This is a genomic window from Microbacterium sp. zg-YB36 (genome assembly GCF_024623575.2).
Taxonomy (GTDB): Bacteria; Actinomycetota; Actinomycetes; order Actinomycetales; family Microbacteriaceae; genus Microbacterium.
On record NZ_JANJFD020000015.1, the window covers coordinates 1 to 45,617 of the forward strand.

42 protein-coding genes and 1 pseudogene are annotated in these 45,617 nt (G+C 67.2%); 26 read left to right on the top strand and 17 right to left on the bottom strand.

Features of this window, described 5'->3' with window-relative positions; translation table 11 throughout:
* Positions 1-22: 22 nt before the first annotated feature.
* The 13 genes from NQ151_RS16260 (at position 23) to NQ151_RS16320 (ending at position 15,428) form a co-directional block, all read left to right on the top strand.
* Positions 23-1,582, top strand: coding sequence for an ABC transporter substrate-binding protein (locus NQ151_RS16260; protein ID WP_257510109.1), 1,560 nt, complete (start codon positions 23-25; stop codon positions 1,580-1,582).
* Between the two features lie 35 nt (positions 1,583-1,617).
* On the top strand, positions 1,618-2,547 hold the full coding sequence (locus tag NQ151_RS16265; protein WP_257510116.1) for an ABC transporter permease: 930 nt from the start codon (positions 1,618-1,620) through the stop codon (positions 2,545-2,547).
* A 17-nt stretch (positions 2,548-2,564) separates the two neighbouring features.
* Positions 2,565-3,425, top strand: coding sequence for an ABC transporter permease (locus NQ151_RS16270; protein ID WP_257510115.1), 861 nt, complete (start codon positions 2,565-2,567; stop codon positions 3,423-3,425).
* 5 nt (positions 3,426-3,430) lie between these two features.
* Positions 3,431-4,444 carry an ABC transporter ATP-binding protein gene (locus tag NQ151_RS16275; protein ID WP_257510114.1) on the top strand — a complete coding sequence of 338 codons (1,014 nt, stop codon included), beginning with the start codon at positions 3,431-3,433 and terminating at the stop codon, positions 4,442-4,444.
* A 14-nt stretch (positions 4,445-4,458) separates the two neighbouring features.
* Positions 4,459-5,469 (top strand): ABC transporter ATP-binding protein, encoded by a 1,011-nt coding sequence (locus NQ151_RS16280; protein ID WP_257528731.1) that lies wholly within the window; start codon positions 4,459-4,461, stop codon positions 5,467-5,469.
* Positions 5,466-6,395, top strand: a complete 930-nt coding sequence (locus tag NQ151_RS16285) for a hypothetical protein (RefSeq protein WP_257510112.1) — start codon at positions 5,466-5,468, stop codon at positions 6,393-6,395. Before NQ151_RS16280 ends, NQ151_RS16285 begins: the two co-directional genes overlap by 4 nt.
* A 75-nt stretch (positions 6,396-6,470) precedes the next feature.
* Positions 6,471-7,322 (top strand): enoyl-CoA hydratase-related protein, encoded by an 852-nt coding sequence (locus NQ151_RS16290; protein WP_257510111.1) that lies wholly within the window; start codon positions 6,471-6,473, stop codon positions 7,320-7,322.
* A gap of 202 nt (positions 7,323-7,524) precedes the next feature.
* Positions 7,525-8,826, top strand: a complete 1,302-nt coding sequence (locus tag NQ151_RS16295) for a CaiB/BaiF CoA transferase family protein (RefSeq protein ID WP_257528732.1) — start codon at positions 7,525-7,527, stop codon at positions 8,824-8,826.
* Between the two features lie 12 nt (positions 8,827-8,838).
* Complete coding sequence (locus tag NQ151_RS16300) at positions 8,839-10,398, top strand: ABC transporter substrate-binding protein (RefSeq protein ID WP_257510109.1); 1,560 nt, start codon at positions 8,839-8,841, stop codon at positions 10,396-10,398.
* A gap of 8 nt (positions 10,399-10,406) precedes the next feature.
* Positions 10,407-11,465 (top strand): SDR family oxidoreductase, encoded by a 1,059-nt coding sequence (locus tag NQ151_RS16305; protein ID WP_257528733.1) that lies wholly within the window; start codon positions 10,407-10,409, stop codon positions 11,463-11,465.
* 25 nt (positions 11,466-11,490) lie between these two features.
* Complete coding sequence (locus tag NQ151_RS16310; RefSeq protein WP_257510107.1) at positions 11,491-11,895, top strand: Zn-ribbon domain-containing OB-fold protein; 405 nt, start codon at positions 11,491-11,493, stop codon at positions 11,893-11,895.
* Positions 11,895-13,049: a thiolase C-terminal domain-containing protein gene (locus NQ151_RS16315; protein ID WP_257510106.1), complete on the top strand. Its 1,155-nt coding sequence runs from the start codon at positions 11,895-11,897 to the stop codon at positions 13,047-13,049. Before NQ151_RS16310 ends, NQ151_RS16315 begins: the two co-directional genes overlap by 1 nt.
* Before the next feature lie 81 nt (positions 13,050-13,130).
* On the top strand, positions 13,131-15,428 hold the full coding sequence (locus NQ151_RS16320; RefSeq protein WP_257528734.1) for a CaiB/BaiF CoA transferase family protein: 2,298 nt from the start codon (positions 13,131-13,133) through the stop codon (positions 15,426-15,428).
* A 302-nt stretch (positions 15,429-15,730) separates the two neighbouring features.
* On the opposite strand, the gene NQ151_RS16325 is transcribed toward NQ151_RS16320, so the two are convergent.
* Positions 15,731-17,218 (bottom strand): CoA-acylating methylmalonate-semialdehyde dehydrogenase, encoded by a 1,488-nt coding sequence (locus NQ151_RS16325; RefSeq protein ID WP_257510104.1) that lies wholly within the window; start codon positions 17,216-17,218, stop codon positions 15,731-15,733.
* 377 nt (positions 17,219-17,595) lie between these two features.
* Here NQ151_RS16325 and NQ151_RS16835 point away from each other — a divergent pair.
* Positions 17,596-17,697 (top strand): annotated as a pseudogene (locus NQ151_RS16835) (ABC transporter ATP-binding protein); the annotation flags it as partial.
* 41 nt (positions 17,698-17,738) lie between these two features.
* Here NQ151_RS16835 and NQ151_RS16330 read toward each other — a convergent pair.
* Together NQ151_RS16330 and NQ151_RS16335 are read right to left on the bottom strand one after the other, a co-directional pair.
* Complete coding sequence (locus NQ151_RS16330; protein WP_257528735.1) at positions 17,739-18,593, bottom strand: alpha/beta fold hydrolase; 855 nt, start codon at positions 18,591-18,593, stop codon at positions 17,739-17,741.
* Positions 18,594-18,598: 5 nt separating this feature from the next.
* Positions 18,599-19,711: an NAD(P)-binding domain-containing protein gene (locus NQ151_RS16335; protein ID WP_257528736.1), complete on the bottom strand. Its 1,113-nt coding sequence runs from the start codon at positions 19,709-19,711 to the stop codon at positions 18,599-18,601.
* 277 nt (positions 19,712-19,988) lie between these two features.
* On the opposite strand from NQ151_RS16335, the gene NQ151_RS16340 reads away from it, so the two are divergent.
* Positions 19,989-20,831 (top strand): alpha/beta fold hydrolase, encoded by an 843-nt coding sequence (locus NQ151_RS16340; RefSeq protein ID WP_257528737.1) that lies wholly within the window; start codon positions 19,989-19,991, stop codon positions 20,829-20,831.
* A gap of 36 nt (positions 20,832-20,867) precedes the next feature.
* On the opposite strand, the gene NQ151_RS16345 is transcribed toward NQ151_RS16340, so the two are convergent.
* The 6 genes from NQ151_RS16345 to NQ151_RS16370 form a co-directional block, all read right to left on the bottom strand.
* A complete protein-coding gene (locus tag NQ151_RS16345) occupies positions 20,868-21,728 on the bottom strand; it encodes an alpha/beta fold hydrolase (RefSeq protein WP_257528738.1) in 861 nt (286 codons plus the stop codon).
* A gap of 158 nt (positions 21,729-21,886) precedes the next feature.
* Entirely contained in the window at positions 21,887-23,374 is a 1,488-nt protein-coding gene (locus tag NQ151_RS16350; protein ID WP_257510099.1) for an asparaginase domain-containing protein, read from the bottom strand.
* A gap of 238 nt (positions 23,375-23,612) precedes the next feature.
* Positions 23,613-24,314: a TetR/AcrR family transcriptional regulator gene (locus NQ151_RS16355; protein ID WP_257510098.1), complete on the bottom strand. Its 702-nt coding sequence runs from the start codon at positions 24,312-24,314 to the stop codon at positions 23,613-23,615.
* Positions 24,311-25,243 carry a shikimate dehydrogenase gene (locus tag NQ151_RS16360; RefSeq protein ID WP_257510097.1) on the bottom strand — a complete coding sequence of 311 codons (933 nt, stop codon included), beginning with the start codon at positions 25,241-25,243 and terminating at the stop codon, positions 24,311-24,313. The genes NQ151_RS16355 and NQ151_RS16360 overlap by 4 nt, the downstream gene beginning before the upstream one ends.
* Positions 25,240-25,542, bottom strand: a complete 303-nt coding sequence (locus NQ151_RS16365) for a Dabb family protein (RefSeq protein WP_257510096.1) — start codon at positions 25,540-25,542, stop codon at positions 25,240-25,242. Before NQ151_RS16365 ends, NQ151_RS16360 begins: the two co-directional genes overlap by 4 nt.
* Complete coding sequence (locus NQ151_RS16370) at positions 25,539-27,383, bottom strand: bifunctional sugar phosphate isomerase/epimerase/4-hydroxyphenylpyruvate dioxygenase family protein (RefSeq protein ID WP_257510125.1); 1,845 nt, start codon at positions 27,381-27,383, stop codon at positions 25,539-25,541. The genes NQ151_RS16365 and NQ151_RS16370 overlap by 4 nt, the downstream gene beginning before the upstream one ends.
* Before the next feature lie 134 nt (positions 27,384-27,517).
* Here NQ151_RS16370 and NQ151_RS16375 point away from each other — a divergent pair, with 134 nt between their 5' ends.
* Together NQ151_RS16375 and NQ151_RS16380 are read left to right on the top strand one after the other, a co-directional pair.
* Entirely contained in the window at positions 27,518-28,276 is a 759-nt protein-coding gene (locus tag NQ151_RS16375; protein ID WP_257510095.1) for an IclR family transcriptional regulator, read from the top strand.
* A gap of 6 nt (positions 28,277-28,282) precedes the next feature.
* Positions 28,283-29,050, top strand: a complete 768-nt coding sequence (locus tag NQ151_RS16380; RefSeq protein WP_257528739.1) for an IclR family transcriptional regulator — start codon at positions 28,283-28,285, stop codon at positions 29,048-29,050.
* A gap of 69 nt (positions 29,051-29,119) precedes the next feature.
* Here the strand turns inward: NQ151_RS16380 and dctP are convergent, their stop codons facing one another.
* A complete protein-coding gene (gene dctP, locus NQ151_RS16385; RefSeq protein WP_257510094.1) occupies positions 29,120-30,175 on the bottom strand; it encodes a TRAP transporter substrate-binding protein DctP in 1,056 nt (351 codons plus the stop codon).
* 208 nt (positions 30,176-30,383) lie between these two features.
* Here dctP and NQ151_RS16390 point away from each other — a divergent pair, with 208 nt between their 5' ends.
* A complete protein-coding gene (locus tag NQ151_RS16390) occupies positions 30,384-31,469 on the top strand; it encodes a Gfo/Idh/MocA family protein (RefSeq protein WP_257528740.1) in 1,086 nt (361 codons plus the stop codon).
* Here the strand turns inward: NQ151_RS16390 and NQ151_RS16395 are convergent.
* Genes NQ151_RS16395 through NQ151_RS16405 form a run of 3 tightly spaced genes read right to left on the bottom strand, consistent with a single transcriptional unit; the run spans position 31,441 to position 33,772 of the window.
* Positions 31,441-31,875, bottom strand: coding sequence for a type II 3-dehydroquinate dehydratase (locus NQ151_RS16395; protein WP_257510092.1), 435 nt, complete (start codon positions 31,873-31,875; stop codon positions 31,441-31,443). The two genes, NQ151_RS16390 and NQ151_RS16395, sit on opposite strands and share 29 nt — an antisense overlap.
* A gap of 28 nt (positions 31,876-31,903) precedes the next feature.
* Positions 31,904-33,184: a TRAP transporter large permease gene (locus NQ151_RS16400; protein ID WP_257510091.1), complete on the bottom strand. Its 1,281-nt coding sequence runs from the start codon at positions 33,182-33,184 to the stop codon at positions 31,904-31,906.
* A gap of 3 nt (positions 33,185-33,187) precedes the next feature.
* Complete coding sequence (locus NQ151_RS16405) at positions 33,188-33,772, bottom strand: TRAP transporter small permease (RefSeq protein ID WP_257510090.1); 585 nt, start codon at positions 33,770-33,772, stop codon at positions 33,188-33,190.
* A gap of 236 nt (positions 33,773-34,008) precedes the next feature.
* Here NQ151_RS16405 and NQ151_RS16410 point away from each other — a divergent pair, with 236 nt between their 5' ends.
* On the top strand, positions 34,009-34,587 hold the full coding sequence (locus NQ151_RS16410) for a cysteine hydrolase family protein (protein WP_257528741.1): 579 nt from the start codon (positions 34,009-34,011) through the stop codon (positions 34,585-34,587).
* A 79-nt stretch (positions 34,588-34,666) separates the two neighbouring features.
* Positions 34,667-35,488 carry a class II aldolase/adducin family protein gene (locus NQ151_RS16415; protein ID WP_257528742.1) on the top strand — a complete coding sequence of 274 codons (822 nt, stop codon included), beginning with the start codon at positions 34,667-34,669 and terminating at the stop codon, positions 35,486-35,488.
* Positions 35,489-35,525: 37 nt separating this feature from the next.
* On the opposite strand, the gene NQ151_RS16420 is transcribed toward NQ151_RS16415, so the two are convergent.
* Positions 35,526-37,166 carry an ABC1 kinase family protein gene (locus NQ151_RS16420; protein WP_257510087.1) on the bottom strand — a complete coding sequence of 547 codons (1,641 nt, stop codon included), beginning with the start codon at positions 37,164-37,166 and terminating at the stop codon, positions 35,526-35,528.
* Here NQ151_RS16420 and NQ151_RS16425 point away from each other — a divergent pair.
* Together NQ151_RS16425 and NQ151_RS16430 are read left to right on the top strand one after the other, a co-directional pair.
* Positions 37,113-38,096 (top strand): alpha/beta fold hydrolase, encoded by a 984-nt coding sequence (locus tag NQ151_RS16425; RefSeq protein ID WP_257528743.1) that lies wholly within the window; start codon positions 37,113-37,115, stop codon positions 38,094-38,096. The two genes, NQ151_RS16420 and NQ151_RS16425, sit on opposite strands and share 54 nt — an antisense overlap.
* A gap of 41 nt (positions 38,097-38,137) precedes the next feature.
* Positions 38,138-38,434, top strand: a complete 297-nt coding sequence (locus NQ151_RS16430; RefSeq protein WP_257528744.1) for a DUF1905 domain-containing protein — start codon at positions 38,138-38,140, stop codon at positions 38,432-38,434.
* Between the two features lie 8 nt (positions 38,435-38,442).
* Here NQ151_RS16430 and NQ151_RS16435 read toward each other — a convergent pair whose 3' ends face one another.
* Together NQ151_RS16435 and NQ151_RS16440 are read right to left on the bottom strand one after the other, a co-directional pair.
* On the bottom strand, positions 38,443-39,771 hold the full coding sequence (locus NQ151_RS16435) for an alpha-amylase family glycosyl hydrolase (protein WP_257528745.1): 1,329 nt from the start codon (positions 39,769-39,771) through the stop codon (positions 38,443-38,445).
* 30 nt (positions 39,772-39,801) lie between these two features.
* A complete protein-coding gene (locus tag NQ151_RS16440; RefSeq protein WP_257528746.1) occupies positions 39,802-40,257 on the bottom strand; it encodes a hypothetical protein in 456 nt (151 codons plus the stop codon).
* 146 nt (positions 40,258-40,403) lie between these two features.
* Between NQ151_RS16440 and NQ151_RS16445 the strand changes: the two genes are divergently transcribed.
* The gene (locus NQ151_RS16445) at positions 40,404-41,507 is read left to right on the top strand and encodes a fatty acid desaturase family protein (protein ID WP_257528747.1); all 1,104 of its coding nucleotides are present in this window, start codon (positions 40,404-40,406) and stop codon (positions 41,505-41,507) included.
* 4 nt (positions 41,508-41,511) lie between these two features.
* Complete coding sequence (locus NQ151_RS16450) at positions 41,512-42,210, top strand: M23 family metallopeptidase (RefSeq protein ID WP_257528748.1); 699 nt, start codon at positions 41,512-41,514, stop codon at positions 42,208-42,210.
* A gap of 24 nt (positions 42,211-42,234) precedes the next feature.
* On the opposite strand, the gene NQ151_RS16455 is transcribed toward NQ151_RS16450, so the two are convergent.
* The gene (locus tag NQ151_RS16455) at positions 42,235-43,026 is read right to left on the bottom strand and encodes an alpha/beta fold hydrolase (protein WP_257528749.1); all 792 of its coding nucleotides are present in this window, start codon (positions 43,024-43,026) and stop codon (positions 42,235-42,237) included.
* A gap of 37 nt (positions 43,027-43,063) precedes the next feature.
* On the opposite strand from NQ151_RS16455, the gene NQ151_RS16460 reads away from it, so the two are divergent.
* On the top strand, positions 43,064-43,462 hold the full coding sequence (locus NQ151_RS16460) for a ribosomal maturation YjgA family protein (RefSeq protein ID WP_257528750.1): 399 nt from the start codon (positions 43,064-43,066) through the stop codon (positions 43,460-43,462).
* 28 nt (positions 43,463-43,490) lie between these two features.
* The gene (locus NQ151_RS16465) at positions 43,491-44,486 is read left to right on the top strand and encodes an aldo/keto reductase (protein WP_257528751.1); all 996 of its coding nucleotides are present in this window, start codon (positions 43,491-43,493) and stop codon (positions 44,484-44,486) included.
* The last annotated feature ends 1,131 nt before the right edge of the window (positions 44,487-45,617 follow it).

Consider the following 45,617-nt stretch of genomic DNA (forward strand, 5'->3'; position numbering starts at 1 on the left):
CGGTTATTGAAGGGATGATGCGATGAAGCATCTTGGTCGTGGTGGGCGTTCGCGTTTGTTTGCGGGTGTGAAGTTTGCGGGTGTGAGTGTCGTGGTTGCGGCGTTGCTCGCGGGTTGTGCGGGGGGTGGGCCGGCGGAGCCGGCTGCTTCGACGCCGGAGGGCCCGCAGGAGTTGCGTGTTGCGTTGTCGGCGTTGCCGACGTTGAACGTGATGGGCGCTACGGGCGCGGCTTATGGGTCGACGATCACGGTCGCGACGCAGTTGTTTGACACGCTGGTTGTCGAGACGGCGGATGGCGAGTATGCGCCGAGCCTGGCGACGGAGTGGGAGACCGTCGGCGACACGTGGACGTTCACGTTGCGTGATGACGCGGTGTTCCATGATGGGACGCCGGTGACGGCTGCGGACGCGAAGGCGTCGCTGGAGCTGATTATTGCGAACAAGGGAACGTTGGCGAACTTGTTCTCGGGTGTCGCGTCGATCAACGCCCCGGATGAGACGACGTTGGAGATTGTCACGTCGCGTCCGACGCCGGATCTGATTCCGAACCTGACGCGTATTTATGTGGGTCCGGGCGATCGTATTGCGGATGAGGCGTTCTGGGCGGCCCCGGTGGGTTCGGGTCCGTTCCAGTTCGAGTCCTACTCGCAGGGTGACCGGGTTGTGTTGACCGGTAACGAGGATTACTGGGGTGGTGCTCCGGAGCTGGATCGTCTGGAGTTGATCCAGATGCTGGAAGCGGCTCCGAAGGTCACTGCTTTGGAAGCGGGCGACATTGATGTGTTGTGGAACATTCCGGTGGACTTGACGGGTCGTTTGAAGACGAACCCGGATGTGGTTTATGACTCGGTCCCGAGCTATAACTACTACTTCATGTGGTTCAACAACAGTCGTGAGCCGTTCACGGACCCGCTGGTGCGTCAGGCGCTGGCTGAGGCTGTGGATGTCGACTCGATTGTGAAGAACGTGCTTGGCGAGTTGGGTAGCCCTGCGGTGTCGGCGATTCCTGCGACGATCCCGGGTGCGGGTGAGAACGAGGACATCCCGTTTGACCCGGAGAACGCGAAGAAGCTGCTCGCTGAGGCGGGGTTCCCGGATGGTTTCTCCACCACGATGGAGATGAACCCGGGTATGGGTATGAGCATTGATCTGATTGCTCGGGCGATGATCTCGGACTGGGCGAAGATCGGTGTCACGGTGGAGCTGTTGGAGAAGGAAGCAGCCGTGTTCAACGAAGACTTCCGTAACAACAACTACGACCTGCACATTCAGCCGAACCAGGTCATCACCGGTGATGCGGCGTATGGGACGGACCGTTTGTATAACTGTGAGCGGGTTGCTGCGTCGATCAACCACTGCTACGAGGAGTTGGACAAGCTGATCAAGGAAGCGCGGGTTGAGATGGACCCGGCTGAGCGCAGCGCGATCTTTGAAGAAGCGAACCAGTTCTTGTGGGAGAACTATGTCGGTATCTACCCGGCTGATGTGAATTATGACTACGCGGTGCGTACCAACGTGCAGGGGTTCGTGATGCCTCCGTCTGCTACCCCGCGTTTCGACCAGGTCTACCTCGCCGGCTAATCGCGAACCCTTCGCGCAATCAATCGGATGTCTAAATGTTGCGATATATAGCGAGCCGAGCACTGTTCGCCGCCGGCGTGGTAGCCGGCGTCCTGGCACTGCTCTTCGTGCTCATCAGACTTGTGCCCGGCGACCCGGTCACTGCTGTTCTTGGTGGCGAAGCCACCGACTTCCAAATTCAACAGGTGCGGGAGCAATTGGGCCTCGATAAGCCCATGATCGTGCAGCTGTTCTTGTACGGCCTTGCCGTGCTGCAGTTGGACTTCGGCAATTCGATCGTGTCGGGTATGGGGGCGATAGATCTTGTGATCCAGCGCGCCCCCACCACGGCAACGCTCGCGGCCGTGTCTATGGCGCTGGCGCTGGCGCTCAGCTTCCCGCTCGGAATTCTCTCCAGCCGCAAGCCCGGCGGGACGCTGGACCGGGCCGTGTCGCTCTTCGTGCTGCTCGGTCAGTCGCTGCCGTCCTTCTGGTTCGGCACCATGCTGATCCTGATCTTCTCGAGGAACCTCGGGCTGCTACCGAGCTTCGGTATCTCGGACTGGCGTTCGTACATCCTTCCTGCGGTGACACTTGCGGTGCCGGTGGCGAGTGTGCTCACCCGAATGGTGCGCAGTGGCCTGCTGGAAGTAACGCAGGAGGACTACATCCGCACGGCACGCTCCAAGGGGCTTCGCTCGGGGCTGATCGTGCGCGATCACGAGGTGCGCAACATGCTCATCCCCGTGCTGACCCTGGCCTCGCTGCAGTTCGGGCACCTGCTCGGTGGCGCGATCGTTGTGGAGTCGGTGTTCTCGATCCCGGGCGTCGGCCGCGTGCTGGTGCAGGGGTTGCTGGATCGTGACTACCCGGTGGTGCAGGCAGCGGTGTTCTTCATCGCCGTCGCCATCGTCCTGCTGAACCTGCTGGTGGATGTGGCCTACGGCGTCATCGACCCCCGAGCGAGTGTGGTGGGAAAGAAATGAGTACAGATACTGTCACCATGGCGTTGAAGCCGCACAAGACGGCACGCAAGCGCCCCAAATCTCTTTTCGCTTTGTTCTGCGCGTTCGTTTTGGGGCTGTACGTCCTCGTCGCGCTGGTCGGTCCGTTCTTCGTTGACTACGATCCGATGGCCGCAGACCTCTACAACCGTCTGCTTCCACCGGGAGCCGTGACCACGGACGGTACCGTTGCCGTCTTCGGCACCGACCAGATGGGTCAGAGCATCCTGGCGCAGGTGATCGTGGGTGCGCGCACCTCGCTGATCGTCAGCCTGCTCGCTGTGCTGATGGCACTGGTCGTCGGATCGATCGTGGGCGTGCTCGCCGGATACGTCGGCGGCAAGCTGGACGCCATCCTGATGCGCATCGTCGACATGCAGATGGCCTTCCCCACGATCCTCCTCGCGATCCTGGTGGCGGGTGTCCTAGGTCAGAGCGTCCTGAACGTCGTGATCGCCCTGGCTGTCGCCAACTGGATCGTGTACGCGCGCGTGCTGCGCAGCCAAGTGCTTACGATCACCGGTCGTGAGTTCGTGGAATCGACCCGAGCGCTCGGAGCCGGTCACTGGCACATTCTCCGTCGTTGCGTTGTGCCGGGATGTACCTCCCCGATCCTCGTGATCGCCACAGTTGACATCGGCTCCATGATCCTGTCGGAGGCGTCGCTGAGCTTCCTTGGCTTGGGTGTTCCCGCGGGAACGGCCAGCTGGGGTCGAACGATCTTCAACGGTCAGAGCTACCTGGATTCGGCCTGGTGGATCTCGGCGATCCCCGGCCTGGCGTTGACCATCGTGGTCGTGGCCCTCGGTTTTGTCGGCGACTATCTGCGTGATCGTACGGACCCTCGGACGGTGAAGTGATGAGTATGAGCAAGACAGCTGACTCGAACGTGAACGCAGCGGGCTCCGTGCTGGTCGTCCAAGACCTCGTGGTGGAGCTCAACTCCAAGCAGGATGTCATCCGCGTCGTTGACGGGGTGTCCTTCGAAGTGGGCGCAGGCGAAACGCTTGCAATCCTCGGCGAGTCCGGGAGCGGCAAGTCCGTCACGGGTATGGCGCTGATGGGGTTACTCCCCAAACGGGCCACTCACCACGTCGGGGGCTCGGTCACTCTCGACGGACTGGACCTACTGTCGTGCACCCCCGCCCAGGTCCGGGAGCTTCGGGCGCAGGGTATTGCCCTGGTTTTCCAGGATGCCCTCAGTGCGCTGAACCCGACCACGCGTGTCGGCGACCAGATCGGTGAGCTTTTCCGGCGTCGGCGTGGCTACTCTCGTGCGGATTCCCGGGCAGCGGCGGTGGAGCTGATGGAGAAGGTCGGAATCCCCGATGCGCGCACCCGGTCACGTGACTACCCGCACCAGCTCTCCGGGGGTATGCGACAGCGCGTGGTCATCGCCATGGCTGTGGCGCTGAACCCCCGCGTGCTGATCGCCGATGAACCCACCACTGCGCTCGATGTCACCGTGCAGGCGCAGATCATGGACCTGCTCGCTGCCTTGCAGCAGGACTACGGCATGGCCATGCTGCTGGTCAGTCACGACCTGGGAGTGGTGGCCGACGTGGCAGACCGCGTTGCGGTGATGTACGCAGGCAGAATCGTGGAGTACGGGCCGTTGCGTGAGGTGTACGACACTCCTGGCCATCCCTACACCCGAGGTTTGCTGGAGAGCATCCCGCGGATGGATGTGAAAGCCGACGTTTTGCCGGCGATCCCTGGCACCCCGCCGTCGCCCATCGCGAAGCCCCCGGGGTGTGCATTTGCCCCGCGTTGCCCGATGGCGACCGACCTGTGTCGCGAAGAAGAACCGGCGCTGCGCGTCGTGACTGAGGGGCACACGAGTGCGTGCCACTTCACTGAGATTGTCCGAGGTCTGTGATGGGGGACAACACGATGACCCAGCCTGCGCTGAACGTGCACGATCTTTCCATCACCTTCCGAGTCGGCGGCCAGGGCAAGCCCCGCGGTGAGGTTCGCGCTGTCGACCGCGTCTCGCTCGCGATCGCTCAGGGGGAGACCCTCGGTCTGGTGGGCGAGTCCGGTTCGGGCAAGTCCACGCTGGCCCGAGCAATCATGGGGCTGAACAAGCCGCGCAACGGTTCTATCCTTTTCGAAGGAAAGGACCTCGCCGCGCTGAGCTCCCGCGAGCGTCGTAAGTACTCGCGGCGGATCCAGATGATCTTTCAGGACCCTTATCGGTCGCTGAACCCGCGGCTGACCGTGGAGCAGCTCATTGCGGAGGTGTGGGAGGTCCACCCGGATCTCCTCCCTGCGAAGCAACGCCGTGGCCGCACGATGGAGCTTCTCGAGAGCGTAGGTCTCGGCGACCAGCATCTGAAGCGGTTCCCGCACGAGCTTTCGGGTGGTCAGTGTCAGCGCATCGCCATTGCGCGCGCTCTGGCGATGGACCCCTCGGTGATCGTTTGCGATGAGGCTGTCTCGGCGCTGGATGTGTCGGTGCAGGCACAGATCCTCAACCTGCTGGCGCGTCTGCAACGCGAAAAGGGGCTGACGTATCTCTTCATTTCTCACGACCTGTCGGTCGTGCAGCACGTGTCGGACCGGATAGCGGTGATGTACCTCGGCCGCATCGTCGAGACCGGGGCGGCAGACGAGATCCTCGAGGCTCCTCGCCACGCGTACACGCAGGCGCTGCTGTCGGCGGTCCCTCACCCGAAGCCCTGGGAGATGCCGGAGCGCGACCGCATCATCCTCACAGGTGAGATCCCCTCGCCCCTGTCGCCCCCGACGGGCTGCGGGTTCCGCACCCGGTGCTGGGCGGCCGAGGCGATCTGCGCCGACAAGCGCCCCGAACTCGAGGGAGAGGGCGGGCACACTGTCGCCTGCCACCTGCCAGAGAAGGTGCTATTCAAGCGCATTCGTGCCACGAGCGAGGCGCCGTGACCTATTACGAACATGTCTCGAAGATCACTCGCGCCGACGGCCTGCTGTCGGGTGAGGTGCGCCGCGCGGCGAACTTCGTGAAGTCGCGCACCGACGACGCCCACGGCGACTCCGTGGCGCAGTCTATCGGGTACCGCGGAGGACTCGTCTCGGCACTGATCCACGAGGAGCAGTTCATGCCGCTCGCCCTGGAGGCGTTCGGCCAGGAGTGGTTCCAACGCGGAAGCTACTCGTTTTTCTCGCGCACCGCCACGGTCGATCAAGACGAAGTGCAGGCGTTCATCGTGGATCCGGGCTCTGAGCCGGGAGAAGCCGAGGTGGAGGCCTGGTCGGTCAATGCCGCGGGAGACCGCGTCACGGAGGGCACGATCGGCATGGGCGAGGCGGGGCGGGCATCTGCCCTCCGCCGCCGAATGGAGGCGTACCCCCTGGGTCGATCGGAGCTCATCTATGAGGTGGTGCCCGGGATGCCCCTCGGGCGCGAGTTGCGCTGGTTTCCTTTTGAAAAGCCGGATGACGCGGACGACACCCGCCCCTACAAGCGGAAGGACTATCCGCGCGGGGAGTCGCAGATGCAGCGACGCGCGGACACAACCGAACCCCTCGATTGGTACTTCGGCGACTCGCCGTGGGGCGGCCCGATTGCGGGGCCGCTCGCGCTCGCACGGCTCGTACGTCCCGCGTTTCGGTGGCTCGACATCCAAGGCGCGCTGAGCATCGTGGGCGGCATGGAGGTGCAGTTCGTCAATGGTCCGCTCTTCCTCGACAAGGACTACGTGGTCAGCGGTCGAATTGTGGGGGCGAGCTCTTCGCCAAAGACCGAAGTGGTGTGGTTTGAGTCCTCCGTGAGGGATCCGCGCACCGGCGTCGAAATTGCCCGAGGCCTCCTGATGGAGCGCTACTTTCCCCAGCCTCCACGCGGCTGATCACTTTGGGGGCCGCTCTGTTGTGCGTCCCGATCCTCAAGAATTTGCGTCCCGATCCTCAAGTTAAGGAACAACATGACTGAAAAACTCGTCATTGTCGACGAGCCGATGCCGCTGGTCCGGCGCATCACGCTCAATCGTCCCGAAAAGCGCAACGCCCTCTCGAACGAGCTGCGCGCCCAGCTGTTCGATGCCATGCGCGAGGCTGACCTCGACGCGGAGGTGCGGGTCATCATCATCCGGGGCGCCGGCCCGAGCTTCTCGTCGGGCTACGACCTGAAGCAGGCGATGGCAGATAACCGTCAGAACCTTCCGCGGCACGCGTCGAACATCGACGGGTATTGGGCACGCCACCTGGTCGAAGGCTGGTTTGAGGTGTGGGATTACACCACGCCGGTCATCGCGCAGGTACACGGATACTGCCTCGCGGGAGGCTCTGAGCTGGCCGCAGCGTGCGACCTTGTCTACGTCGCCGAAGACGCGCAGATCGGCTACCCGCCGGTGCGACTGATGGGCACCCCCGACATGATGTGGCAGCCCTGGCTCATGGGCATGCGTCGCGCCGCCGAGGCGCTCTTCACTGGAGATGCGATCTCTGGTGTGGAAGCAGCACAGATGGGCGTTGCGAACCGTGCCTTCCCGGCTGACCAGCTCGAGGAGAATGTGCTCGCTGTGGCGGAGCGCATCTCAAAGGTGGACCGCGATCTGCTGGCGCTGAACAAGCGTGCCTTGCACCGCTCCATGGAAATTATGGGTATTCGCACGGCATTGCGTGCGAATACCGAGGCTCAGGCACTGAGTCGTGTGGCGGAGGGGCCGCTGAAGCACCGCGCAGAACTGCGGGAGAACGTGAAGGCCGCGTTGGTCAGCCGGGATAGCCAGTTTGGTGACTACACCGGAACGAAGCGTGACACCAACGTGAGCTGAGAATGCGGGCGCGGCGCTGACCGCGTCGCGGACCGGGAGGCCCCGCTAAGGGCTCCACATTCGATCTCTATCGCGGGCTAAGAGGCATGGGTCTCTCAGCTCTCATCAGGGTGCCCTAGCGCTCGGAAAACAACGAAGAAAACTCAGGGATCGGCACCTCGCTTACTGTTGCTTAACATTTGCCACCCTTCTTAGGCTCCGATTGACCCGTTTCTGCGCAGAGCTGCGCTGGGGCATACGAAAGAAAGTCGAAGGTGGTGTGATGGCTGTGAGTACGGGTGCTGGTGTCAGCGATCCGAACGAATCGCGCCGTCCATTGGCCGGCGTCAATGTCGTGGAGTTCGGGCAGTTCATCGCCGGTCCGGGAGCAGCCGCGCTGCTCGCAGACCTCGGCGCGAGCGTCGTGAAGGTGGAGTCGCTGGGGGGCGATTCCATGCGCTCGTCAGACCCGATTCAGTTCGGGGTCTACAACAAGGGCAAGCGTTCCCTGGCCCTCAACCTTCGGGACCCGCGGTGCGCCGCCGCCGCGGAAGAGTTGGCGCTGTCCGCCGACATCGTCATTCAGAACCTGCGTCCGGGGGCGATGGAAAGGCTGGGGCTCGGCCCCCAGGCGTTGCGCGCAAAGCGCCCGTCGTTGATCTACGGATCGGTCTCGGGATTTGGTGACGCCGGCCCTTCGGCTGGCAAGCCCGGATTCGACATCGCAGCCCAGGCCAAGAGCGGCATGATGGCGATCAACGGTCAGCCCGACGGGCCTCCCACGCGCGTCGGGATCACCATCGTGGATGTCACGACCGCCCACGTACTCGCGCAGGGCGCTCTGGCGGCGCTGCTGCGCCGTGATCGGACGGGCGAGGGCACCACCCTCAACGTTTCGCTCTTGGATGTGGCCCTGCATCTGCAGTCCCCCAAGTTCGCGAACTTCTTCGCATCCGATGTTGAGCCGGTGCCCTACGGTGACGGACAGCAGTCGGGCCAGGCGCCCTCCGGGATCATCCAGACCCGCGACGGCCGTATCGTGATGGCGGCTTACCTGCAGCCGCACTGGGAAAGCTTCTGCAAGGCCATCGGCCGCCCGGAGCTCATCGCCGAGGAGCGCTTCGCCTCGAACGCGCTGCGCTTCCAGCACCGTTCCGAGTTGATGTCAGTGATCCAGCCGTTCTTCTCGTCGCATGCGACGAGTGACGTGGTGGACATCCTCACCAAGGCGAATATCGTGGTTGCCCCGGTCAACGGCTACCGTGACGTCGTCAAGGATGCGGACGTGCTCGCCAGCGGAGCGCTGATTCAGATGCAAGACCTCGACGGGGCACTCATCGGCACGATCGCGAACCCCATCCGCTCTGCGGACTGGGGCACGCCGCCGACCGTCGCAATTGCGCGCGTTGGCCAGCACTCGGAAGAAGTGCTCTCAGAGATCTCCCTGTCATCCCTGGAGGTCCAGGAGATGCTGCAGGACGGTGTCGTCCGGCAGCCGGTATTCGAACCACATGTCGGTTATTGAAGGGATGATGCGATGAAGCATCTTGGTCGTGGTGGGCGTTCGCGTTTGTTTGCGGGTGTGAAGTTTGCGGGTGTGAGTGTCGTGGTTGCGGCGTTGCTCGCGGGTTGTGCGGGGGGTGGGCCGGCGGAGCCGGCTGCTTCGACGCCGGAGGGCCCGCAGGAGTTGCGTGTTGCGTTGTCGGCGTTGCCGACGTTGAACGTGATGGGCGCTACGGGCGCGGCTTATGGGTCGACGATCACGGTCGCGACGCAGTTGTTTGACACGCTGGTTGTCGAGACGGCGGATGGCGAGTATGCGCCGAGCCTGGCGACGGAGTGGGAGACCGTCGGCGACACGTGGACGTTCACGTTGCGTGATGACGCGGTGTTCCATGATGGGACGCCGGTGACGGCTGCGGACGCGAAGGCGTCGCTGGAGCTGATTATTGCGAACAAGGGAACGTTGGCGAACTTGTTCTCGGGTGTCGCGTCGATCAACGCCCCGGATGAGACGACGTTGGAGATTGTCACGTCGCGTCCGACGCCGGATCTGATTCCGAACCTGACGCGTATTTATGTGGGTCCGGGCGATCGTATTGCGGATGAGGCGTTCTGGGCGGCCCCGGTGGGTTCGGGTCCGTTCCAGTTCGAGTCCTACTCGCAGGGTGACCGGGTTGTGTTGACCGGTAACGAGGATTACTGGGGTGGTGCTCCGGAGCTGGATCGTCTGGAGTTGATCCAGATGCTGGAAGCGGCTCCGAAGGTCACTGCTTTGGAAGCGGGCGACATTGATGTGTTGTGGAACATTCCGGTGGACTTGACGGGTCGTTTGAAGACGAACCCGGATGTGGTTTATGACTCGGTCCCGAGCTATAACTACTACTTCATGTGGTTCAACAACAGTCGTGAGCCGTTCACGGACCCGCTGGTGCGTCAGGCGCTGGCTGAGGCTGTGGATGTCGACTCGATTGTGAAGAACGTGCTTGGCGAGTTGGGTAGCCCTGCGGTGTCGGCGATTCCTGCGACGATCCCGGGTGCGGGTGAGAACGAGGACATCCCGTTTGACCCGGAGAACGCGAAGAAGCTGCTCGCTGAGGCGGGGTTCCCGGATGGTTTCTCCACCACGATGGAGATGAACCCGGGTATGGGTATGAGCATTGATCTGATTGCTCGGGCGATGATCTCGGACTGGGCGAAGATCGGTGTCACGGTGGAGCTGTTGGAGAAGGAAGCAGCCGTGTTCAACGAAGACTTCCGTAACAACAACTACGACCTGCACATTCAGCCGAACCAGGTCATCACCGGTGATGCGGCGTATGGGACGGACCGTTTGTATAACTGTGAGCGGGTTGCTGCGTCGATCAACCACTGCTACGAGGAGTTGGACAAGCTGATCAAGGAAGCGCGGGTTGAGATGGACCCGGCTGAGCGCAGCGCGATCTTTGAAGAAGCGAACCAGTTCTTGTGGGAGAACTATGTCGGTATCTACCCGGCTGATGTGAATTATGACTACGCGGTGCGTACCAACGTGCAGGGGTTCGTGATGCCTCCGTCTGCTACCCCGCGTTTCGACCAGGTCTACCTCGCCGGCTAACCGGTGACGTGACCACCGGGCCCGCCGTCGTCGACGGCGGGCCCAATACCCGGACAGCGAGAAAATGGAGCGGCACGCCGACGCGGACCGCTCCTCAACGTCTGATTCGTTGGGCCGTCCGTCGACACGAGTTTTCAAGGAGCAGGATATTGAGTGGGATTTTGAATGGCCGCGTTGCGATCGTGACGGGCGCAGGTCGAGGAATCGGCCGTGGCCACGCGATCGAGTTCGCGCGTCAGGGAGCCAAGGTCGTGGTCAACGACATCGGCGCTGAGCGCGACGGCAGCGGATCCTCGAACGGACCAGCCGGCGAGGTCGTCGACGAAATTCGCGCGATGGGTGGCCAGGCTGTTGCCAACGGGGACGACGTATCGGACTGGGCCGGTGCTGGCCGTCTGGTCGCGTCCGCAATCCAAGAGTTCGGTCAGCTCGACATCATCGTCAACAACGCGGGCATACTGCGTGACCGCATGCTCATCAACATGACTCCGGAGGACTGGGACGCCGTCGTCTCCGTCAACCTCCGTGGTACTGCCGCTGTCACCCACCACGCCGCGGTGTACTGGCGCGCTCGGGCGAAAGCCGGAGAGACCGTCGATGCTCGCGTCATCTCAACCTCCTCCTCGTCGGGCATTTACGGCAACGTCGGCCAGACGAACTACGGTGCCGCCAAGGCCGGTGTGGCCTCCTTCACGGTCATCGCTGCGAAGGAACTCGCCAACTACGGCGTGACAGTCAACGCCATCAACCCCGGTGCACAGACGCGCCTCACGAGCCTGCGCACGACGGTCCCGGAGGGCGAGTTTGACGCTCGCCACCCCGACAACGTGGGCCCCCTCGTCGCCTGGCTCGCCAGCAAGGAATCGGCGGGGATCACCGGACGCGTCTTCAACGTGCGCGGCGGTCACATCAGCGTCGCCGAAGGGTGGGTCATGGGCCCCCGCGTCGACAAGGACGGGCGCTGGGATGCAGCGGAGTTGGGTTCGGTCGTTCCAGACCTCGTTCGCGCGGCGCGCGGCAACGCCGAGATGTCGGGACTCGTTCCCGATGCCGAACTCTCCGAGTAAGCGCACCGGAGCTGAAGGAGTAACGATGAGTCTTCCCCTGCCCACCCCGACGCCGGACACCCAGTTCTTCTGGGACGAAGTCGCCGAGAACCGTCTGAACGTGCAGTACTGCATGGACTGCGCGCGACACTACTTCTACCCCCGCTCGCACTGCCGGTTCTGCGGTTCCGGTGACGTCGAGTGGCGCCTGGCGAGTGGTCGCGCACACCTGGTGTCGTACATCATCAACCGCCGAGTGGCACCCGCATTCGCCGACTACTCGCCGATCATCGCGCTCGTGGAGCTCGAAGAAGGAGTGACCATGATGTCGAACATCGTGGGCGTGGAGGCCGACCCGGCCGCACTCACCCTGGATATGCCGCTGACGGCCGTGTTTGAAGAGCGTGAGGGCCGTGTGCTGCCTGTCTTCACCCCGGCGGAGGCGCGCTGATGGCTTTGCACGATGGCCGTGTTGTTATCGCGGGGGCAGCCGAGACCACCACAGTGGGGGTGCGTCCGGACATCTCGGTGCTGGAATTGCACGCCGAGGCGGCGCGCAACGCGCTGGATGACGCTGGTCTGACCGTTGCCGACATTGACGGTGTGTCCACCACGCGCCCCTCGCCGGTCGAGGTCGCTCATCACCTGGGCATCCAGGCGCGGTGGTTCGACGGCACGGCCATCGGTGGCTGCAGCTACATCGCTCATGTGCGTCACGCCGCCGCCGCTGTCGCCAGCGGTGCCGCGAACGCGGTCCTGGTCGTGCACGGCGAGTCGGGTCGCTCCCGGGTCGGTGCCGAGGTGCGCATGAAGGACACCTCCAGCCCAGCGGGTCAGTTCGAGCACCCGTTCGGTGCGGTGTACCCCTACGCCACCTTCACCCTTCCGGTGATGCGCTTCCTCCACGACCGCGGCTACGACCAGGAGTCGCTTGCCCGGGTGGTCGTTGCTCAGCGCAAGTGGGCGATCGACAACCCCCGCGCGTTCCGTCGTAAGCCGATCACGGTAGAGGACGTCCTCAGCGGCCCCGAGATCGCGTACCCGTTCACCAAGGACATGTGCTGCGTCGTCACAGACGGCGGTGGCGCCCTCATCGTGACAACCGAAGAGCGCGCCCGCGACATGCGTACTGCGAACAACCTCGTGCACATCCTGGGTGCAGGTGAGGCAGCTCAGGCAAGTATGGTGTCGCAGATGGGTGACCCTGGCTCGTTCGGTGCTTTCAAGCGCTCGAGCGCCGAGGCCTTTGCCACGGCGGGGCTCACCCCGAAGGACATCGATCACCTTATGGTGTACGACGCTTTCGCGCACCTGCCGCTGTACGGACTGGAGGACCTCGGCTTCGTCGGGTTCGGTGAGTCCGCCGACTTCATCGCTGCGGGGCACACGGAGCCTGGCGGCAGTCTGCCGATGAACACCAACGGCGGCGGCATGAGCTACACACACACCGGCATGTACGGCATGTTCGCCATGCAGGAATCGATCCGCCAGTTGCGTGGCGAAGCGGCGGTGCAAGCACCCGACGTCGAGGTGAGCTTTGTGCAGGGCGTCGGGCTGTTCTTCAGCGCGGCGGCGAGTTTGGTTCTCTCCAACGCTCGTCCTTGACGCTTGGTGAGGGCACGCGCGGTGCGTGTGTGCCCTCACCGGCCTCCCGGGACGCAGGAGAGAAATAAGCAAGGAGTGGTCATGTCCCCAATGACGGGGTTTGCGGTAATCGAACTGACAACCGGGATCGCCGGGCCGATGGTGGGAATGCTGCTGTCGGACTTCGGTGCCGATGTCATCAAGGTGGAGCCGCCCGGCGGAGACCCGTTGCGGGGTACCGCTGCCTTCGCAGGTCTCAACAGGGGCAAGTCGAGCCTCGTGCTCGACGCCGACCAGCCGGCCGACGCACGTGTGCTGTGGGAACGCCTGCTCGTAGCAGATGTGTGTCTCATCAAGGACGCCGGGGACCTGTCAGCGTTCGGCATCGATGCCGACGAGTTGCGTCAGGCCGCTCCCCGTCTCGTGCTCGCGGAGATGCCCCCGTACGGATCGGAGGGGGAGACGCCGTGGCAGGGTGGGCACGAGTCGAATGCCCTGTTGGCTGCCTACTCAGGCCTCGCATGGCGCCAGGCGTCCTTTGACGGCACCCCCGTCGAGTGGGTGCGTCCGCAGTTCCTCTACGCGCAGGCCATCTGGGCGACCGCCTGCACGGTGGCCGCCCTCACCGAGCGAGAGCGCTCGGGCTGGGGCCAGCATGTGGAGGTCACCGGCCTGCACGGTGTGATGGTGATGTCGTCTGGTCAGTTCGCGACCTTCACGGATGCACCGGATCCGATCACCGCCGTGGGTGTGGCCGGGCGCCACCCCACCTACAGTCGGTTCCGGGCCTCGGATGGCAAGTGGTTCGTCGTGGGCGGGCTGGGGCCGAAGTTCGAGCCGCTGCTGCTGAACGCGCTCGGCCTCATCGACATCCTCGATGACCCGCGCGTCGGCCACCTCTCGAAGCTGCTGGAACCCAGCAACTACGGGTGGGTCTCCGAGCGGATCCGTGGGGTCTTCGCCACGAAGCCACGCGCCGAGTGGCTTGACATGCTGGAGCGCCTCGGGATTGCCGGAGGTGCCATCGAATCCTCGGACAAGTGGCTGGATCACCCGCAGATCGAAGCGAACGGACTGCACGTCCGGGTGCAGGACCCCACGCTCGGCGAGGTATCGATGCCCGGCATTCCGCTGGTGCTGCACGGCTCGCCCGGAGACATCCGCGGCGCCGCCCCCGCGCTCGGTGAGGACCGCACCTCACCGCGCACGCCGGCCAGCGGGCCGGGGGGCATTCCCATGCCTGCTGCTGTCCGACCTGGTCCGCTGAGCGGCTTCACGGTGCTCGACATGGGCACGTTCGTCGCTGGGCCTTACACCGGCAGTCTGCTGGCAGAGCTGGGCGCGGACGTCATCAAGGTGGAGCCCTCTCGCGGTGACCCCTTCCGGCAGAGTGGCTTCACCTACAACCGGGGGATGCGCAGCCTCGCTCTGGATCTGAAGGGTCATGGCGGCGTTGAGGCTCTGCACGCGGTGGTGCGGAATGCCGATGCGGTCGTCAGCTCCAACCGCCCCGGCACCGCGGCCGCGCTGGGTGTCGACTACGCGTCGCTGTCGCGCGTCAACCCGAAGATCGTGCTGATGACCCTCTCCGGCTACGGAGAGAAGGGCCCGCTCGCCGGTCAGCCCGGTGTGGACATGGTGCTTCAAGGGATGTCGGGCATGATGACAGGTCAGGGCGGTGACTCCGAACCGGTGTGCAACACGCTCGCCAGCATCGACACCGCATCCGGCGCGATCGGGGCGCTGGGCGTCGCGCTCGCGCTGTTGCACCGGGAGCGCACAGGGGAAGGTCAGCAGGGATCCTTCTCACTGGCAGCCACAGCAACCGCCCTGCAGTTCTGCGAGCTCGTGCGTTTCGAGGGTAAACCCCCCGCCGTGCCCGGGGGCCAGGACTTCAAGGGCGCACGCCCCGACGATCGCTTCTACGCGGCCGCAGACGGTTGGGTCCGACTGCAGGCCATCGGCGCGCAGAGTGACCTCGACGCTATGGCGGGAACATCGCCTGACGCCTCTTCTGACGACATCCAGGAGGCAATCGCTGCGCGGATGAAGACGATGAGCGCTCAGGCCGCGGTGGCGTGGGCGCAATCCCACGGGTTCGCCGCCGTGGTCACCCGAAAGATCTCCCAGGCGCAGCGCGACGAGCAGCTGCTGGAGTCGGAGTTCGTGCACGTGCGGCCTGCCGCTGCCGGGCGCACGATGTTCGCTCCGGGCCGTTTTGCTCGGTTCAGCCGGACCTCTCGGCGCGGACCGATGTCGGTCGCGGGCGTCGGCGAAAGCACGGTCGCGATCCTGCGTGACGCGGGAGTGGCGCGGGAGCAGATCGAGGCGCTGCTGTCGTCGGGCGTCGCGACGCAGGGTGATCCTGCCCCGCAGACCCTCGGCTATATATATCGCTGAGTAGCAGGCACGAAGGGGGCATACGGCACACGCCGGTTGCCCCCTTTCTCGTCAGAGTAAGCGGGGGAATCTCCGTGGTGGCGCGTCGACCTACGCGGCGGCGACGTAGCGCCGGATCGAGGGCTCAGCAGATTGGCGCTGAGCGTGCGTTCGGGCTCGAGGATGCTGTCGCGCGGCTGGACACCCGAAGGTGGCCGCACAGCGCTTGCGCTCCACGAGTGAAAGACACATCCGCACCAACGCGAGCGTCGGTGCGGATGTGTCTTTCACGAGGGAGAAACTGGCGACGTCTGTCGCTCCGATCAGTGGTTGCTGGGGAAGCCGAGGTCGATCTGCGAAGGAGTGTTGTCGGGCCAGCGCGTGGTGACGACCTTCGACTTGGTGTAGAAGTGAATCGACTCCGGGCCGTAGATGTGCGAGTCGCCGAAGAGCGACTTCTTCCAGCCGCCGAACGAGAACGCACCGATCGGCACAGGTACGGGCACGTTGATGCCGACCATGCCGACCTCCACGTCATACTCGAACTGACGGGCGGTACCGCCGTCGCGAGTGAAGATGGCGGTACCGTTGGCGAACGCGTTTGCGTTCACCAGGTTGAGAGCATCCGTGTACGACTCGGCACGCGCGACCGCGAGCACCGGGCCGAAGATCTCCTCGTCATACACGCGCATGCCGGGCTTGACGTGATCGATGAGGCTGACGCCCACGAAGAAGCCGTCGTTGTCGAACTGCTGCGCGGTGCCGTCCACCACGACGGTGGCGCCTTCGCCCGCCGCCCCCGAAACGTAGCTGACTACCTTGTCGCGGTGCTCCCGGGTGATCAGCGGGCCCATGTCGCTCTGCGGATCCGTTCCGGGACCAATGCGCAGGCCCGCCAGACGCTCGGCCACCTTTGCCACCAGCGTGTCAGCGGTCTCGTCGCCCACGGGCACCAGGACAGACACCGCCATGCAGCGCTCACCAGCCGAGCCGTACGCGGCCGAGACGGCCGCGTCGGCTGCGGCGTCGAGGTCGGCGTCCGGCATCACGATCATGTGGTTCTTCGCGCCGCCCAGAGCCTGCACTCGCTTACCCTTGTCGCTCGCGTTGCGGTAGATCGACGCGGCAATCGGAGTCGATCCAACGAAGCTCACGGCCTCGACGTCGGGGGAGTTCAGCAGGGCATCCACGGCTTCCTTGTCGCCGTTGACGACGTTCAAGACGCCTGCCGGGAGGCCGGCCTCTTCGAACAGGCGCACGAGCATGAGCGCGGGGGACGGGTCTTTCTCGCTCGGCTTCAGCACGACGGTGTTGCCGCAGGCGATGGCTGAGGACACCATCCACAGCGGAACCATCAGCGGGAAGTTGAACGGTGTGATCGCGGCCACGACACCTACGGGCTGCTTGACGGAGTGAACGTCCACGCCACGCGCAACCTGCTCAGCGTGCTCACCCTTAAGCAGGTGCACCAGACCGGCAGCGAACTCAACGTTCTCGACGGCGCGGCTGATCTCGCCCTTCGCATCCGAGAGCACCTTGCCGTGCTCGTCGGTGATGAGAGCGGCCAGTTCGTCTTGGCGGTCCATGATCAGCTGGCGCAGGCGGAAGAAGACGCCCGCGCGCTTGATAAGACCGGTGCTCCGCCACCCGGGCAGGGCGGCCTTCGCTACCGCGATAGCACTGTTGACCTCACTCACCGAAGCGAGTGCGACCTGGCGGGCAACCTCGCCGGTGGCCGGGTTGTAAACCGGTGCGGTGCGCTCGGCGCTTCCGATCGGCTCCCCATTGATGTGGTGAAGAACAATGCTCATGTCGGAGCTTTCCTTTCAAGAGGACGGATTGTCCTGCGCTGTCCGAGCCGACGTTCATCGTCAGTCTGCGGACGCTCGCTTCCTCCTATCTCGGAGCCTAAGAAGGGCGCCCAAGCTTAAGCAACAGTAAGCGCGTGGCCTTGGGGAGCGAGCGCGAGCGGCGAAACCGGATCTCGAACTTACCCACGAGAACGCGGGTGACGTCCTTGCAGTGATGCGGACGCTGGACAACATGCCGCTGGCGCTTGAGCTTGCCGCGGCGCGCATTCGCGTGCTCACCCGGCGACGCTCGTCGAGCGACTTGACCAGGCCGTCGTCGGCGCTCTTCTCGATGCCAACGCGGTGCACCCCGGGCGCAGCGCCCAGCCATCTCCTCGATGAGCGAGATGGCGCTCACGGCCGACAACCTCATCATCTTCGGCCGTGGACGGATCGTCGCCGACGCCCCGGTGAGCGAGATCCTCGCCGGCGCGGGGGAGGATGCCGTCTGAAGCATCGCGATGCGTGAGGAGGGCGTGAGTCAGAACCCGCTGCGCCAATCGCGGATGACCTTCACCACATCGTCAAGGTTCGACTCGAGGAGGAAGTGGCCCCCGTCGAGGAGCTCGACCCGGGCGCTCGGCACGTCGCGACGGAAGGCCTCCGCGCCGGCGGAGGCGAAGATCTCGTCGTTGCGACCCCAGACGGCCAGGACCGGAACCTGCGTTTCGCGCAGCCACTCGTGAAGGCGCGGGTAGAGATCGCGATTGGTGACGTAGTCGCCGAAGAGGTGGAGCTGGGCTCGGTCGACACCCGGCCTGCTCAGGAGGGTGAGGTCATGCTCCCAGGCATCCGGATCGACCGTCGTCGGATCAGGTACGCCGTGGGTGTACTGCCATTCGACGGCTTCCCGCTCGAGCGCCGGGCGGAGCGCGCTCTCGTTCTCGGGCGACGGGTCGGCTCCATACGCCCAGATGGGCGCCCAGAAGTCGTCGACGAAGCCCTCCTCGTAGGCGTTGCCGTTCTGCGAGATGACGCCCTCGACCGCGGTCGGATGCCGCAGCGCCAGGCGCCACGCGATGGGTGCGCCGTAGTCCTGCACGTAGACGGTGTAGCGGGTGACGCCGACCTGCTCGAGAAATCGGGTGGTGACGTCGGCGAGCGCGTCGAAGGTGTAGGGAAACTCGTCGACGGACGGAGCCGATGATCGCCCGAAGCCGATGTGGTCGGGCGCAATGACGTGGTATCGGTCGGCCAGGGCGGGAATGAGGTGACGGAACATGTGCGAGCTCGTCGGGTAGCCGTGCAGCAGGAGAAGCACGGGGGCGTCGGCGGCGCCCGCTTCCCGGTAGAAGACGTCGAGGCCGTCGACGGTGGGGGTGCGGTGGTGTGTCACGCTTCTCACCCCGGCGCGGCTGCGGCGTGCAGCCCCGCCGTCAGAGCGCGCACGGCGTCACGCCCCGCGCGGTTCGCGCCCACGGTGGACTGTGAAGGTCCGAACCCGATGAGATGCACGCGGGGGTCCGCAGCGACCTGAGTGCCTCGCATCTCGATCCCGCCCCGGGCGTTGCGTAGCGACAGGGGGTCGAGGTGCGCGAGCGCCGGTCGGAACCCCGTCGCCCAGAGGATCGTGTCGACGGGAGTGAATGTGCCGTCCGCTTCTCGCACGCCCGCCGGTTCGATACGCGTGAACATCGGCCGTCGCACCAGGGCGCCGCGTCGCTGCGCGGCGAGCGCGTAGGCAGTCCAGGCGAGATCCGTGTACGAGACGACGCTCCCGGCGGGGTTTCCTGCCTCGATGTCGGCCGTCACCTTCGCGATCACCTCGCGTCCCTCCACCTCTGGGGTGAAGCCGCCGTCGCGGAAGACCGGTTCCCGACGCGTGTACCAGGCCACCTGCGCCACCCGCGATATCTCTTCGAGTTGCTGAACGGCTGAGATCCCCCCTCCGACGACTGCGACGCGCTCACCGGTGAAATCGTCCAGAGTCGTGTAGTCACGGGTGTGGAGCTGGCGTCCCGCGAATGTCTCCTGCCCGGGATACGCAGGGATCATCGGATTGGTCCAGGTTCCGGTCGCGTTGATGATCGCTCGCGTGCGCCACGTCCCGGCGGTGGAATGCACCAGGAGATCACCGTCAGGGTCGTCGTCGGCGCGAGTGACCGACGGCACGGCGACGGGACGGAGGATCGGCAGGTGCATGTGCTGCTCGAACGCGGAGAAGTACGCCGGCACCGCCACCCGGGCGGGATCGGCGGGGTCGGGTGGCGCCTGCCGGAACCCGGGGAGGTCGAAGATGCCGTTGACCGTCGACATCGTCAGGGACTCCCACCGATGCAGCCACGCACCACCGGGCAACTCTTCGGCATCGAGCATCACGAAGCTGCGCGGGGCATCGGGGTCGTCCACGGCGCTGATGAATCCGCGCCGGGCCAGATGGAACCCGGCGGACAATCCGGCCTGCCCGGCACCGATCACAACCGTGTCTGCTCGGCGGATCTGCGCATCTCCCACGGGCGGACTCCTCTGTGTCTCGGACGCTGACTTCGGGCCGTTCTCGGGTGGCCCAGGTGCGGAACTACGTCAACTCGGGGTTGGGCGGCGCAGCTCCGTGAGGACCGGATATTCACGTGTCAACCAACGCGTGCCCCGTCGTGTTCCTGCCGAGGCGGGCGTCGGCGACGGATTGTGTCGCAGGCCAGCCACTCGACCTTGACCGTGTGCCGACCACAGGGGTTCTCCTTGCCATGAGGGCCCAGCACCGGGCTGGGCGACACGGAAAGGCGAGAACATGGGATACATCACGGTCGGCGACGAGAACAGCACCCCCATCGAGCTGTACTACGAGGACCAGGGCGCGGGACAGCCGGTCGTCCTCATCCATGGCTACCCGCTGAACGGCCACAGCTGGGAGCGTCAGACGCGTGAACTCCTCGCCGCGGGCTACCGGGTGATCACATACGACCGTCGCGGTTTCGGACTGTCGTCGAAGGTGCACTCCGGCTACGACTACGACACCTTCGCGTCCGATCTGAACACGATTCTGGAGACCCTGGACCTGCGCGATGCCGTGCTGGTCGGCTTCTCGATGGGCACCGGAGAGCTCGCCCGCTACGTGGCACGGTATGGACACGACCGAGTGGCGAAGCTCGCGTTCCTCGCCTCGCTCGAGCCGTTCCTCGTCGCCCGCGACGACAACCCTGACGGCGTACCGCAGGACGTCTTCGACGGCATCACGGCGGATGCGCGGAATGACCGGTACGCGTGGTTCACGCAGTTCTTCAGGGACTTCTACAACGCGGACGAGAACGTCGGGACGAGGATCAGCCCGGAAGCGGTCGCGGGGAGCTGGAACGCCGCAATCGCCAGCGCTCCCGTCGCGGCGTATGCCGTCGTAGCATCCTGGATCGAGGACTTCCGCGCCGACGTCGAAGCCGTGCGCGCCAGCGGCAAGCCGGCTCTGATCCTGCACGGCACCAAGGACAACATCCTCCCCATCGACGCCACCGCACGGCGCTTCCACGCGGTGTTCCCCGAAGCCGAGTACGTCGAGATCGAGGGCGCACCGCACGGCCTGCTGTGGACGCACGCCGCCGAGGTCAATGCCGCCCTGACGAGCTTCCTCCGCGGCTAGGACAGCGACCGAACCGAAGTAGCGCAGTAGCGACGGTCACCCGGATGCCGGTGGCGCGCTGGGACTGACCGCGCCGAGGATCTCGCGCGCCACCTGCGCGGCAGCGCGCTCGGGCAGCCAGTGATTCTCGTCGAGCTCGACGAACCGGTAGCCGGCGCTGACGTACCGGCGGGTCAACTCCGCCGCGCGGCGACCGAGCGCTTGATCGCGGTTGCCCCACACGTAGACCGTGTCTACCGCGACGGGCTCCCGTGCGGCATCCGCCCCGCGCCGGTCGGGCAGCCACATTCCGCGGTACCAGTTCAGTGCTGATCGCAGCGCCTGCGGCTCAGCGAGGAAACGCTGATACTCCCGCGCGACGGGGGAGGGAAGGCCCATCGCGATGAGCAGGCGAGCGAGGCGGGGCCGGAGCACGGCCTCGGGCAGCCGGGGGAGTTGGAAGAAACCGATGTAAAGCGATCGCAGCGCTTGCGCCGAAGAGAGGAGGGAGCGCAGCAGGGCGCGCGGATGCGGCGTGGAGAGCACCGTCATGCCGGTCAGCCGATGGGGGGCGACCGCAGCCATCCGCCAGGCGACAAACCCGCCCCAGTCGTGCCCGACCAGGTGCACGCGCTCCGCCTCGAGCGCATCGAGCAATGCCAGGACGTCGCCGGTGACGTCGGCGGCGCGGTAATCACGGCGCCGACGGGGCCGGGCCTGCCGCGAGTACCCGCGCTGGTCGAACGCCACGACCCGGGCGCCGCCCGCAACCAGATGGGGTGTGACCGCATCCCAGGTGCGGCGGGAGCCGGGAAAGCCGTGGAGGAGAACGATGACGGGGCCGTCGATCGGGCCGGTATCGGACACGTCGAAACGGAGGCGTCCGCGGTCGAAGTTGTGGATGCGGGTCGTCAGCATGCCCCATTTTGAGTCGGCCGTCGCGGCACGGCGAAGGGGGTTGCGCGGTGCCGGCTGCCGCCACGATGATCTCGCCCGGGCCGGCCCAGCACCGCCACGGGAACGACGAAGGGCCGGCTCTCACGAACCGGCCCTTCGTCGTTCCCGCGAACCGCGTGTCAGCTCTGGGAGACCACTTCCTGTCCCGTCAACCGGCGACGGTACTGCCAGTACATGGTGCTGCCGATCGCGATGGCGAACGCACCGATGAGGGCTGCGATTCCGCCGCCGCCGGTCCCGCCGGTGAACGGCAGCGATCCGACCAGAGCCGTGGGTGTCTCGGTGGGCGACGGCGTTTCCTCGGTCGGGTCCTCCGGAGTCGCCGGTGCCGAGGGCGATGCCTCCGGCTCGGGCTGCGCCGACGGCTCTGGCTCCGGCTCCGGCTCGGCGGGCGGGTCGGCGACGGGCGTCGGGCTGACGGTGGCGGCGAGCGCCGATGTGTCGAAGGTCGGGGTGCCGAGCGTCTCGAACCAGGTGCGGGCCTGCGCGACGTCACCCGTGAAGGTCCGCGAGAGCATCAGGAGCAGTCGCGCCTTCTGCGGCAGCAGGTCGCCACCGGCGATGGTGTTGCCCGAACCGCCCGAGACCGATCCGCTTCCGGTGCGGGTGGTGCTGGTGAACCACACGCCCTGGTCGCGGGCGGCGGCGGTGCGTGCTCGACCAGCGGCACCGGAGATGCCACCGGCGCCGGTGCCTGCGGTGACGATGCCCTTGACCCCTGCGGCCGCCCACGCGGCGATCGCTTCGCCGCCGACGTCCTGGGCGTTGTAGAAGATCTCGACACGGGGATACGCGTCGCGGGCGACGGTGCGCACATCGAACGGCGTGAACCACTCGTTCGTCTCGCAATCCAGCACACGCGCCGGGGCGCGGTTGATGATCACCTCGGAACCGTCGACCCACCCGAGCACTCCGGACATGCGCGTGACGAACGTGTCGTTGCGCGTTGCGTTGCCCTTGGTCACGTCCCGAGCAGCATGGATCTCGTCGTTGAGTGAGAGCACGGTGCCGAAGCAGTAGGTCTCCTGGCTTGCAGCGAGGCGGATCGACTGCAACAGGTTCGCGGGGCCGTCGGCCCCGAAGACGCCCTCTTGCGACGCGGTGTCCCCGGCCGCCCACGGGCGCATCGCGCCGGTGATGACGACGGGCTTCTTGCTCTGGACGGTGAGGTCGAGCCAGTAGGCGAACTCCTCCATCGTGTCGGTTCCGGTGGTCACGATGACGCCGTCGGCATCCTTCAGGGCGTCCTCCACGGCGATCGTGAGGTCGTGGTACTGCGGGATCGTGTAGCCGCCGGAGCCCGAGTTGCCGAACTGCACCACGCTCACGTCGGCGATGGCGGCGACTTCGGGCTGGAGCACCGCAAGCATGTCCGCCATCGGGTAGGTGCCTGCGCGGTAGTCGGTGAAGGTATCGCGGCCGTCGGCCATGCCGGCGATGGTCCCGCCGGTGGCGACGATGACGATCTTCGGCTTCTCCGCAGCAGCGGCGGGTTCAGTGGTGGGCGGCAGGACGACGAGCCCGGCGCCGGCGAAGGCGGCGGCCGCGAGCGCGGCCAGCCAACGGGTGCGCCGCGAACGAGCAGGCGCAGCAGGAACTGATGACACAGGGGTCCTCTCCAGATTTCGGACACGCCAGAGCGCGCCGAGGGCGATCGGCTGAGATGAGCGAGGGGTCGGCTCCCGCGACACCCTGCCGCCGAGCACCTGCCTCTAGGTCAGGATGGTGGTGCGTCTTTTCGCGTTGCGCTCGTGCTCGTTTCGCGCGTGTTAATTCACCCTCGCGTCGCCGGATGGCGCCGGGTCGCGTCGGAGCAGGGTAGAGTTGTCCTCGATAGGCGAACTCTCATTCGTCTCGCCCCGGCCGCGTGGTAACGGTCGGGGCTTTTTCTTTGCCCGCTGCCGTCATCGTGGACACAACCATGTCGCCGATCAGGCGCCGGTGGGAGTCCTGCAGCTTCGGGTCCAGCATGTCGCGATCGAAGATGGCGGCGAAGGTGTGCCGGTTGGCGACGTGGAAGCACGCGTACGCACTGATGATCATGTGCACGTCGAGCGCGTCCACGTCATCGCGGAACGTGCCCTCGTGCACGCCGCGTTCGATCACCTCCTGCAGGAGCGTGATCGCGGTGACGTTCTCCCGCAGGATCGTGGGGGAGTGGCGCACGTTCTCGGCCCGGTGGATGTTCTCGATGCTCACCAGCTGGATGAACGCCTCGTGCGTGGTGTGATGCACGTAGGTCGCTTCCGCCAGCTTCCGAAGCCCCTCTTCGGGCGACAGCTCGTCGATCTGGATGCCGCGCTCCACGCGCCGGATCTGCGCGTACACGCGCTCCAGAACGGCCAGGTAGAGCCCTTCCTTCGATTCGAAGTAGTAATAGAGCATGCGCTTGGTGGTGCGGGTGCGCGCGGCGATCTCGTCCACCCGCGCTCCGGCGTATCCGTGCGCGGCGAATTCGGCTGTCGCCACGTCGAGGATGTCCTCCCGCGCCCGCGCGGCGCGGTCCGTTTCCCCGGCGGTGCGCACCTCACGCACCTCATCGGTCATCCCGCTCCTCCCGCGGCACCATCGGCGGCTTCACGGCGGATGAGGTCGGCGAAATGGCGCGCCATCCGCTCTCGGTCGGGCCGCTGCCCGGTGATGATCTCGAGGCTGGCATACGCCTGACCGACAGCCATCCGTCCCCCGTCCAGCACGGCGTGCCCCCGCTGCGCCGCCTGACGCAGCAACTCCGTCTGCAGCGGACGGTACACGACATCGGAGACCCAGGCACTAGGCCGGAGACGGTCCAGGTCGATGGGGACGCCGGGCATGTGGCGCATCCCCATCGGCGTGGCGTGCACGACACCCGTGGCCAGCGCGATCGCCTCGCCGAGCACCTCCGGTGCGACAGTCGCGATCACCTGCGACGGGAAGTGTGCGCGCATGCGCTCCGCCAACTCCTCGGCGCGGGCCGCATCGACATCCGACAGCGCGAGGCGGGCGGTCCCGCAGGACAGGAGGGCGTACGCGGTCGCCGCGCCCGCTCCGCCGCACCCCACCTGCACGACACGTTCGAAGGACGCGCCGGGCAGACCCGCCGCGAGCGCGTCGCGGTATCCCATCCAATCGGTGTTGTAGCCGACGAGACGCCCGTCCCGGAACACCACAAGGTTGACGGCACCGAGCCGTTCGGCATCCGGATCCAACTCGTCGACGACCCCGAGCACCCGCTGTTTGCAGGGGTGCGTGATGTTCATCGCCGCGTAGCCGAGACCGCGCGCTTCGGCGAGGAGCTCGCCGACATCGTCGGCGCTCTTGCCGAGTTCAAGCAGATCGAGGATGCGGTACTCGTAGTCCAGCCCCAGTGCGGCTGCCTCCGCTTCGTGCATCGGCGGAGTGAGTGACGCCGTGATGCCTTCGCCGATCAGCCCGACCAGGTACTCGGCCCGCGGTGCGTGCGCGCGGGGCCTGATGGGTGAGGTGGGTTCGGTCATGAGATGTCGGGAAGCTCGAAGTCGACGGTGGCGAGGGACACCTTGACGGGGGCGGACACCCGGAGCACCTCGGCATGCGCCGGATGCCGGTTATAGGCGGCGAGCCCTTCGAGGTCGTCGAAGTCCGCGACCAGCGCGAGGTCGTGCGAGAACTCGCCACCGAGGACATCCGAGCCCACGGTCAGGGCCCGAAGCTCCGGAATCTGGGCCGGCAGCGCCCGCAGCAGGGACATCCAGTCTTCCCGCTGCTGCGCGGTGAAGGTGGGAACGAATCGGAAGACGGCGACGTGGCGGATCACGCCGGCACCCCCTCCGGCGCGTCACGGCGCTGTTGATACTGGGCGGCCAGTCGCACCGGGGCGTTGAGCGCGCCGTAGCCGGCGTAGTCGTCTCGCCGTTCGACGACTTCGAGGAACACCGTCCCGATCGGATGGGTGTAGAAGTGCAGGAACTCGCCGGATTCGTCGCGGTCGTACATCACGTTCAGCTCCTGCAGGTCGGCGAGCAGCTCAGGGGCGATGTCGAACCGCGCCTGGATGTCGTCGTAGTAGTTGGTCGGGATGTCCAGTGGCCGGAAGCCGCGGTCGCGTGCCGCGCGCGCCAGCGCGAGCACATCGGATGCCGCGAACGCGATGTGCTGCGGCAGGATGGCGTCGGCGTCCGCGGCCGACGGCACCAGGTTCAGCGCGACGCGCAGCACGCCGTCGGCACTGGCCAGAACCTGGCTGCGCACCAGCCCCACGGGGGCGGCGACTTCCATTGACGGCTGCGTATGCAGGTCGAGCACGGAGTGCAGGAACAGCACGCCCGCGTCGAAGTGCTGCCATGGCTGCGCGAGGTTGATGTGGTCGACGCATTCGATGTGGGCGGCATCGCCGCCGGCGGGCGGACCGAACTCGCGCACCCAGCCGGGTTCGCCGGCGCTCTCGGCGCCGAAGAAGACCTCCGAGCCATCCGGGGCGCGCACACCCACCAGGGTCTCGTCGTCCGGGTCCTCCACGCGATACACCCGCGGTGCCAGCAGGTCGGTGGCCCGTCGCAGCGCCGCTTCGGGGTCCCGCACCGACAGCCCCATGCCGGCGACCGTCGGCTGATGCCGGTCGGTCTCGGGGCGTCCCAGCACCATGCGCGCGGCGCCCTGCGACCACAGCTCGACGCTCTTGGTGCGGTGCCGGCCGTGCGCTCGGAAGCCCAGCTGGGTCAGCAGGTCCCGCATCTGATCGATCGCGTCGGTGCGCAGCTCCACGTAGTTCACGTCGGAGGGCGGCGCGACGGCGGGCAGCGCCGCCGTGGACATGCGGGCGGCCCGGCCTCCCGATCCGCCGAGCCAGATGGCCGTCTCGTGCTCGAGCCAGCGCAGCGAGCGTCGGGCGTCGATCGCGGTGTCGCGGGGATCGGACTGGCGGAACGTGTCGTTGAAGATCTCCAGCGAGACCGGGCCGTCGTATCCGGTGCGAACCAGGTGGCCCATGAACGCGCCGAGGGCGAAGCCGCCCTCGCCGGGGAACAACCGGTGATGACGACTCCACGACAGCACGTCCATCGACAGCAGCGGGGCATCGGCCATCTGCACGAAGAAGATCTTCTCGGCCGGGATCGTCTCGATCGCCTCGGGGTTGTGACCCTTCGACAGGATGTGGAAGCTGTCCAGGCACACCCCGATGCGCGGGTGGTCGGCCAGGCGTACGATGCGCGCGGCGACTTCGTAGCTGTCCACGAATCTCCCCCACGCGAGCGCCTCGTAGGCCACGCGGACCCCGTACCGTTCGGCCAGATCTCCGAGCTGGCGCAGCTGGGCGGCGGCCAGCTGCTCATCCCCGCTGCGTGCCGTCGCGACGTTGCTGCACAGCAGCATCGTGTCGATCCCCAGCCGGTTCATGAGTGTGAACTTCGCCTCGGCGCGCCGCAGATTCTGTTCCAGCAGGTCAGGGCCGACGCCTTCGAAGTCGCGGAACGGCTGGTAAAGGTCCAGCGTGAGCCCGAGCTCCTGCGCTCGTGCCCGGATCGCTTCGGGGGAGTGCGGGGAGGCGACCAGGTCCGGCTCGAAGATCTCCACGCCGTCGAAGCCCGCCTCCTTCGCGGCGACGAATTTCTCATCGAGCGTGCCGCTGAGGCAGACCGTGGCGATCGACGTGCGCATGACACCTCCCGCGGCTACCGACGCTGGCATCCGCTTTACTCTCAGATCAGCATTGCAGGAAAACGGACTAACTAGTACGTTCGAACGCACGGGGCAGTCGATGATGATTCAACCCCGCAAGAAGGGGAACCTCGATGGCGAGTCTCGCCGAATGGAACACACCGGCCGCGGCACCGGGCGGTTCTACCTCTGTGCTCGGTCGCATCATCTCGATCCTCGATGCCGTCAAGGAGTCGGGGGGATCGATTTCGATCACCGAGATCGCGGCGCACACGGCCATGCCCAAATCCACGGCATCGCGGCTCGTTGCTGAGCTGACCCGACAGCGCTACCTGCAGCGCACCGAGGACGGCGTGACCTTGGGGCTGCGCCTGTTCGAACTGGGAGCACGCGCGAACTTCCCCCGCCGGTTGATCGCGGCCGCGGCCCCGATCATCCAGGACCTGTGTGACGTCACCGGTGAGCGCGTCGGGCTGTGGGTGCACCAGGGGACCGACATGATCTCGCTCGCGGCGGTCGCAGGGAGGCTCCCGATGCTCCCTGCCCGCGCCGGCATGAGATCCCCCGCCCTGACAACGGCCAGCGGCAAGGCCTACCTCGCGTTCTGCGCGGACCAGGGCGTGGTCGATCGGGTGAGTGCGCCGCTCGTCGACGATGCGGCTGATCAGTTCCGCAGTGAGCTGCGTGAAGTGCGCTCGGCGGTGGTGGCGGTGGACCGGGGCGTCGCCTATCCGGGCATCCTCGCCGTGGCGAGCCCCGTGCTGGCCGGCGATCGCACCGTGCTCGGCGCGATCTCCATCGCCGGCCCCAGCGGGGGAATGGACCCGGACCGAGCCGCCCCGCTGGTGCGCGCTGCCGGCATCGCGTTGAGCCGTCGGCTCACGGCGGCGTAGGCAGCCGTGCGCACAGCGGATTGGACGGATTCGGTCAGCGTGCTGGACCGCTTGACGGCAGTGTTCGAGGCGTTCACCGAAGACGACGAGGGGCTCGGGATCTCGGAGCTCGCGCGCCGCGCCAACCTGCCGAAGTCGACGGTGTCGCGGATCTCGGCCGAGCTCGTCGCGCAGCGGCTGCTGGATCGCGAGGGAGACAAGCTCTATCTGGGTGTCCGGCTGTTCGAACTCGGCCAGACCGTGGTTGAACCCCGCCGGTTGCGCCGAGCGGCGTTACCGGTGATGACCGACTTGCGCAACATGACGGGGTACACCGTCAATCTCGCCGTCCTCGACGTCACCGATGTCGTCTGCATCGCTACCGTCCTCGGAGTCCCGGCGACGCCTCCAGTTCTGCGGGTCGGTGGGCGGCTACCGGCGCACGCGACCGCGTTGGGCAAGGCGATTCTCGCCTTCTCGCCGCCCGAGGCCGTGCACGCCCTCGCAAGCGACGGCGTGCTGGGCAGGCGGACACCTCAGACGGTGGGCGACCTGGATGCACTGGTGCAAGAGCTGGGAGAGGCCCGGCGGCTGGGGACTGCGGTCGAGCGCGAGCAGTGCGTGGTCGGGCGCGCGTGTGTGGCCAGTCCGATCATGGGTCGTGCGGGAGTCCCGCTGGCGGCGATCTCGGTCGCCGGTTCGGTCGACGACGTCGAACCCGAGCGGGTCATTGCCGCCGTTCACGCGGCGGCAATGACGTTGACCCGTCGCGTCGGGGCGCACCGCAACCCCTGAACAGTCCCCGGAAAGAGGAGAGGGGGTGGGTGCGAAGTCGCACCCACCCCCTCTGGTTCGAACCGACGGTCAGCCGGCCATCTCGCGAATGGCCTGGTACGCCTCGAGGTTCTCGCCCGAGAAGTAGCCGCCGAAGAACTCCTCCGCCTGGCTGATGAAGGCATCCATGTCGATGTCCTCCTTCTCGATCACGGTGAACGCGTCGTTCGCGCGGTACTCGTCGAGAATCTCCTCCGTTGCCTCGTCGACGCACGTGGCGTTCTCGGGGCGGATCTCGTGGATGGTCTCGTCCAGCAGGGTGGCCTGTTCTTCGCTCAGCTTGTCGTAGGTCATGTCGCTGACGAGGATCCAGTGGATGCCGATGTTGTGGTCGTTGAGGACCGCGACGTTGAGCACCTCGTCGTAGCTGGAGGACCGGGTGGCCACGATCGGGTTCTCCTGGCCGACGGCGATTCCCTGCTGCAACGCGGTGTAGACCTCTTCCACTGCGACCGAGACCGGGTTCGTCACGCCCAGCGCCTCGGCGTTCGCGAGGAAGGCCGGCGAGTTCGGGAACCGGATCGGCACGCCCGCGAGGTCATCGGGGCTGCGGACTTCGACGTCCTTGGTGGTGAAGGTGCGGTTGCCGAAGTACCAGCCGTCGACGATGCTCACGCCGGTGGCCTCCTGGAAGCCGGCGAACAGACCCTCCGACCCGTTGTCGATCCAGTCGAACGCGTGGTCGACATCGTCGAACGCGTAGGCGGCATCGACGACGCCGATGGGCTCGTACGTCGAGCTGAGCGCCGAGGCGCCCTGCAGGTCGATGTCGATGTCGCCGGCCTGGACGAGCGGGAACCGGTCCGCGTCGGGGCCGAGCTGGCTGGCGGGGTACAGCTCCACGGTGAAGCCGATATCGGCATCCTCGAGGCGCTCCTTGAGCAGTTCGACACCGCAGTAGTAGTTCGGCGTCTGTTCGTTCTGGCTGGTGGCGACGGTGATGGTGACATCTTCGTTCGCCGAGGCCGCTTCGGTCTCCGTTTCTTCGGGTGTGCCCCCACCGGCGCAGCCGGTGGCGACGAGGGCTGCTGCTGCGAGCACCGACGCGGCAGCCATGCCCCGGCGTGTCGAGCGGACTGTGCTCATGTGACTCTCCTCTTGTGTACGCACGTCTTCGTGGTTGAGGTGACCTGTTTTCGGTTGCCGAGACGGCAGCATCGGGTCGTGGCCGACTCTGGCCGACTCCCTGCAGTTCGCAAAGCGATGTCCCGTCGAATGGAACATCGCCGACAGCGGCCCGATCGTCGCATACGCTGACCGCGACCGGTGGCTGTGCCGAGACGGGGGAGTGCCCATGAACAACCTTGAGACCGCGCCCGTCCGCGTCGGAGTCATCGGCGTCGGGTTCATGGGCCGGCAGCATGTCGATTTCATTCGAGCGAATCCGGATGCCGAGCTGGCGGCGGTCGCCGATCCCGTCGCGGCGTCGGACGCGTTCGCGTGTCCGACGTACCCCGACGCCGGCGCGATGCTGGAATCGGCCGACCTCGACGCCGTGATCATCGCCAACCCCAACGCGCTCCACGTCGACACCGCGATCGAGTGCCTCACCGCCGGCGTGGCAGTGCTGCTGGAGAAGCCGGTCGCTGTCGATTACGCGGAGGCACTGCGGCTGGTCGACGCGGTCGACCGGCTGCACGGGCGTCTGCTGGTCGGGCACCACCGGCGCCACCATCCGGCGGTCGCGCGTGCCCGCGCCGCGATCGGCGCAGGGGAGATCGGTCCCCTCGTCGCCGTGAGCGGGCTATGGTCCGCGCGCAAGGAGGACGCCTACTTCACCGACACCCCGTGGCACCGCCAACGCGGCGCCGGGGTGATGCTCATCAATCTCGTGCACGACCTCGATCTGCTGCGTCACCTGTGCGGCGAGGTCACCGAGGTCCACGCGATGGTGAGTTCGCACACCCGCAACCTCGACGTCGAAGACACCGCGTCGGTGAACCTGCGGTTCGACAACGGCGCCGTCGGCAGCTTCCTCGCGTCCGATGCGGGTGTCTCACCGTGGGGCTGGGATCAGTCCACCGAGGACACCCTGGAGTTCCCGTTCCTGCCGGACGGCTCTGCGTACCAGTTCGTCGGCACGCGGGGTGCGCTGTCGGTGCCGAACCTCGCGAAGTACTCATACGACCCGTCGGTGTCCGCCGACTGGCATTCGCCGCTGTCGCGCTCGTACCTGCAGGTGCCGCCGGCCGGGTCTTTCCACCGTCAGCTCGCGCACTTCCTCGAGGTCGTGCGGGGGAACGCGGCCCCTCTCGTTTCGGCCGCGGATGCCGCTGGCACGCTGGCGCTCGTCGAGGCGGCGGCGCTGTCGGCACAGCGGGGCGTGACGGTGGACGTCGCGCGCTTCCGCGTCAGCCGGTCAGGCGATCTGCCGCTCTGATCGCCAGCTCGTACCCGAACACCCCTGCGCCGGCGATCACTGTGGTCGCGACGGTCGATACCAGCGAGTTCTGGTGCGCGGTGTCCCGGGCGTGGATGTTCGTGATGTGGATCTCCACGATCGGGGTGCGGAGCATCCGCAGGGCGTCGAGCACCGGGATCGACCGGAAGCTCAACCCTGCAGGGTTGATCACCACCGTGGCCCGCTCGTGGTACGCATCCTGCAGCCAGTCGACCATCTGGTACTCGGCGTTGGTCTGCGCGAAGAAGAGGTCGAATCCCAGCTCGTCCGCGAGGCGAGTGCAGTCGTTGCGCACGTCGTCGAGGGTCGCGCTCCCGTACAGCTCGGGTTCGCGCTGGCCGAGCATGTTGAGGTTCGGGCCGTTCAGGACGAAGAGTTTCCTCATCGACGAGTCCTTTCAGGGAGACGGCGGGTCACATCAGCCCCAGCCATGTGGGCACGATCGTGACGATCGCAGGGAACAGCGTGAGCAGCAGCAGCACGACCCCGAGCGGAATCAGGAAGGGGAGGATGCCGCGGAAGAGCTCGCCCATGGGCCTGCGCGTGATGGAACCGACGACGAACAGCACAGCCCCCACCGGTGGTGTCAGCGACCCGATCATGAGGTTGAGGATCATGATGACGCCGAGGTGGACCGGGTCGATCCCGAAGGACGCGGCGATGGGCATGAGGATCGGGACGAGCACGAGGATCACCGGGGGTGCCTCGAGGAAGATGCCGAGGAGGATCAGCAGCACGTTCAGCAGCAGCAGGAAGACCACAGGGTTGTCGGTCAGGTTGCTGAGCCATTCGCCCAGGTTGCGTGAGACCTGCTCGCGGGCCAGGACCTGTCCCATGAGGTTGGAGGCGCCGAGGATCAGCAGGATGCCGCCGGAGATGATGACGGTCTCTTTCGACGCCCGCCAGAACACCTTGAAGGTGAGCGTGCGGTAGAACACTCCGAGCACCAGCATGTAGGCCGCGGCGATCCCGGCGCTTTCGGTGGGGGTGAACCAGCCGCTGAAGATGCCGCCCAGGATGATCACCGGCAGCATCATCGGCCCGAGCACTCTGACGACGGCCTTGCCCAGCATGGCACCGTCGAACGACCGGCTGACGGCTACCGCCGGGTGCAGCTTGACCCAGATGAAGACGTAGATGGCAAGTCCCAGCGCCATCAGCATCGCCGGCAGGATGGAGCCGGCGAACAGCGCACCGGTGGAGATCGTGGCGGTGGCGGCGAAGAGCACGGCGGGGATGCTCGGCGGCATGACCGTGCTCATGAGCGAGCCGGATGCCGTCAGCCCCGCGGAGAACCCGTAGGGGTAGCCGGCCTTGAGCATCTGCGGGATCTGCACCTTGCTGGTGGAGGCGGCGTCGGCGAGTGCGGAACCACTGATCCACGAGAAGCCGATCGCGGTGGCGAGGTTGACGTAGGCCAGGTTGCCGGGAAGCCGGGGGAGCAGCGCCCGGGCGAAGTCGTAGAGCCGGGTCGCGATGCCGAGGTGGTTTGCGACCGTCCCGACGAAGATGAACAGCGGCACGGCCAGCAGGGGGAAGCTGTTGATGCCGTTCACGATCGACGACATCGCGTAACCGGGGGACAGCCCCTGCGTGTAGAAGTACAGCATGCTCGCGGCGATCATCGCGAAGGCGACGGGCACGCGCAGCAGCAGGAAGACGACGAGAACGACGATGTACAGCCAGAGTTCCAAGGATCAGCCTTCCATCTCGGAGATGTTGAGCTGTCGCTCTGGGCGGTGGGCGTAGGGGATCTTCATGATCGAGTGGAATGCCGCCGACAGGAACCCGATGAGGGCGAAGACGTACAGCATGCCCAGCGGGATGTGCATCGCAGCGCTGGCGCGCGCCCACTCGATCTCGATCTTCACGAACGCCTCATAGGCGAGGGCGAGACTGGTGGCGGCCATGATGACGGCCGACACGATGCGCAGCGCGGTGAAGAGCTTCTTGCCGGCGAGCATCTGGTCGAACACCTCGATCACGATGTGACCGTTGCGCCCGACGAGGTAGCCGGTCGTGATGAACGTCATCGCGACCATGGCCAGCAGCGCCAGTTCACCGGCGCCGACCCAGCCGACCGCCGGGAAGTAGCGCCCCAGCACCTGGTACATCACACCGAAGAAGAGCAGGGCGAACAGTGTCACACCGATCGTGACCTCGACCGTGGAGAGGATCCGCATGAACCGAGGGTCCGGCGGCACCCCCTGATTCAGCTTCGGGATCGTGTAATAGGTGTTGGTGTTCCCGTAGATCGACTCTTCGGGCTCGTTCTGGGTCATTGCGTCACCGACGCGGTGTCAGGGAGCATTGCCAACCTCTCTGTTGGGGCGGTGGCGACGCTCACGCAGACGCGGCCACAACAGCACTCTGGATCCTTCGGTGTCGGCGCGCAAAGCCCAGTCTCGCCGAATGGGACGTTTCCCCGCCGGCCACCGACGCGGGATGTCCGGATCGCTCCGTTCGTTGGCGGCATTACGGCTTTCCGGGTCGGGCCGGTGGCGCCAGGATGAGCCGCATGACACGCGAAACTGACACCGCCCTCCTGGTGATCGACGCGCAGGAGTCCTTCCGGCAGCGGCCCGACGACTGGGCGGCGACGGCCAATCCGCAGCTGCTGGCGAACATCGCACGGCTCGTCGACCATGCCCGCGCAGCGGGCGACGTCGTCGCGTGGGTCACCCACTCCGAACCCGGCACGGGCGGGGTGTTCGACCCCCGCTCGGGATTCGTCCGGGTTATCGCCGAGCTCGACCCCCGCGACGGCGAGATCCAGGTCACCAAGACGACCGTCAATGCCTTCACGTCGACGGACCTGCAGCACCAGCTCACGGCACGGGGTGTGCGGCGGGTGGTGATCTGCGGCATCCGCACCGAGCAGTGCTGCGAGACCACGGCGCGGGTGGCCGGCGACCTCGGATTCGACGTGGAGTTCGTCACGGATGCCACGACGACCTCCGCGATCGGGGCCGGGCCGGGCTACGGCGCGGTGTCCGGTGAGGAACTGATGCGCCGCACCGAGAGCGTCCTGGGAGCGCGGGGGTTCGCGACCATCGTGACGACGGCCGAGCGGACGGCACGCTCGGTCGCGGCCTGAACAGAAACTCTGTTGACAGTGTGGTCTGACCATACGTATTCTTGAAACGATTCATTTCCGATCGTCACGAGGAGTCAGCATGGGCATCGATCGTCCGACCATCGAGGAATACCTCGCCAACATGGGCGCGGCCGGACACCGGATCTGCGAGATCGACGCCAGCGAAGCGGGTGCGGGCAACATCTCTCTCTGCCTGGACGAGCTGCCGCGCGTGCGGCAGATCTTTCCGATCTCGGAGCGGATCGAGCTGCCCTTGCCGGCACCCGCGCTGGCTGGTCGGACGCTCCTGGTCACCGGATCAGGCCGGCGCCTGCGGCAGATCGCCGAGAACCCGCTCGCGGCCATCGCCGCGGTGATCGTGGAGCCCGGCGGTACCCACGCCGAGATGCTCACGTCCCCGCAGCGTCAGTTCGCGGCCCTCACCAGTGAGTTCAACTCGCACCTGGCGGTGCACGATGACCAGGTCGGCCGGCGCAACCTGCCCTTCCACGCGGTCGTGCACGCGCAGCCGCCGCACCTGACCTACCTCAGCCACATCCCGCTGTACCGGGACACCGAGGCGATGAACCGCCGCATCCTGCGGTGGGAGCCCGAGTCGATCGTCGCCCTTCCGGACGGCATCGGCGTGCTGGAGTTCATGGTCCCGGGGTCGGCAGAGCTGATGGATGCCAATGTCCGGGGGCTGCGCCACTTCGAGATCGTGCTGTGGAGCAAGCACGGCGTGATGGCCCGCTCGGACCTGTCGGTCACGCGCGCGGTCGACCGGGTCGAGTACGCCGAGACCGGCGCCAAGTACGAGTACATGAACCTCACCGGCGGAGGTCAGGCAGAAGGACTCAGCACAGCAGAGATCCGCGCGGTGGCGGACGCGTTCGGTGTGACATCCCGCTGGATCTCCTAGTCACCCGCACCGCTGGGACGGCCGGCGCGCTCCTTCGCTACCGGCGACGCCGCGCCGTCCACAGCAGGTAGCCGCTCAGGGTCGTGAACGTCGCGATGCCGGTGCCCGTCAGCGCGCCCTTCCAGGTGCGCAGCCTGCTGTCCCGGGCGATCACCTGACCGAGACCGTTGATGAGTGCGGCCGTGATGATTCCGGCGACCAGCCGATTCCCGATCCGCTCCGCGCGTCCGACCAGCGGATCCAGCTCTGCCGCCCGGAGGTGCACTTCGATGCCGTTGTGATCCATCACTTCCAGCAGCCGTCGCAGCCGCGTCGGCAGCTCGAGCAGCAGTTCGCCCGCGTCGATCGAGGCGCGCCCGATCCGCTTGGTCACCGCGGCCAGGGACAATCGGCGTTGGATGAGGCGCCGAGCGAACGGGGTGAGCACCGAGTTCAACTCGAAGGTCGGGTCCAGCTGCACGCCCACGCCTTCGATCACCAGCAGCGCCCGGACGACAAGGGAGACCTCCTGCGGGAGCTGCAGATGGTGCTCCCGCAGCACCCGAAGCAGATCGGTCGCCAGCGTCGTGAAGTGGATCTCGCCGAGCGTTCGGTCCGAGAACTCGCCGAACAGCGATGACATTGCGGCGCGAAGCGCGCGTCGGTCCACCGAGCCCTGCGCGACCGAGAGGTTGATGACGGCGCTCGCGAGGCCGTCTGAATTCCGGGTGGCGGCGGCGATGAAGACGTCGGCGAGCCCGTCCTGCAGTTCTTCCGTGATCTCGCCCACCATGCCGAAGTCGATGAGCGCGACCGAGTCCGGACGGACGAATGCGTTGCCGGGATGCAGATCGGCGTGGAAGAAGCGGTGCTCGAAGATCATCGACAGCACGATGTCCGCCCCGGTGACGGCCACTTCCCGACGGTCGATCCCTGCGGCATCCAGCGCTTCTCGGTCGCTGACCTTGATGCCGGTCATCCGTTCCATCGTCAGGACGCGGGAGGTCGTGGTCTCCCAGTAGACGCGCGGGATGACCACGTCGGACCGGTCGGCGAAGTCGGCCGCGAACCGTTCGGCGTTGCGCGCCTCGCGCAGGTAGTCCAGCTCCGCGCGCAGCGTCTCGGAGAACTCCCTCGCGATCCCGGGAACGTCGTAGGTGCGCGCGGGCTCCCACGCACGGGCCGCGCGGGCGGCGAGGTTGTTCAGGATCTCGAGGTCCTCCTGCACCTGCCGCACGACCTCGGGGCGGCGCACCTTCACCACGACGGACGTGCCGTCGGCGAGCGTCGCGGCATGCACCTGACCGATCGACGCGGATGCCATCGGCGTCCACTCGAACGAGGCGAAGAGGTCTTCGGGGTCGGCACCGAGTTCCTGCCGGATCGTCTCGCGGATCTGCTCGTCGGGAACCGGAGGGGCGGCATCCTGCAGCTTCGACAGCTCCGAGATGTAGGCCGGCGGCAGCAGGTCGGGACGAGTGGAGAGCAACTGCCCGAGTTTGATGAACGTGGGGCCGAGATCCTCGAGCACCAGGCGCACCCGCTCGGCGGTGTTGGCCGGCTCGTCCGCGCTGCCTGGCGCTGTGCGGTAGCGGGCGGGCAGCCACCGCGTGACCCCGATCTGCGCGCCGAGGAAACCCAGCCCGTGCCGAGCAAGCGTGTCGGCGATCTCCTGGTACCTGCCGAGAGGTGGCTGCATCGCCCCATCATCCCGACCGCCGTGGGAGCGGACAAGGGCGGGCGCGCCCCGGGCATGCCGTGGCGCCGCGCCGCGATGCTCGCGATGATGATCTCGACCCGGATGGGGCAGGAGGCCGTGACCGTGACGAGGATCTCGAAGACCGACGAGGGGGCGTGGCCGCCGGGGCTGGCCTACTTTCGGGTCGGTGCCGGGGCGCCGCTGCTGTTCCTGCCGGGCCTGTCCGGCGAGCCCGATACGCCGAGCGGACTGGATCTGACCCTGCAGCTGCATCTGCTCACGCCGTTTGCACGCAGCCGTGAACTGATCTGGCTGAATCGTCGGCGGGGACTGGCGCCCCCCGCGACGATGGCGCAGATCGCTGCCGACTTCGCCACGGTCATCCGCGAGCGGCTGCCCCCACCGGTGGACGTCATCGGAGTGTCCACCGGCGGCAGCGTCGCCCTGCAGCTCGCCGTGGACCATCCGGAACTCGTCCGCCGGCTCGTGGTCGTCTCCGCCGCCCATCGGCTGAGCGATAACGGACTGCGGGTGCAGCGCGAGATCGCGGCCGCCGTGCGCTCGGGCCGGCCCCGGCGGGCGGGGGCCGTCGGCGTCGCCGCGATGGCCGCGACCGGGCTGGGCGCTCTCGTGCTGGGCGCAGGGGGCTGGGTGATGGGGCGGCGCACTTTCGGGAACGCCGGCCCAGATCTGCTGGCCATGCTCGACGCCGAAGACGATTTCGACCTCCAGCCGCAGCTCGGCAGGATCACCGCTTCCACCCTCGTGATCGGTGCCGAGAAGGACCGGTACTACACGCCCCGGTTGTTCCGCGACACCGCCGCCGGCATCCCGGACGCCCGATTGATCCTGTACCCGCGGATCGGGCACATGGGAACGACGCTGCAGCGGCGCTTCCCCCGCGACGTGCTGTCGTTTCTGGAAGCGTGAGGGTGCCGGGCGGCATCCGTCATCTAGGCGAGGGTGGTGTCATGCACATCGAGTTCGAGTCGGTCGTGTTCCGATGGACTGCGCGGCCCGAGGCATGGTTGTTCGCGGACGTACCCGAGGAGCTGAGTGAGGACATCAGCGAGCTCACGGCGCCCTTCGCGCGCGGGTTCGGCTCGGTGCGCGTCGAGGCGTCGGTCGGTCGGACGACCTGGCGCACCTCGATCTTCCCCAGTTCGTCGGGCCGGTACTGGTTGCCGCTCAAACGCGCCGTTCGTGAGGCCGAAGCCCTCGTCGAGGGCGGCCCCGTGACGGTGAGTCTGCGGGTGCTCGACGTCTGAGGCCGGTGCTACTCGGCGATGACCCACCCCTGCGGGGGGAGCGTCAGCGTCGAGTCGCCGAGGTCCCCTTGACCGATCAGCACGGTACGAGCGCCGGCCGCCGAGACGGTGACGGGAGTGGCTCCGAGATTGAGCGCGCACACCACGGAACCATCAGGTGTCGCGGTCCGCAGCACGATCGACCCGTTGTCGACCTCCACCACGTCGGTGGCGGCCTCATGCAACCACGGTCGCTGTCGGCGCAGCGCAATCATCGCCTCGGTGAGATGCAGCGTGTCCGCGGCCCACGGGTCGAGCGTCTCGACCGCGGGCGGAGACGCGGGGAACTCGGGCCGGATCGCGTCATCGCCGCCGAAGCGCTCCTCCTTCACGGCGTGATACCCGTACTCGTCGCCGGCATAGATCGCCGGGGTGCCGGCGACCGTGAAGAGCACAGCGAGCGCATGCGGGACGAACGCGTCGCCGACCGCCGTGGCCACTCGGGTCACGTCGTGATTGCCGACGAAGGTGCTCGGGACCATGGTGGTGAGCAGAGCGGTGTGACGTCGGACCGCGTGCGCGAGTTCGTGGAGGTTGCGGTCGGCGATGCTGTGCCAGATGCCCTGCCACAGTTCGTACTGGGTGAGCGAATTGATCGTCGATTCTCGGACTATCGCGGCCTGATCGCCGTGAATGACCTCGCCGGTGAACCACGCATCGGGGTGGCGTTCGCGCACTCGCGGCAGAACCGCGGCCCAGAACGACGGGGGAACGGCGTATGCGGCGTCCAGGCGCCACCCGTCGATGCCGCGGTCCAGCCAGTAGGTCATGACATCCACGACGAGGTCGACGACGCGGGGCGAGTCGTGCCGCAGCGCCACGAGTTGTTCATGGCCCTCGAAGACATCGGCATCCACGGTGTCGCCCTCGTGCCAACCGTCCCAGTTCACTCGGAACAGGTCCGCGCTGTCGGCATCCGGTCCCTGCTCCTGAAGCGCCCGGAAGAGCGGGTGCTCTCGCCCGACATGGTTGAACACGCCGTCCAGAAGCACGCGGATGCCGCGGTCGCGTGCGTGCCCGATGAGTCGCACGAGGTCGTTCTCGTCGCCGAGGCGAGGGTCGATGCGGAAGTAGTCGACGGTGTCGTACCCGTGGGTGGATGAGGCGAAGACCGGCCCGAGCTGCAGGCCGTTGAGGCCGAGCTGCTGCACGTGGTCGAGCCACGCTTCGATGCGGTCGATCCGGTGAATCACCGGCTGCTCGGCCGGCGGCAGGGTCTGGGGCGCGCCGACGAATCCGAGGGGATAAACGTGCCACCACATGGCATGACGGACCCAGAGGGGATCGATGGAACGCATACTTCCACGCTACCCGCGGCGCTCGGCCACTCAGCGCCGGGCGTCCACCTGGCGGGCGATGATCAGCGCCGCCGGGATGTGGCCGGCCGCCAGGATCACGGCGCTCAACGCGAGCCACCCGTTGCTCAGCCACACGGACGCGGCGAGGAACACCGTCACCGGAAAGATGGCCATCGGCACGGGTAGACCCCACAGCGGCCGGTACAGCGCGGTACCCGAGCGGCCGCCCGCGAGGTAGCGGCCCCACAGCGCGTAGTAGGCGGCGAGCGCGGCAAGCGCCGGCACGACCCAGCCCCAGCGCAACGCCCCGGGCTCGGTGATCGCCGGCACCACGAGGCACAGCGCCTGTCCCGCGCGCTCGAGCCACTCGAGTGCACGCGGCACCCTCACCGGTGTGAGCGGCGGGTGCGGCGGGAGCCACAGCATCAGCAGATTCGGTGCGAGCACGGCGACGGCGACGATCAACCCCAGCGGCGAGAACCCCACTGTCGAACGCTATCGAGGTTGAAGCTGTGAGGCATCCAGAATCTGCGCGTAGCCTGCCAATATCAACTGGACCGCACGGATGCGCAACGCCGGCTGGATGAAGGCGCCCACCGCGACCGGAGCATTGCTGCGAGAGCAGGTAGGCCATGAACGAGATCCGCGCCACCGGACCCGCCCGTGCATCGTCCGGGGTGAAGCGTGAGGGTCCGAGCGAGTTCACCGGCCTGGCGCAGATCATCCGCGACAGTGGCCTGCTGCGACGACGGTACGGCTACTACTGGGCGAAACTCATCGCGGCGCCGGTGGTGCTGGGTCTGTGCCTGACCGCCTTCGTCTGGATCGGTGACACCTGGTGGCAGATGTTCACCGCCGCCGTGCTCGGGATCGTGCTGACCCAGATCGCGTTTCTCGGACACGATGCCGCGCACCGCCAGATCTTCGTCTCGGGCAAGTGGAACGACTGGGCATGCCTGGTGATCGGCGACCTGCTCGTCGGCATGAGCTACGGGTGGTGGCAGCACAAGCACACCCGGCATCACGCCAACCCGAACAAGCTGGGCGCCGACCCTGACATCGAGCTGCCCGTCATCGTCGTGACAGCCGAAGCGGCCGCGGTGCCGCGCCCGGCGGTCATCTCCTGGCTGCGCAGCCACCAGGGCCTGTTCTTCTTCCCGATCCTGCTGCTGGAGGGCATCTCGCTGCACGCCTCCGGGGTGCGCCGCGTCTTCGTGCGCGAGCACTTGAACCGTCGCTGGGTCGAGATCGGCTTCATCGGCATCCGACTGATCGGCTACGGGGTCCTGGTGTTCTTCGTGCTGTCGCCGGGGGTCGCGGTGGCGTTCCTTGCCGTGCAACTGGGGGTGTTCGGGTTCTACATGGGCGCGTCGTTCGCCCCGAACCACAAGGGCATGCCCATCGTCCCCCGCGACATGACCCTGGACTTCCTCCACCGCCAGGTGACGATGAGCCGCAACATCCGCGGCAGCCGCGTGCTGGACACCGTGATGGGCGGGCTCAACTACCAGATCGAGCACCACCTGTTCCCGTCGATGCCCCGTCCCCACCTGCGGGCGGCCGCCCCGATGATCGCCGCCTACTGCCGCGAGCACGACATCCCCTACACGCAGACCGGCCTGTTCACCTCGTACGCGATCATCGTCCGCTACATCAATCGCGTCGGGCTGGGGGAGCGGGACGTGTTCACCTGCCCGCTCGTGGACCAGCGCCGCCACCTCACCGCCGGCGGCTGAGCGTGTGGCGACGGTCGCACCGGTGCTGATGACCCTGCCCTTCGCGGGCCGGTGGCTCGTGCAGAACAGCCCCGCCCGGCGCGACCCGAGCCACGGGGTCGACGTGTTCGGGCAGCGGTACGCGATCGACTTCGTCGAGGTGGACGAGCGGGGACGTACCGCCGCGACGCAGGACTGGCGGACGCTTCTCGCGACCGAACCGCCCGAGCGGTTCTCTGCCTTCGGAACGCCACTGTCGGCACCGGTCGCCGGAGTTGTCGTCGCCGTCCACGACGGCGAGCCCGACCACGAGGCACGGCGGTCGCAGCTCGCGCTGATCCGGTATGCCGCCGGTCAGGCCGGGCGGCTGCGCGAGGGGCCGCACGCGGTGGCGGGAAACCACGTGATCCTGCGCGACCGGGTGAGCGGAATGCTCGTGGCGATGGTGCACCTGCGGGCCGGATCGATGCGCGTCGGTGTCGGCGACGAGGTGGCGGTGGGGGACCCGGTCGCGCAGTGCGGCAACTCCGGCAACTCGACCCAGCCGCACCTGCACGTGCAGGCGATGGACAGTGCCGACCTCCGCGTCGCCCGCGGGGTGCCGATCGCGTTCACCGGGTACCGCCAGTGGGGCCCGGGCCGGCGCGGTGTCGTGCGAGAGGTGGATGCCGGCATCCCCGACGAGGGTGCGGTCGTCGCTGCCAGCGGCATCCACCCGGGGTGACCGGCGGGCGCGTGCGCGCCGAGATCAGGAGAGGAAGTCCACTCCCGCCTGGCGGAACGCCCGCGACCCGGGCGCGTTGATGTGGTTTCGGCCGGGAATCTCCACGAACGTGCCGTGCGGCGCGACGCCCGCCAGGCGCCGCGACTGCTCCAGGATCGGGTCCTCGGTGCCGGTGGCGAACAGCACCGGCTGCGCGGGCGGCGACGCCGGGTCGGGATCGCTCTCGCCCAGTCGCATGCCTTCGGCCAGTGCGACCAGTGCGCGCAGGTCGTTCGTCGGCACCCGCTCGGCCAGTGCGACGTACCGCTGGGTCACGGCATCCTCCACCGGGCGACCCTCGTCGAGGTAGGCCCGCACCTGCGCGATCTGCATGCGCGCGAGTGGCCGGCCATCGGGGATGCCGCCCAGCACCGCCCGCTCGATGCGCGTCGGCGCGTCGACCGCGGTCTGCCAGCCGACGCGCCCGCCGAGTGAATAGCCGACGTAGCGCACCGTGTCGAGCAGGTAGGTGTCGAGCACGTTGAGGAGGTCGGAGACGAGGCTCGTCATCTCGTACGCGGTGGCCAGGTGCGGCTTGTCGCTGGCGCCGTGTCCGCGCTGATCGACCGCGAGCACGTGCAGCCCCGCCTGCAGCAGATCCCGCACCCACCCGGTGTTCACCCAGTTGTCGCGGGTGCTGGAGCCGAACCCGTGCACGCACAGCACCGTCGGCGCCGCCTCGTCGCCCCACGTGTAGGTGGCGAGCCGGTCGCCGTCGGCGGTCATGACGAACTGCGGCTCGGGCATGCGGGTCAGTGCGTTGAGCGCGGCATCCATGCTCCGATCCTCTCGCATCGGCCGATACAGTGACCGGATGCCGCGCCCCGCCCGCCGTCGCCTCGTCGCCGCCGTCCTGCTCGCAGCGACCATCGCCGCGGGCCTGGCCGTGCACCGCTGGGCACCGGGCGTCGCGGCATCCGACATCGCCGGCGATGTGCTCTACGCGCTCGCCGCCTACGTCGGACTGGTGCTGCTGTTCCCGAAGCCGCGCCCGTGGGTCGTGGGGTTCGTCGCGGTGACGTGGTGCGTGGCGGTGGAGTTGTTCCAGCTCACCGGCGTGCCCGAGCGCATCGGGGCGGCGCTGCCGCCCGCGATGCTGCTGCTGGTAACCGTGTTCGACGCGCGCGACCTGGTGGCATATGTGCTCGCGATCATCGTCGCCGCCGCTGTGGACACCGCGCTGGTCGGGCGTGTGGCGACGCGGGCGACGTGACATCCTGGATTCCTACGAAGGAGTCCCCATGCAACACCGTCCCCTCGGACGCACCGGACGCGCAGTCTCGGCGATCGGTCTCGGTACCTGGCAGCTCGGCGCCGATTGGGGCGATGTCTCCGAAGCCGACGCGCGCGCTGTGCTCGCGGCATCCGCCGACAGCGGTGTCACGCTCTTCGACACCGCCGACGTCTACGGCGATGGCCGCAGCGAGACGATCATCGGCGGGTTCCTCGCCGAGCGTGCCGGCCACGGCATCACCGTGGCCACCAAGATGGGCCGGCGCATGGCGCAGGAACCCGCCAACTACACGTCGGAGAACTTCCGCGCCTGGACCGAACGCTCGCGTCGCAACCTCGGTGTCGACACGCTCGACCTCGTGCAGCTGCACTGCCCGCCCACAGAAGTGATCGAGGCGGATGCCACGTACGACGCGCTCGACGCGCTGGTGGCATCCGGTGCCATTGCCGCCTACGGCGTGTCGGTGGAGACGTGCGCGCAGGCGCTCGCCGCGATCGCGCGGCCGCACGTGACGAACGTGCAGATCATCGTCAACCCGTTCCGGTTGAAGCCGCTCGACGAGGTTCTGCCGGCGGCGGCGGATGCCGGCGTCGCGATCTTCGCCCGCGTGCCGCTGGCGTCGGGTCTGCTCAGCGGCAAGTACACCGCCACGACGGCGTTCGCCGCCGACGACCACCGTTCGTTCAACCGCCACGGCGAGGCCTTCGACCGCGGTGAGACGTTCTCCGGCGTCGACTACGAAACCGGCATCGCCGCTGCCGCCGAGCTGGCTGCCGCCCTGCCCGAGGGCGTCTCGCTGCCGGCGGCCTCGCTGGCGTGGGTCGCGTCGCGCCGCGGCGTGACGAGCGTCATCCCCGGCGCCCGCACCGTGGCGCAGGCCACCGCGAACGCCGATGCGGCGGCGTTCCTCGAGCCCGGCGCCTTCGACCTCGACGCGTTCGACGCCGTCGTGCGGGACGTCTACAACCGGAGCCTGCGGGCAGACATCCACCCGCTCTGGTAACCCGCCGCGCGCGGGGCTCGGCGCCCCGCGGCATCCTTCGGTCGTCGCAAACATCCCCTGCGCCCGGGTTCCGGGGCCCTTTGCGACGACTGAGCGCGCGCCGCGGGGATTCGGTCGTCGTGAACGACCCCTGAACCACGCGCGCAGGGGCATGTGCGACGACCGAGCGAGGTGGATGCCGAGCCAGCGCTTGACCTGGAGCGCGCTCCAGGTGGAAACCTCGCGGGCATGGAAACGACGAGGACCCCCGCTGCTGCGGGGCAGCGGCCCGGGTGGCGGGCAGCGGGCCCTGCCATCCGTGCCGCCCTCACCGTTCTCGCCGACAAGATCGCGTCCTACTGCGCGTCGGGATGAGATCGTCGCTGGTGCTGGAGGACCCTCGTCCCCCATAGTGGGTCTTGTACGCGGTTCGCCGGTCCGACACACCCGAGTCGGCACGAACCACCGCGTTACGTTTCGAGTCATCCCCCCGATATATCCGCTCGAACGGAATCCGCGATGGTCGCAATTGTTCCGGCACCCGCTGTGCGCAGCACGGTGGTGACCGTGGCTCGGCGCGCGTCGCGACGGTTTCCGCGGACCGGGTGCCTGACGACGCGCACATCGTCGCGCTGGGGAACTCGCGACGTGAACCGGCGAGCAGCCGCGGTCGGGGCACTGACCGCATGCGCGCCGGCTGAGGGAGCTGGGGAAGAGGACGATGGTGTTCCGGCCACATGAATCGGCACAAGCGGCCCACGACGACGCGACGGGCGCAGCGGGGGTGCTGCCGTCGCAGAGCGACCCGATCTGGCACGCCGTGCTCAGCGGTCGGCCTCCCGATATCGAACAGAACCAACGACAGGATGCTCGTCCGGGCGCGACGCCGGACACCGCGCCGCCCGTGCTTCGGACCCGGCGGCGAGAGCGTCTGAGAGCGGACACGCGCAGCGAGCCGGTCGAGCCGGTCGAGCCCGCGCGCCGGGACTGGACCGGGCTGGCGGCGCCGTCTGTGGTCGCGGTTCCCATTCCGGCGCACGCGTTTGCTCCGCCGTCGCCGCTGCCTCGCGAGCCCGAGCCCGAGCCCGCACCCGAGCCGGCTCCCGAGGCCGCCCCGGCCCCGCCGCCCGCCCCGGCCCCGGCACCCGCCCC

Bases quoted from the DNA above. Each gene is read 5' to 3' on its own strand.
- NQ151_RS16460 (WP_257528750.1), top strand. From the start codon at position 43,064: ATGCCGCGCCCCGCCCGCCGTCGCCTCGTCGCCGCCGTCCTGCTCGCA.
- NQ151_RS16270 (WP_257510115.1), top strand. From the start codon at position 2,565: ATGGCGTTGAAGCCGCACAAGACGGCACGCAAGCGCCCCAAATCTCTT.
- NQ151_RS16395 (WP_257510092.1), bottom strand. From the start codon at position 31,875: ATGAGGAAACTCTTCGTCCTGAACGGCCCGAACCTCAACATGCTCGGC.
- NQ151_RS16300 (WP_257510109.1), top strand. From the start codon at position 8,839: ATGAAGCATCTTGGTCGTGGTGGGCGTTCGCGTTTGTTTGCGGGTGTG.
- NQ151_RS16280 (WP_257528731.1), top strand. From the start codon at position 4,459: ATGACCCAGCCTGCGCTGAACGTGCACGATCTTTCCATCACCTTCCGA.
- NQ151_RS16390 (WP_257528740.1), top strand. From the start codon at position 30,384: ATGAACAACCTTGAGACCGCGCCCGTCCGCGTCGGAGTCATCGGCGTC.
- NQ151_RS16375 (WP_257510095.1), top strand. From the start codon at position 27,518: ATGGCGAGTCTCGCCGAATGGAACACACCGGCCGCGGCACCGGGCGGT.
- NQ151_RS16265 (WP_257510116.1), top strand. From the start codon at position 1,618: ATGTTGCGATATATAGCGAGCCGAGCACTGTTCGCCGCCGGCGTGGTA.
- NQ151_RS16455 (WP_257528749.1), bottom strand. From the start codon at position 43,026: ATGGATGCCGCGCTCAACGCACTGACCCGCATGCCCGAGCCGCAGTTC.
- NQ151_RS16355 (WP_257510098.1), bottom strand. From the start codon at position 24,314: ATGACCGATGAGGTGCGTGAGGTGCGCACCGCCGGGGAAACGGACCGC.
- NQ151_RS16360 (WP_257510097.1), bottom strand. From the start codon at position 25,243: ATGACCGAACCCACCTCACCCATCAGGCCCCGCGCGCACGCACCGCGG.
- NQ151_RS16320 (WP_257528734.1), top strand. From the start codon at position 13,131: ATGTCCCCAATGACGGGGTTTGCGGTAATCGAACTGACAACCGGGATC.
- NQ151_RS16345 (WP_257528738.1), bottom strand. From the start codon at position 21,728: ATGCTGACGACCCGCATCCACAACTTCGACCGCGGACGCCTCCGTTTC.
- NQ151_RS16405 (WP_257510090.1), bottom strand. From the start codon at position 33,772: ATGACCCAGAACGAGCCCGAAGAGTCGATCTACGGGAACACCAACACC.
- NQ151_RS16325 (WP_257510104.1), bottom strand. From the start codon at position 17,218: ATGAGCATTGTTCTTCACCACATCAATGGGGAGCCGATCGGAAGCGCC.
- NQ151_RS16340 (WP_257528737.1), top strand. From the start codon at position 19,989: ATGGGATACATCACGGTCGGCGACGAGAACAGCACCCCCATCGAGCTG.
- NQ151_RS16310 (WP_257510107.1), top strand. From the start codon at position 11,491: ATGAGTCTTCCCCTGCCCACCCCGACGCCGGACACCCAGTTCTTCTGG.
- NQ151_RS16370 (WP_257510125.1), bottom strand. From the start codon at position 27,383: ATGCGCACGTCGATCGCCACGGTCTGCCTCAGCGGCACGCTCGATGAG.
- NQ151_RS16445 (WP_257528747.1), top strand. From the start codon at position 40,404: ATGAACGAGATCCGCGCCACCGGACCCGCCCGTGCATCGTCCGGGGTG.
- NQ151_RS16430 (WP_257528744.1), top strand. From the start codon at position 38,138: ATGCACATCGAGTTCGAGTCGGTCGTGTTCCGATGGACTGCGCGGCCC.
- NQ151_RS16275 (WP_257510114.1), top strand. From the start codon at position 3,431: ATGAGCAAGACAGCTGACTCGAACGTGAACGCAGCGGGCTCCGTGCTG.
- dctP (WP_257510094.1), bottom strand. From the start codon at position 30,175: ATGAGCACAGTCCGCTCGACACGCCGGGGCATGGCTGCCGCGTCGGTG.
- NQ151_RS16435 (WP_257528745.1), bottom strand. From the start codon at position 39,771: ATGCGTTCCATCGATCCCCTCTGGGTCCGTCATGCCATGTGGTGGCAC.
- NQ151_RS16260 (WP_257510109.1), top strand. From the start codon at position 23: ATGAAGCATCTTGGTCGTGGTGGGCGTTCGCGTTTGTTTGCGGGTGTG.
- NQ151_RS16315 (WP_257510106.1), top strand. From the start codon at position 11,895: ATGGCTTTGCACGATGGCCGTGTTGTTATCGCGGGGGCAGCCGAGACC.
- NQ151_RS16290 (WP_257510111.1), top strand. From the start codon at position 6,471: ATGACTGAAAAACTCGTCATTGTCGACGAGCCGATGCCGCTGGTCCGG.
- NQ151_RS16415 (WP_257528742.1), top strand. From the start codon at position 34,667: ATGGGCATCGATCGTCCGACCATCGAGGAATACCTCGCCAACATGGGC.
- NQ151_RS16410 (WP_257528741.1), top strand. From the start codon at position 34,009: ATGACACGCGAAACTGACACCGCCCTCCTGGTGATCGACGCGCAGGAG.
- NQ151_RS16420 (WP_257510087.1), bottom strand. From the start codon at position 37,166: ATGCAGCCACCTCTCGGCAGGTACCAGGAGATCGCCGACACGCTTGCT.
- NQ151_RS16465 (WP_257528751.1), top strand. From the start codon at position 43,491: ATGCAACACCGTCCCCTCGGACGCACCGGACGCGCAGTCTCGGCGATC.